A 40,534-nucleotide genomic window follows, 5' to 3' on the forward strand; every position below is an offset into this window, starting at 1 on the left:
ATGTGCTCTCCTTGAAGGGAGACTCCTACCGGCTCAAAAACCGTGACATCGGCCGCACACCGAGCGCGGCAACCGGGTGAACAACTGCACACACGGGGTCAAAACTCACCGACCCCAAAGGGGTCCAGGTTCAGAGACCGCCGACACCCCCCGCCGCCCGATGCGGGTGCCCTCGGCCTGGTTGCCGTCCGCAGGCCCGTCCCGCATGGAGCGACAGGCCCGGCATGACCTGCCGGACCTGTCGTCCGGGCCTTACCCGACGCCGTTGTAGTAGAACGACGTGCTCCTACAGGCGAAGTCGGCTCCACTGGCCCCGTTGCGCAGGCATATCTCGAGGTAGTAGGTCCCGGGCGTCGGGCTGGGGAGGTACTCCCATCCCTCCGTCACGCACACCCCGCTGCCACTCGCGGCGTGCCGGTAGTCATAGAAGCCCGTGCTGTTGTTCCAGATGAACGCGACGGCGCGGTTGCCGTCGGCCGAGCCCAGGTCGCAGGCCACCAGGTTGTACGAGCCGCCCGACATCGACACTTCGGCCCTGCCGTAGCCGCCCAGTGACGAGTATCCCGACGTGACCGAGTGCGTGGCCGCGTGAGCTGTGCCGCTGGTGAGGGCGGCAACAGCCATCGCGGACATGACGACTCCGGCGGCGGTACCGATTCTGCGCAGCCGCATACTGTCTCCTTCGGTGAGGTGGTAAGGGAAGTCCGATCAGCCGAGGCCGGCATCTGTGGAGCCTCCGCGGCGGTGGCGGACGCCCGCGGTGGTCGCACCCGGGCGGGTCGCCGCCGCCTTGCCCCCAGTGGTCGGCCCGAGATCGAGGATGTCCACACGGCCGGGGAGCCGACAAGGAGAAGCAGCGTTCACGTACGTTCGGAACAATGCTTCTTCGTGTTCCGAACGTGTTCGAACAGGGCTGATTTCCCAGTCGTCCGGTCACCGCTCGCTGAGCCATGCTGGGATCATGACCAAGACGGACAGGGCCTTACCCGAGCCGCCGAGGCCCGAACAGGCCAGTACTCCCGGGGAGTTCGTCGCGGCGCTGCGCGCGTTGCGGATGTGGTCCGGACTCACCTACCGGCAGCTCGAGAGCAAGGCCACGGCACAGGCCGACACCCTGCCCGCCAGCACCGTGGCGACCACGCTCGGCCGCGCGACCCTGCCCCGCGAACGGTTCGTCGACACCTTCACCCGCGCCTGCGGCCTCGGCGAGGAGGCGACACGTCAGTGGCTCCAGGCGCACCGCCGTATTGCCGCCGGTGAGCCCGCACCCACCCATGACCATGACGGCGACAAGGGTGAAGCTTCCGTGGGCAGTGAGTCCGTCCCGACGCACGCCCCGCGATGGTGGCGCCGGGCGGCCGGCCTGCTCGGCGCCGCGGGCATCGGTGCCGTCGGCACACTTGGGGCTTGCAGTCTGGTCCGCGACGTGTCTCCGTCGCCCGATCTGCCCGCCGTTCCGGTGACCGGGCTGCGCCTGCTGGCCGTGGGCAGTTGGGCCCGCATCCACCCCGCACGTACACCCGAGCTGTGCGTGACCGAAGGCAGGGATCGCACCGGCCGCTACGAGACCGCCGTCGCCGCTCAACAACCCTGCGCCCATGCCGTCGTACCCCAGGTTTTCCTCGAACCCGTGGGCAGGGACCTCGTACAGATCCAGTGGCACCACCCGAAGCACGGCATCGGCTGCCTGACGGTCCTGCTGACAGGCCCGGGCCGGAACCTGCTCGAGCCCCGCGACGACTGCGCCGACACCAACCGGTCCCAGCAGTTCCGCATCGAGCCCTTCGGCCCGTCGGCGGTCAGCCACTTCCGCATCCGTCCGATCAGCACCGACGGGTGTCTGAGCCTGCGCGACCAGGACACCACGAGCGGAGCGGAAGTCGTCCAGGGCCGCTGCTCCGGGGCCGCCGACCAGGACTTCCTCATCGAACTGACCTACCCGGAGATCGAGTAGAGGGCGACGAGTCAGTCGAAGAGGCTGTGGCCGGTGGCCAGGCCCCGGGTGATCCACTGGTAGAAGTGGTGGCGGGTGTTGATCAGACCGGGGGTGAGACCACCGGCTGCGGACCAGCAGATTTCCGCCCGCACCCACACCATCAGGCGACCACAGAACCACTCAAAGACTCGTCCACTCAAAGACTCGTAAACCGCCTTCTCAGAAGAGTGGCCAGTTGCGCAGTGCGGCGTCGGCCATCTCCTGGAGTTCTTCGCGGCCGACACCGCTCGCGGCTTGTACGGCGATGCCGTAGGCGAAGGTGGTGAGGTAGCGGGCCAGGAGCCCCGGATCGGTCTCGGGGGGCAGGTCGCCGTCGTCGACGGCTCGCTGGAACCGCTCTCGGGTGCGGGAGTAGCCGTTGTTGCGCCAGTCGACGAGGAGGTCGCGGACTTCCTGCCCGGAGTCGCTGGTGGTCAGGGCGCCCTGGACGCCCAGGCACCCGTGGGGATGGGCCGGGCGGGTGGTGGTTCGAACGGTGCCGGCCAGGATCGCGGTGGCGACGCCGAGGGCGGTCGGCTCCTCCAGGGCCCGGGGCAGGTATGCGCTCGGGCCCTCGGTGTAGCGCTCCAGAACCTTGCGGAACAGCTCTTCCTTGTTGCCGAAGGCCGCGTACATGCTGGTGGTGGAGATGCCCATCGCGTCGGTCAGGCTGGTCAGGCTGGCCCCCTCGTAGCCGTGCTCCCAGAAGACCAGCATGGCGCGCTCGAGAGCTTCGTCGGCGTTGAATCCTCGCGGTCGGCCGATCGGGCCCCTTCGTCTCGTCTCCACTCCCGCAGTCTACCTCTTCCGCATCGATCGATGCAGAAGTGCTACCTTCGACTTCTGCGGCGATCGCTGCAGAAGTCGAAGGAGGTCGTTCACGTGGGATTACTTGAGGGCAAGACCGCTCTCGTCACCGGGGGCAGCACCGGGATCGGCCTGGCCAGTGCCGTACGGCTGGCGGCCGAGGGCGCACACGTGTTCATCACCGGCCGGCGCAAGACCGAACTCGACGCGGCCGTCGAAGTGATCGGTTCAGCGGCTACCGCGGTGACCGGTGACATTTCGAACCTGGCCGACCTGGACCGGCTCTACGAGACGATCCGCGGCCGGGGACGGGGCCTGGACGTACTGTTCGCGAATGCCTCCGTCGCCTCGCTCGTGCCGCTGGAGCAGGTCACCGAGGAGCACTTCGACACCCTCTTCGGTATCAACGTCCGGGGCATGCTGTTCACCGTCAAGAAGGCGCTGCCCCTGCTCAACGACGGCGCCTCGGTCATCTTGAACGGCTCCACCAACGTGGACGTCGGCGACGAGGCGCTCGGCGTGTACGCGGCGACCAAGGCCGCCACCCGATCGTTCTCCCGGACCTGGGCCAACGAACTCAGGACACGCGGCATCCGGGTCAACACCATCACGCCCGGCCCGACCGACACCCCTGCGCTGTCGGGGCTCACCCCCGCCCCGGAGCGGTTCAAGCAGCAACTGGCGACGCGTGTACCGATGGGCCGGCTCGGGCGCCCGGAGGAGATCGCCGCCGCCGTGGCCTTCCTCGCCTCCGAGCAGAGCAGCTTCATCACCGGTTCGAGCCTGTACGTCGACGGCGGCCTCAACCAGATCTGAGAGGCAACCACCCATGACGACCATCCCGCATCACGAGGAACTGCTCTTCGACGGTGACCGTCTCGCCGCGCGTCTGGTCAACACCGGCACTCCGGTGAAGGAGTGGCTCGGTGTGGCTCCCACCGGCGCCTCGTTCGAGATCGTCGAGTACGCCATCTACCAGGTCCGCAACGGACGGTTCGTGCACATGACCGCCCTGCACGACGCCGGAGAACTCCTTCGGCAGCTGACCGGCTGACCTCCGGGATCACCGCTGCCAACGCACAGAACAGTCGACACCGACAACGGCCTACTCGGGCCACATACCTCGTGAGGATACACATGACCATCACACTGATCACCGGGGCCAACAAGGGCATCGGCTTCGAGACAGCCAGACAGCTTCTGGCGTTGGGCCACGTCGTCTACATCGGCGCGCGTGACGTCGAGCGAGGCGAGAAGGCCGCGGCGGCGCTCGGCTCACGATTCGTGCAGCTCGACGTGACCGACGACGCATCGGTGAGCAGCGCGCTCGCGACGATCGACTCGGCCGAGGGCCGGCTCGACGTCCTGGTGAACAACGCGGGCATCCTGGGCGACGGCGTCACCGACGGTCCGACGGCTCTTCGGGCCTTCGACACCAACGCGGTGGGAATCGTGCGTGTCACGGAGGCGGCGCTTCCCCTGCTGCGCAAGTCCTCGAACCCCACCGTGGTCACCGTTTCCAGCAGTGCCGGATCGTTCTGGGCAGTGACCGATCCGGACCGGCCGGAGTTCAACCTGCCGTTGGCGCTCTACTCCGCCTCGAAGTCCGCGGCCACCATGCTCACGGTCCAGTACGCCAAGTCCCAGCCGGGCATCAAGTTCAACGCGGTCGAGCCCGGCACTACCGCGACCGACCTGACCGCGGCCTTCGGAATCGGAAGGACGCCTGAGGAGAGTGCCAGGGTCGTCGTGCGTCTCGCGACTCTCGACGCGGACGGTCCGACAGGAACCTTCCAGGACGAAAACGGGGAAGTGCCCTGGTAGCCGTGCCGCTTTCGCCGGTCGGTCACCGGTTCGGCGACGGCTTCCGGTCCTCGAGCAGGACATGAGCCGGCAGCGGATGCCGCGCCCGCCGAGCCGGCCGAGGAGGAGATCTGCCGCAGCATCGTGAGCCGTGCCGGTCGCTGCGCGGCAGGCACGGCCGCCACTCGTCATCGGTCTCCGTGTCCGGGGTGCCGCGTCGTCAGCCGCGCCGCGGCGGCCCGGACGCGGTCATCAGCGACCGCGGACGACGTCCGGGGCGATCTCCTCGCGGAACCCGTCGTCCACCGCCGCCGCGGTCCTGAGGGAAGCCGCCGCCGGGGCGGTGCCGCAGAACGCCGCTTCCAGCGTTGCGCCCAGCGTGGTGTTCACGGTCCCGTTGTTGGAGGTGTTGGCCATGGAGGTCATGGTGCGGCTGCCGTCAGAGGCGCCGAACGCCCAGGTGTAGTACCCCTGCACGGTGCCGGTGTGCCCGTAGACCGTCACACCGCAGGACAGCTTCCTGGCGCGCAGTCCCAGACCGTAGGACTGGCTGCCGTCCGCGTTGACGGGGACCGTGGTCGTCATCTGCCGCAGGGCGCTCTCCGGAAGCAGAGCGCCGGAGAGCAGGGCGCTGAAGAACGTGTTGAGGTCCTCCGCGTTGGAGATGATCGCGCCGGCCGACTGCGCCCAGGAGACCGTCTGTTCCGTGGAGTCCACCAGGGGAAGCGTGGTGTCGTCCGGTCGCAGATAGCCGCGCGCGGAGGACCCGGCGATGCTGGTCAGGGGGTGCACGTAGGAGGTGTTGCCGAGCTTGAGCGGCTCGAAGATGCGCTGCTGGTACTGCTCGGCGACCGGCTTGCCCGTGAGGTGCTCGATGATCTGGCCGATCACCACGAAATTGGTGTTGGAGTAGGTGTAACCGGAGCCGGGTGTGATGGTCAGCGGATGCGCCGTGGACTTGTCGATCAGTTCCTGGAAGCTGAACGTCTTGTTCCGCACCGCTTCGAAGCCCGGAACGGTGTAGTAGAACATGTCGTTGGTGTAGTCGTAGAGCCCGCTGCGGTGGCTGAGCAGGTGCCGCACGGTGATGGAGCTGCTCGGGAGGGGCGTGGGCAGGTAGGTGTTGGCAGGCGCGTCCAGATCGACGAGGCCCTCGGAGACCAGCTGCATCAGGACGACCGTACTGAAAGTCTTGGTGACGCTTCCGATCCGGAACCGCCGCCCGGTGTCCATCCTGGCCCCCGTGGCCGTGTTCGCCTTGCCGCTCGCGACGCCGTAGTACGTTCCCTGGTCGTCGATGAGGGTCAGTGCGCCCGGTGCGCCCTGCGCCATGGCCTGGAGCTGCACGGTGCGGACGGCCCCGATGTTCGGCGCCGGCAGATCCGCCGCCTGTGCGGGGGTCGCGAGGGTGGCGAGCGTGAGGCCCGCGAGGGCGACGCCGATGACTCGAATGCGCATGCGAAACCTTCTCTGGGAGAGGTCGGTGGATACCGGCCGGTACTGGAGGGGTTTTCGATCTTGATCGTCGTTCTGGTGGCAGTGGCGATGGCGGTGCGGTGGCAGGGCTGAGTCTGTGGTCCGTAGGCAGTCGGCAGTCGGCAGTCGGCAGTCGGCAGTCCGTCGTACCTTGATCGGCGTGATGGATCATCGATACCTTAACGGCGTTGTGCGCCGGGTGTGTTGCCCCTTGGAACTTCCTGTGGGCGCTGTCGTCCGAGATCCGCAGCGCCCTCATCGGCGCCGTCGCCCCCGCACGCGGCCCTGCAACCCGGGGGACGGTTGACCGGGGTTGGAGTGCCGCAGCGCCGTTGCGAAGTCAGTTCCGATGTCAGGCTGGAGCCGCCGATGGACGTGACCGAGTCAGCGCATGCCGCGCGAGTGTCCGCTTACGCGGCCGTGGGAGCACGGCTGTCCCTGTTCAGCGACCGTCGGCTCGAGGATGCGGTGGCCGCCGCGCCGAGTCTCGGCTCCGGTATCGGCGGCAGGTCGGCGGAGATGGAAGTCGAGGGGATACGGGTCTTCGTCAAGCGGGTCCCGCTGACGGACATCGAGTTGCAGCCGGAGCACGTGAGATCGACCGAGAACGTGTTCGAACTTCCCCTCTTCTACCAGTACGGAGTGGGGTCGGCGGGGTTCGGTGCCTGGCGTGAGCTGGCCGCGCACATCATGACGACTGGCTGGGCACTGAAGAACGAGTACGCGGGTTTCCCGCTGCTGTATCACTGGCGGGTTCTGCCCGACAGTCCCCCGGCCGGCTTCGTCGACGGGCTCGGGGGCGTTGAGGGGGCCGTCGCGCATTGGGAGGGTTCACCGGCCGTTCGCCGCCGACTGGAGGCCATCGGAAGGTCCTCCTTCAGCCTGGTGCTCTTCCTGGAGCATGTGCCACAGACGCTCGCCGCGTGGCTCGACGACCTCCGTGATGCGGCCCTGCCGGAGCCGGGAGGCGAGTCGCCTTGTCGATGGGTCGAGAAGGAACTGCTGCGAGGGACAGCGTTCATGAGCGCGCGCGGACTGGTCCACTTCGACACGCACTTCGCCAATCTGCTGACCGACGGCCGGCGGGTGTACTTCGCGGACTTCGGGCTCGCGTTGAGCCGCGACTTCGAACTTTCGGCCGAGGAGTGCGACTTCCTCGCTGATCACCTCGTGTACGACCGCTCCTACGCACCGAACCACCTGCTTCGCCACCACCTGCTTCGTCACCACCTGCCGGCCGACGTGCGTGGTGGCACCGAACACGGGGCCTTCCTGCGCGGATGGGTCGATGGCCACCGACCCGCCGACGTTCCGCCGGACATCGGCGCGATCATCGACCGTCACGCTCCGCACGCGATCGTCCTGGACGATTTCCATCATCGGCTGCTGACGCGGAGCAAGCGCACTCCCTTCCCCGCGGCCGAGGTCCGGCGGGCCCTGGCCGGCGCAGGGGAGAGACCCGCACGTACCTGACTGGCCCTCGTCCCGTTCCGCCACGACCACCCACGATGTTCACCGCGCGTAAGCCCGCATGCCGACCACCGGGCAGGACGGACGACGAGCCCAGGGTCACGCCACCTCGCCTGACGCGACATCAGTCCGGCATCGGCCAGTTCTCGGGTGGCTCGCGAGTGGTCGACGAGGTCCCGGGCGGGTGCTGAACGTCCGGCGCCGTCGCGCGGGCGGGGCTCAGCGTGTGGCGGGGTTGCCCTGGTGGGTGAAGGCCGCCCACATGGCGATCTCGTGCAGGTCGGCGCGGGCGGCCTCGCGGTGCAGCGGGTCGCCCAGGGCGGGCGGGGGCCGGCGGTCCGGGTCGAGCATCCACAGCTGGGCGGCGCGCAGCGCGTCGGCGGGAGCGAGGTCCTGGCTGGTGAGGAAGTGGTGGAAGACGGCCATCATCAGCGCGGTGGCGCTGTCGTTGACGGCCCAGCGGGAGCCGACCACGTCGGCCGCACCCCGGGCGACCAGGGCGGTGGAGAGGGTCAGTGCCTCGTCGTGGTCGCCCGTGCTCAGGTCGGTCTCGCAGGCGCTGAGCACGACCAGCGGGCCCTCCGGGCCGGGCTCCGCGGCCGCGGCGTCGTCCAGGATCCGAGCGACGGTCAGCTCGCCGTCGGCCAGCGACAGCGCCGATCGCGTAGGACTCGGACCGGCCACGCCGTGGCAGGACACGTGCACGACCGCCGCCGGCTGACCGCCGCCCGGCAGCACGGCCAGCAGGTCCTCGCAGCTCCCCGGCGCATCCGGCACGCCCTCGGCCGCCACGTACCTGCCGTAGCGCCGGGCGTCCGGGTAGCAGGCCGAACGCAGCGCCTCCGTCTCGAACTCGGCCCATATCAGGCTGAGTCGCGGGTCGGTGACCAGCACCCGGCGCCCGGTGGTGGGCAGCCGGTCGCGGGTGGTGGCCCGCAGGAACTGCGCCCCTGACGGGGCATAGCTGAACACCGCGTCCTGGCAGGCGTAGCGGTAACCTCCCAGCGGGATGTGCTTGCGCGCCGCATGCCAGGGGACGACTCCGAGGGGACCGCAGGGGATCAGCACGATCCTCGGCGGCCGGCCGAGGGGTTCGAGGGAGTCGAGGACCGGCCCTACGGCAGCGGGCCAGGCCCAGTCGCACAGTTCGCTCAGCGCCGCCTGCCATTCCGTCTCGGCGGCCTCCCGCGCCGCCCGCGACGCGTCCGGGTCGGCCGCCTTGCCGGAACGGTCGGCGGCGGCGGCGAGGTACCGCTCCAACTGGTGGCTGCCGGGGGCGAGCAGCAGCGGCAGGGCGAGTACGGCGGGCTCGGCGCGGCCGGGGCGCAGGATCAGCGCGCGTCCCGGGATGTGGGGGCGGAAGCCCTCGCCGGGGACCAGGTAGACCAGCGCGTCGGCGCCCGAGGCGGCCAGCGCGGCGGTCAGTGCGGCAGCGTCCGGAGTGCCGAGCAACTCCCGTGCGCCGGTGCCGTTTCCCGCTCCGAGTGCGGCGAGTGCGGTGCGCCGCAGGCTGCTCGGCAGCTCGGCGCCGGGGGCCGGGGCCGCCACCACGGCCGCTCTCGTCGGCCGGAGCGGATCCCCCTCAGCCGGATGCCCCTCGGCCGGATCCCCCTCAGCCGGATGCCCCTCGGCCGGATCCCCCTCAGCCGGATGCCCCTCGGCCGGATACCCCTCGGCCGCGTCCCCCTCAACCCGATCGCCCGCGACCCGATCGACCTCGACCCGATCGACCTCGACCCGATCGGCCTCGACCCGAGCTCCCTCGCCCCGATCCCCCTCGCGCGGACCCCGCTGGAGTGGATGCTGCGGTGCCTGCGCCCGCCACCGCTCGGCGAGGTCGGAGTGACCGCGGTCCGCCAGCAGCCGGGGCACGCCGTGTGCGGCCGCGGCCGTCTGGAGCACCAGGGCCCGACCGAGCTCCAGCGCCTCCACGGCCTCGGCGGGGCGGCGGTCCTCGGCGCACCGCAGGGCCAGCCACAGCACGTGGCCGGTCGCGGCCCGGGCCACCGACAGGGCGTGCTCTGCGCCGAGTTGAAGGAGGACATCGGCGGCCATCAGCTCCAGTGCCTCGCGGCGGGTGTCCAGGCTCGCCTTCCAGTCCTCACTCGCGCGCCCGCCACCGGTCACCGCGCTCATCCAGTAGGCCGTGGACAGTTCCGTCAGTACCTCGACGTTCAACGGCAGGCCGTGGCCTTCGGCGGCCAGGGCGCGCACCCGGCTCAGCTCGGCGATGCACGGGTCGAGCAGGCTGAGGTCACTGCGGTGGGTGGTCGCGTGGAGCATGGCCCGGGCCAGGTCGAGTCGCAGCCGGGCTTCGTCCCAGGGCACCGTCCGCGAAGTCTCGATCACGCCGTGGACCTCCGCGATGGCGCGGTCGATGACCTCCCGGCGGGGGTCGGCCCTGGCCAGCTCGGTCATCATCTGGGCCCGCGCAGTGGGGAAGTACGGTGCGAACAGCGTCGGGATCGTGGCCGGATCGGTCTCCGCCGCCTCCCGCAGGTACCGGACGGCGGTGCGGCGGTCGGCCTGGTCTCCGGTGCGGGCGGCACGTTCGCTGTGGGCCAGGCCCAGCGTGCCGGTGATGACGAAGCGCGTGCCCGCGTCGGGCGCGGGGGAGGCGTACCGGACGCTCAGCGTCTGGATCAGGTCCTCTGCCGCGCGGGCCAGCGCGGCCTGGTCACGGCTGCGGCGGGCCACCTGGAACCCGGCCAGGAGGCTGGACAGCGCCTGTACGTCGTCGCGTTCATCGGTGGCGGACAGCCCCTTGGTCATCGACAGGGCGGCGACGCCATCCTGGAGGCTGCCTCCGAGCGTGGCGGCGGTGGCGACGCGATGGGCGAGGAGGGCGGACAGGTACCGGCGGGCGGCCGCGGCCTGCGCCCCGTCCGCCGGAAGGGCGTCGATCCACTCCCGGAGCCATGCCGCGCTCCGCTCCACGCGCGCGATCTCGCCGTTCGACACCCACAGGTTGTCGATCACGGTGGACAGCATCAGTTCCAGGCTCAGCTCTCGCCGCCAGAGCGAACGCGCCGCGGGGTCGGGGTCCGGCCGCGTCGCGGCCACGTCCACCTCGCCGAAGTCCAGCGACTCGGGCATCCGGAGGTTCCCCGCCACCAGCAGGGCCGCGTGGAACTTGGCGACGCGGATCCGCTCGGGTGCGTCCGCGGGCAAGGCGAGCAACACCTCCCTGGCCGTCCGCGCGGCACTGCGGACGCGTTCGGCGAGCGACCGGGGATCCTGCCCGCCCGATCGGAGCGCGGCGAGCAGCTCGCGCAGCGGCGTGAACCGCGGCTGGTCCAGGCCGAGATCCGCCAGTGCCCGGCCGGCGTCCGCCATGGAGGTCCGGGGATCGTTCACGGTGACGCACAGCCACTCCAGCAGGCGCGCGAAACGCACCGCGTCCCCGCGCGCCCAGTCCACCAGCTGCTGGACGGCGTCGGCCAGCTCCTCCTCCACGGGCTCCTCGCCGCGGGGCACCGCACCGGCGGCCGGCCCCGCCGCCACCTCACCTTCGTCGGCGTCCTGGGGCGGAGACGGCGGACTCTCCTCGGGCGGGCCGGGGAGCGAGGACAGCAGCGTCGCGACGCGCTCCATGGCGGCCAGCATCCTCTCGCGCGTCGTCAGGTCCCCGGCGACGATGCGGGCGAGAACGTTCAGGGCCTCGGTCAGCCGCTCCCGCAGGGATTCGGCCAGGGCGGGCGGCGCCGAGCCGTCGCGCACCTCCGCAGGAATGCCCGGCGGGATGAGCAGCTCGGCCAGGTTGCTCCGGGCCATCATGGCGAGCCGGTCGTTCAGCGGCCTGGCACGGTCGGTCCACCGGAGATGGCTCAGGGCGGCCGCCCGCTCTCCCGGCTCGGCGTGCGGCCGGCCCTTGAGGCGGGTCTGCATCAGCAGCCCGAGCCAGGGCACAACGGCCGCCCGGGCCGGGTCCTCCGCCGGTAACAGCCTCTCGACGGTGGCCAGATGCTCGATCACGAACCGCGACGCGTCCAGCCGCGGATTCGTCCGCACCTGGGGCCACAGCTCGTACGCCTGGCGAACGGCGACGGCGGCCCAGGCCCGGAGCCCCGCGACGTCTCCCTCGCCGTTCTCCCGCTGCTTGTCGTCGGCCATACGTCCCCCTCGCGACCGATGCTCCCAGCCCGCTCCCCCGCAACGGTCCGCGGCCGGGCGGGTGTGGTCGCTGATCGAGGACAGGCTAGTCGGAGGCAGAGGCGTCCGCAGCCGGCGGATCCCGGAGATGCGGGGCAGGGGAGCTCCGCGATCGCTTCCGCACAGCGCGTGACCGTTTCCCGACACCAGTCAGGGGATCATGACGACCGCGGCCGCCCATCCCTCGGTGCCCACAACTGCCCGTGGCGTTCACAGGCAGGGCCCACGTCACCGCCTCGCCAGTTTCGCAAGCCAGGGATGTCCGGGGTGCACGCGTGTCAGCCACCCGCTGAGAGCGTCGCGCCGCGCCCGGCTCAGCAGCGGCAGGACCCCGTCGAAGTCCGCGTGGTCCTTGGGCCGCGCCGCCTTCGCTTTGAACAACAGCACCAGCTCCGGCACCAGATAGGGAATGCCTCCCGCAGTCCGCTCGATGATCGCGTCGTACGGCAGCCGCAAGCTCTCGTCCCGCCTGCAGATCCACGTCCCGTCCTCGTGCGGCTCCCGGAAGACATCGAACAGGAACTGACCGCTCACCGGATCCCGCAGCCAGGTCTGGTACGTGCCCGCGAGCGCCCGAGCTCCCGCATTCGGCCAGACCCGTCCCGAACCCACCGCGTCGAACGCGTACTCGGGGAAGCGGTCCCGAATCTCCGCGAACCCCGCCGCGGGCACCGCGATCTCCAGATCGCCGTGCGGCCGCGACTGCCCTCCGCGGAACAGATCCAGCGCCCACCCTGCCACGACGCACCAGGGTGCACCGACCCCGTCCAGCCGCTCCGCGACCTGTTCCGGCCGCCAGGCATCCGCCCAACGGGCATCCAGTTCGTGCGCATCAAGGACAGCGCCGCCGGGCGGCACGGAATCGGTCATCGGAACAACCTACTGCCCCAACTGGGCGCCGATTCGGTGTCGCCTCCCGGCCCGCCACCATGCTCGCCATCGGCCACCGGAAGCGAAACGGTCCGCCCCGGCCACGTCGACGGACCGTCGCACAAGATCGGCACTAGCAGGAACGGTCGTCGATCCTCGTGAACTCCAGGCCGTTGAGGTGGGCCGTCTGGCCGGAGATCACGACGCTGAGCCGCCCGTCGGTCACCACGACGTCGGTGAAGGTGCGTTTGACCACGGAACGGCTGCTGGAGAGTCCGCCAACGTCTTCGCCCTCGATGGAGAGGCTCGTCCGCGCCGAGCCGAGCAGGTCGCCGACATGAGCGGTCACCGCGTACACACCGTTGGGGACGTCCGCGGAGAATTCGTACCGCCCGCCGAATTTCGCGACGAAGTCCCGCTGCAGGGCGTCCAGGGCGCTGCCGCGGTCGCGGCTGATCATGTCGGTGGTGTCGGTGAAGCCGTAGCCCTGCTCGGCGGTGTGGAGCGTCTCCGGGGTGACCTCGGTGAACCCCTCCTGTACCGGGCCGCCGACCGCCACGGCGCGCACTCCGTCGAGATGCCCGGCGGCGCGGCCGAGCGGGTCGGCGTGCAGACGCAGGTCTCGCCGGAAGACGTCTTCGAGGAGGATGGCGTCGCCACCGCCGTGTCCGCCGATCCCGTCGGGGATGACGACCTCCTCCGCCCAGTTCCAGTGCTTCTGCACGACGAGGCGGTCTTCGACCGGGCGGACCGGGTCGACGGCCGAGGCTCCCGGCGTGGCGCTCGGGTCGAGGGCGATCCTGCCGCCGCCGTCGAGCCGGATGTGTCCTCGCTCGACGACGCGGAGTTCCGCGCGCCCCCGCGTGCCGTTGATCGAGACCACGTAGCCTTCCCACGGGCTGTGGGCGTTGAGGGAGTACGTGAGGGTGGCACCACGGCGATAGTCGACCGGGACGGACATCTTGTCCTCGATCGTGATCCCGAGAGCGAACGGGTCCTGGTCGCGGCGGTATCCGTCGTGGTGCCCGGCCTTCAGGTACAGCGCTGCGAGGCACGGATCGTCGCGCAGGTCGAGTGTGAAGGGGTCGGCTCCGGCGCCGGTGCCGCGTTCGGGGCGGGGGGCCATGCCCCGGGCGGCGGCCGAGCCGGGGCCTCCGACGGCGCGGCGAGGGATGCGGGGGGGCGCTACTCGCTCGGCGGGTCGACGCGCGGTACGGCGGAACATGCACGCCGAGCGGTGAACAGCGGCCCCTACCTTGAGGAAATCGCTTTCACAGCAAGTTACGCTGCGGCACACGACGTTGTCGAGAGGGCGATGGCCGCACCCCACACGACGTGGGCATCCGGACCGTATGAGCATCTCCCTGTTACTGACCTGCCGGTTCACACATGATTTACAGGTCAGCGAGGTGTCCGCGAGGATCGTCACACCAAGGGTTGACAGCCGTTTCCCGCCGAACCTAGCGTGCACTTCGCTCAAGCGGGAAGGGGAGGCGGCGGGAGCATCTGGAGATCGATTGCCAGGGCCAGGAGGACACACCGCTCACCTCCCGGTTCCCGCCGTCCATCCGTCACGCCAAGGACATTCGCCAACGGTGAGTCGATCGGCTCGGTAAAGGGATGAATCACGTGAATCAGATGCCGCGGGTCCTCCTCGCCGGCGACTCGACCGTCGCCGTCTGCCCCGCGCACGAGACACCCATGTCAGGGTGGGGTCCCCACCTGGGGGCTCCGCTGAACGCCCGCCTCCAGGCCGCCTTCTCCTCCGGCGACCGCACCGTCGCCACGGTCACCGTGCTCAACACCGCCAAGGGCGGCGCCACGCTGCGCAGCCACCGGGAAGAGGGTCTGTGGGCTGCCCTGCTCCACGAGCTGCGCGCCGGCGATGTGGTGCTCCTTCAGTTCGGCCACAACGACCAGAAGGATCCCGGGCTGCCTGCCAGGGAGGGGTACACCCGCTACCTGGAGAAGGCCGTCGACGAGGTGCTGGCCGGCCACGCCCATCCGGTGCTGTGCACGCCGGTGAGCAGACGGCGCTTCGCCGACGGGATGCTGCAATCCACACACGGAGACTATCCGCAGGCCGTCCGTGACCTGGCGCACCGTCGGGGCCTGCCCCTGATCGACCTCACGCGCAGCACGGCGGAGCTGTACGGCCGGCTCGGCGAGGAGGCGTCCCGCGCGCTGTTCACGCACTTCGCAGCCGGCGAACACCCCCTCTACCCCGACGGCTGCGCCGACGACACACATTTCTCCTTCACCGGAGCCGTGGCGGTGGCGGACCAGGTCGCGCAGGCGCTCGTCGCCCTGTGGGCCGAGCGGTCCTGGGCGACGGTGGCGTCCGCTCCGGGGGGAACGTCGCCTCGGGCCACGGCAGGAAGAGGGACACCGCGAAGCAAGTCTTGACGGCCATCGGCCTCAGCGGCCGCCGGAACAGCCGGCCGGACCCGCGCGTCGGGCAGACGTCTCAGCGGGCGTCCGCCCATGTGCGGTGTGCCCAGTCCGCGAAACGGGTCCAGGGGATCTCCGGGTGCGCGTCGTGGAGGGCGGGGATGTCGACGCGATAGCCGGGCCCGTTCAGGAACGTCCACATGGCGTGCATGTCAGGGTTGCCGACCGCCGCCAGCGGTACCTGTTCGTGGCGGACCTCCCGTCCCAGTGCCACGCTGAACGAGGCCGCCATCTGCGTGGGCGTGGGCGCGTCACTGGCCAGTTCAATGCGCCGCCCGACGTAGGAAGCGGGGTCGACCAGCACTTCCGCGGCGAAGGCGCCGAGGTCGCGGCGGGCGAGCTGTTGCAGCGGGCGATCGGGGGGCAGCGGCAGATCGAGGTGGCCGCTGACGATACGCTCCGCTCCGCCCAGCGCGTTGTCGAAGAAGTAGGTCGGCCCCAGAATCGTGTACGGCACGTCGCCGTCGGCCAACTCCCGCTCGATGCGTGCCTTGCTGTCGAAATGCGGTACTCCGCTGTCCTGGTCGGCCCCGGCGACGGAGCTGAACACGAGGTGCGGGACACGCTCCTGCGTCGCGGCGGACAGGATCGCCCGCCCTTGTCCGACCTCTGCCTCCGTACCGGCTTCGAAGGGAGTGGTGAACGCGAAGACACTCGCCACCCCGTTCATCGCCGCGGCGAGCGACTCACGATCGCTCAGCGATCCTGCCATCACGTCGACGCCCTGTGCGGCCAGTTCCCGCGCGGCTTTCCGGTCCGGGTCGCGGACCAGCGCCCGGACCCGTGCCCGGCGGCCCAGCAGCGCGTCCGTCACAGCCCTGCCCTGTCCGCCGGTCGCGGCGAGCACCAGAATCGGCTCGTCAACCATCGAACGACTCCTTCCACCCCACACGAGAACGAGCCTGCGCAGGCCCGACCGCAATCATCCGCCCCTGACGACACAGACGACGTCCCGGCGCGCCTGGAGGACCTGCAAGGGGCGCTGTCGGACTTGCATCGTGCGCGCACAGTCATGCCGCCCGTACGTTTTGTACATCACCGGTGGAGCAGGCGCGGGCGCGCCGGGGCCCGGACCTGCCGGAGACGGGTCACCGCCTGGTGAGCGAGCCGGGCGACGCTCCGCCGCAAACTGAAGGCGACCGCGTCGACGGATGCGCCGCCGGCGCGGCCGGTCACCGTCGGCGGCCGCCGAGCGCCCCGCGACCGCGCCGCATCCCCCGCGCGAGTGGGCCACTCGCGCGCCCGGCGGCCACCAGGCGTCCGCCTCCGGGCCGTACGCGACCGCCGAGAGCCGCCGCCGGGATCCCCGGGAGGCGAGCGGCGGTGGCGGCGAGGACTGCGACGACGGCGATGATCAGGCGGTCGCCCTCAGGTGTTCTCGTGCCCATGCCTCGAAGGTGGTGAGGGAGAGGCCGAGGTCTCGCGCGAACTCCGGACGGGCGGGCTGAGCGTGCTCGTTGATGTGAGCCTGCGCGAAGCCCATGTCGGGCATTCCGGCAGCGGTCGCCTCCTCCTCGGTCATGTCGGGCGCGGTCAGCTCGGTGCCCAGGTTGCGGGAGAGGATGTCGGCGATGTCCGTCATCGTCAGGTAGTCGCTCGCCAGCTCCAGTTCGACGCGGTGGAACCGCCCGGGCGCGGCGACGGCCGCGGCGGCCGCCCTGCCGATGTCCTCGACCGCGACGAGGGACAGCCGGGTCGCGGGCTTCAGGAGGCTCACCAGTCCGCCCTCGACACCGCGGGGGAACATGATGTCCGCGCAGGGGTGGAAGTTCTCCATGAAGAAGCCCGGTTTGATGAGCGTCCACTGCGCGAAGCCCGCCTCCCGCACCCGGTCCTGGATGCCGGCCTTCGCGGTGTAGTAAGGCTCCATCCAGGCCCAGGGCCCCTTGACCCAGCGGGTGTGCTGCCCGGCTCCGGAGACGGAGGTGTGCACGAACTGCGGCACTCCGGCCGCCCGCGCCCCCTCGATCAGATGGACGGCCTGGGCGACCTCGCCTTCGAAGCCGCGTCCGTCCATGTCGGGCATCTGGACCGAGAAGACGGCGCGGGCTCCCTCGGCGGCCTCGGTCACGGAGTCGCGGTCGTCGAGGTCGCCGGTGACCAGTTCGGCGCCGAGGGCTTCGACCGCCTTCGCCCGGCCGGTGGCGGGGTTGCGGACCAGTGCCCGGACGCGCACGCCCTGCGCGAGCAGGGCGCGGGCGGTGGCACCGCCCTGTCTGCCGGTCGCGCCAGTGACCAGGACCGGTGCGGATTCTGTGGTCATGGGGATTCCTCAGGTGGTGGCACGCGATGTAAGTGGCGGGGCCCGCCACTTACCTTCGGGTACGATACGGAGGGCCCCGCCACTTAGCAAGCTCGGAGAGGACGCCATGACCGTCCAGCGCGCGGACGCCCGGCGCAATTACGCGCGGATCCTCGCCGTGGCCGAGGAGGAGGTCGCCGCACACGGCGCCGACGCCTCCCTGGAGCAGATCGCCCGCGTCGCGGGAGTCGGATCGGCGACCGTGCGCCGGCACTTCCCGGGCCGGCGCGCGCTGCTGGAGGCTGTGTTCAGCAAGCGGATCGAGGCCCTGTGCGCTCGCGCCGGGGAGTTGGCCGGGGCGGCCGACGCGCGAGCCGCGCTGCTGGACTGGCTGGGCGCGCTCACCGCGTACGCCGCCTCCGCGCGGGGCATGGCCGATGCGCTGCTCGAGGACGGAGCGGACGACCCGGACCACGTGAACGTCTGCTCGGCACAGCTCACCGGGGCGGCCGATCCGCTGCTGCGCAACGCCGTGCGGGCCGGTGCGGTGGCGCCGGGCGTGACCATCGCCGACCTGATCACGCTGGTCACGGGGATCGCCCTGGCCACGGAGCACCACCCGGACCCCGCCGCGGAGGCACACCGGCTGCTCGGCCTGACGGTGGAGGGGGTCAGCCCCCGGAGGTAGCCCCCGGAAGTAGCCCCCGGAGGTGGACGGGAGGGGGAGAAGTCCAGCCGGCCCACCCCCCGCGGCAGCCGGGGCTGCGGCACACCACCGGAAGCGGCGCCCGGCGGCACGCCTCACGGTCCGGCGCCGGAGCCCGCTCGCCGGCATGCCTCACGGCCTGACACCGAGGGCGGGCAGGACGGTCTCCGCGACCCGGTACGCCTCCTCCAGCAGGGGGTTGCCGGAGAGGATGAAGGTGTCGACGCCCAGATCCTCGTACTCCCTCAGCCGCTCCACCACCTGGGCGGCCGAGCCGACCACCGCCGTGCCCGGCCCCGGGCGGAACAGACTCATGCCCGGCCACAGGTTCGGGTGGGTCTCCAGCTCCCGGGCCCTGGCGGGCACCCGGCCGCCGTGCTGGCGGAACTGCCGCTGCCAGCCGACGCCCTCCTCCCCCGCACGGTCGCCGAGTTGCCGGGCGTAGGTCGCCTCGCTGGTGACGTCGAGCAGCCGGTCGGCCGCCGCCCAGGCCTCGTCCTCGGTGTCGCGGACGATCAGGTGCAAGCGCAGGCCGATGCGCAGGGTGCGGCCGTGCGCCGCCGCCCGCTCGCGCACCCGGTCCAGCTTCTCCTTCAGCAGGTGCGGCGGCTCGCCCCAGGTGAGATAGACATCCACGTGCTGGGCCGCCATCTCGATGCCCGGTTCGGAGGAGCCGCCGAACCACAGCGGCACGTGCGGAGTCTGCGTCGGCTTCAGGTCGCCGAAAGAGGAGCCGGCGCCCTTGAGATCGTAGAACCGGCCCCGGTGGTCGAAGACCTCGCCCGCGGTGAGCCGCTTGACGATGGACCAGTACTCGGCGCTCAGCGCGTACCGCTCGTCGTGCCCGACGTTCAGGCCGTACTCGCGCAGCGTCTTCGTCGAGCCGTTGACGACGTTGAAGCGCAGGCGTCCACCGAAGAGGGTGTCGAACGTGAGTGCCATCTTGGCGAGCAGTGTCGGGGCGATCAGACCGGGGTGGACGGCCAGCAGCGGCTGGAAACGGGGGCTCGTGGCGGCGGCGAGGGCGCTCCCCAGCGGCCAGACGTCGTACAGGTCGGTCGCGAGCAGCGCACCGCTGAAGCCGAGGCGTTCGACCGTGCCGGCGAGCTGCTGGAGATAGCCGAGGTCGACCGGGCGGCGGCCGCCGGGCTCCCAGGGGTAGGCGCCCTCGCGCGGAATGATGTACCAGAGCACTTCCAAGGCCATGGTCGTGTCTCCCCTCAGTCCCTGCGCGCCACGGCGTCGGCGACCGTGACGGGGCCGTCGATGAAGCCGGTGCGGGAGAAGATGTCGGCGGCCTGCTGCTGTTCGGCGAGGAACTCCGCACTGACGTCCTCGATGCGCCAGGGCAGGGCGCGCAGGGCCGTCTCCCAGTCGGCGGCGGTGCCGCCCTGGTGGTCGGCGGCGATCGCGGCGGCCTCGCCCGGATGGGCCTCGGCCCAGGCGTCGGCCCGGCGCAGGGCGCGGACCAGTGCCTCGACGACCTCGGGCCGGTTCTCGGCCAGCTCGCGCCGGGTGAAGAACACCGAGCGGTCGGTGATGACGTCGCCGGTGCGCACGAGCGCCCGGACGCCTCCGGTGCGCAGGGCGGCGGCCAGCTGCGGCCCCTGGGCGACCCAGGCCGCGATGGAGCCGTCGCGCAGCAGCTTCTCACTCTTCTCGCCGCCCCGTTCGGCGGTGATGTCGGTGGCGTACGACAGTCCCGCGTCGTCGAGGGCCTTGGCGACGAGATGGGTCTGCCAGGAGCCGATCGCCAGGTGCACGGTGCCGCCCTCGAGGTCGGCGACCGTGCGCGCGGGGCTGTCCTCGGTGACCAGGAGCGCGCCGTGGTCGGGGCGCGGGGCGGAGACGGCGACGTAGACGATGTCGTGGCCTGCGGCCTGGGCCGTGACGGGCGGGGTCGAGCCGGTACCGCCGAAGTCGATGACGCCCTCGGTCAGCAGCGGCCCGGTGCGCACGCCGTCGGTGTAGGGGTGGAAGACGACCGTCTCCCCCAGCGCGGCCAGTTCCTCGGCGGCGTAGTCGAGGCGCGAGAGGTAGTAGAGGGTGGGGTTGCTGTTGTGGACGCCGATGGTGACAGTCATTCAGTGCGCTCCGGTGTCTTCGGTCGTGGTGGGCGGTACGCCCAGGTCGTTGAGCAGGCGGCGGCGCAGGGCGGCGAAGGACCGGTGGCCCGGGTCGCGGGGGCGGGGCACGTCCACGGGCTCGTCGGTGACGAGCCGGCCGTCGCGCAGGACGCAGACGCGGTCGGCGAGGCGCACGGCCTCGTCCACGTCATGGGTGACGAGCAGGACGGCCGGCCGGTGGGCCCGGCACAGCTCGCCCACCAGGTCCTGCATGCGCAGCCGGGTGAGGGCGTCGAGGGCGGCGAAGGGCTCGTCCAGGAGCAGGAGTTCGGGCTCACGGACCAGGGCGCGGGCGAGGGCCACGCGCTGTGCCTCACCGCCCGAGAGGGTGGCGGGCCAGGCCCGGGCGTGGCCTTCCAGGCCGACCTCCGCCAGGGCCCGGCGGCCCCGTGCGGACTCGGTGCGGGGCAGGGCGACGGTCACGTTGGCCAGCACCCGCTTGGAGGGCACGAGGCGCGGCTCCTGGAAGACGACGGTGCGCGCGCCGGGGACCAGCACCCTGCCCGCGTCGGCACTGTCCAGGGCGCCGAGGATCCTCAGCAGGGTCGTCTTGCCGCTGCCGCTGGCGCCCAGCATGGCGACGAACTCGCCGCGCCCGATGGTGAGATCCAGCCCGTCGAGCACGGCCCGTGGTCCGAACGCCTTGCGCAGCGCGCTGACTTCGACGGCGGTGGTCATCGGCCCGCCCTCCGCCACGGCATCAGCACCCGCTCCAGGAGCCGGACGATCGCGTCGGCCAGCAGCCCGAACAGGCCGTAGACGAGGATGCACACGGCCAGGACGTCCGTGCGGGCGTAGCTCTGCGCCTGGGCCATCAGATAGCCGATGCCCGCGGTGGCGTTGATCTCCTCGGCGGCGATCAGCGCGATCACGCTGAGCGTCATCGACAGCCGGAGCCCGGCCAGCAGCGACGGCAGTGCGCCGGGCAGGACCACCTCACGCACGATCGCGAGCCTGCTCATGCCGAAGCTGCGCATCGCCTCGACCAGTTTCGCGTCGGTGTTGCGGACGCCGCTGGAGGTGGAGACGTACATCGGGAAGGTGGTGGCGACGGCGATCAGCAGGACCTTGGCGATCTCGTTGATGCCGAACCACACCATGAACAGCGGGACCAGGGACAGGAAGGGGATCGTCCGCAGGGTCTGCAGGGAGGAGTCCAGGAGTTCGTCGCCCAGGCGCGTGAATCCGGTGACGACGCCCAGCGTCAGGCCCGTGGCGAGGCCGAGGAGCAGACCGGTGACGGAGCGGGTCAGCGAGGTGGCGAGCGCGTCGGACAGCTGGCCGTTGCCCCACAGCTCGCCGATCGCGCGGACCACGTCGGCCGGCGAGGCGAGCACGTCCGGGGTGAGGACGCCCGTGGCGGAGGCGGCCCACCACAGCACGAGCAGGGCGACCGGTCCCAGGGCCCGGACGGCGAGCGTGATCCGGCGGGGGCGGGGCCGTGGGACGGCGGCCCGGGGCGTCACCAGCCCCGCGCCGGCCGGCGGTGCCGGGATCTCGTGGGTGGCCGTCATGACAGGGTGGTCACGTCGATGAGGTGGGCGGCGATGTCGACCTCGGTGCGGGTGACCTTCTGCTGGGCGTAGAAGCTCGCGACGGCCTTGAACCGGGTGATGTCCGCGTCGGTGATCGGCTCGACGGTGCCGCCCTTGCCGGTGAACTCGACCTGGATGCGCTTGGCCTCTCCGGTGAGGGCCTGGGGCCCGGCGTCGGTGGTGACGTTCAGGTAGGCGGCCGGGTCCTGCTTCTGCTTGACGCTGCCGTCGTGCAGGTACTGGTAGAGCGCCTTGACGACGTCGGGATGCTGCTCGGCGAAGGCGGCGCGCACGGCGGTGAGACTGTAGTTGTCCGATCCGATGGCCTGCCCGTCGGCCAGGAAGTGTGCCTTGCCGGCGCCGAGTTCGGCCACGGAGTACGTCGCCCAGACCGCCCAGGCGTCGACCTTGCCGGCGTTGAAGACGGCGGCCGTCTGGTCGGGCCGCAGGTAGACCCGCTCCACCTCGTCCGCGGCGATGCCCTCCTCGGCGAGCGCCTTCAGCAGCAGGTACTCGCCGGTGCCACCCTGGTTGACGGCGACTTTCCTGCCGACGAGGTCCTTGACGGAGTCGATGCCGGAGCCGTTCTTGACGAGGATGCCCTCGCCGACCGGGTCGGGTGCGGTGGCGGTGAAGAACTTGAAGCGGGGGTTCTGCGACAGCGAGGTGATGCCGGAGGTGATCGAGCCGGTGGCGATGTCGAGCTGGTCGGCGTTGAGGGCCTGCGCCGCCGGGGCGAAGGGGCCGGCGCTGCCGGTCCAGGCGACCTTCGCGTGCACCTCGGCCAGCGCCTCGGCGAGGGAGCCGTCCTTCTTGCCCACCGCGAGCACTCCGGAGTTGCCGGGGTCGGGGATGCGGACGGTGACCGTGGCGGCGGTTCCGGAGCCGGTGTCGGCCTGTGACGTGCCGCAGGCGGTGAGGGTGACGAGGGCGGTGACGGTGGAAAGGGCGGCGGGGAGAAGTCTCGAAAGGCGCATGGCAGTCCTACGTGTCGAGAGAGCGGGACGGGGGCCGGTGGACGGCGAGGCGGAGGCGGGCGCGGCGCAGCGGTTCGGGGTCGGCCCAGGCCCGGACGTCGACGGGTTCGGGCAGGAAGCCGTGGGCACGCAGCGCCGACTCCTGGAGGGCCAGCAGGGAGAGCCGTTCCTCGGAGAGGTCGGGGTGGAGGGTGCGGTGGGTGCCGGGCCGGTAGGCGCCGCGCACGCCCTCCGCGCCGGCACCGGTCTCGGCGCCCAGAATGCGGGCCACCTCCTCCGGCTGCCGCGCCGCCCAGTCGGCGGCGCGCAGCAGCACCGCGAGGAACCGGTCGACGAGGTCGGGGTGCTCGTCGAGCAGCCGCTGGTGGACGGTGATGGGACGCGGGGTTCCGTTGTTCACCCGGTGGATCCGGTCGGGCAGTTCGTCGAGTTCGACCGCCACCTCGGCGCCGGCGCGCCGCGCGGCCTCGACGGCCACGGCGCCCTTGACGTACACCGCGTCGACGTCGCCGCGGGTCAGTGCGGCCAGTTCGGCGGCCCACTGTCCGGTGTGGCCGTCGGCCGGCACGTCGACCGGTTTCACGTCCTCCAGGCCGAGTCCGGCGGAGGCCAGCGCGCCCTCGAAGCCGCGCAGGGCCATGGCCCGCCAGAAGTCGATGGCGACGGGGTGCCGGGGCACGGCCAGTCGCCGTCCGCGCAGGGCGGCGGCGCCGCGCAGGTGCGAGCCGGGCGCGACCAGGACCGCCTGGCGCTCCTCGATCCAGGTCAGACCGATCAGACGGGTCGCCTCGCCCCGCGAACGGGCCCACAGCGCGGGCACGTTGCCGCCCTCGCGGAACAACGCGGGCAGGGTGTGCGTGTAGTGGGTGCCGCGGATCGCGTCGTCCACGTCGGAGGTCGCGTCCTGGAGGGAGCGGACGGCGATCTCGTCCGGTGCGAACTCCTCGGCGAGCCAGCGCCGGTCGGCGGCGATGCCGGTCGCGGTGGGCACCGGACAGCGGGTGAACCACAGGGTTTCGGGCAGGGGTGGGTGCGTCATGGGCTCTTCCCGGGAAGGCTGCTCGCCGCGAAGGCGGCGATGGTGGGAGCGGGCGCAGGGCAGGCGCGGGCCTCGGTGCGGCCGTCGCTTCGGTGCTTGGTGCGGGTGGGGGCGACCGGCCGGGTTCCACCGAGGGCATCCGGCGGGCCGGTGGGTACGCGGGCTGTCGCGCGCGCCGAGGTGCAGGGGCTGTCGCGCGCCGCCGCCGTGCAGGGGCCGGTGACGCGCCGACGTGTACGGGCCGGCGGCGCACCGACGTGTACGGGCCGGCGGCGCACCGACGTGTACGGGCCGGCGGCGCACCCGACGCGGTGGCCGCGAGGGCTGCCGGCGGGCCGGTGCGGATCAGCGACAGACGGCGCTGGCGACGCGGCCCAGGTCGACGTGTCGGCGCGTGGTCAGAAGGGGCGCAGCGGTCCCGCTCATGGCTCCGCCCCTTTCGGTGACCCGCGCCGGACCGGTTCCGGCGGCGTGCACGCAGCCTGACATGCGCCTCCAGCGGGCGGCAAGCTGCTTCCCATGATGTGGGAGTGAGCGTGAACAGGCTGTTTCGACAGGGGGTGAACGCTCATCCGGCTTCCCGTCATGTGGGAATCTCTGGCGCACGGCGTGGCAGGACGGGAAGAGGCACGGCGTGGCAGGACGGGAGGTAGAGGGACGGTGGCACAGACTCCGATAGCGGGGGCACAGGCGGTCCAGCGGGCCCTGGACGTCCTGCACTGCTTCCACGACAACGCTCCGGACCTCAGCGCCTCGGAGATCTCCCGCAGGCTCAGCCTGTCCACGTCGACGGCGCACCGGCTGGCCCGCACCCTCCTGGGTGCCGGTTTCCTCGAGCAGGACGCCCGCACGGCGCGTTACCGGCTCGGACCCGCCGTGACCGAACTCGGCCGTCTGTCGTATCACCAGCGCGGCCTGCACCTGGCCTCGCCCGAACTGACGGACCTGGCCCGGCGCACCGGTGCCACCGCCGACCTGGCGCTGCGCAGCGGGCCGCACGTGGTGATCGTGGCGGGGGGCTCGGTCACGCCGAAGGTGGGGCTGCGCCGCCCGCTGCACTCAACGGCGCTGGGCAAAGTGCTGCTGGCCTGGCCGCGGCCCGGGGAGACCGGCGCGGAGGCGCTGCCGCCGCTGCGGGCCTTCACCGATCGCACCATCGTCGACCGGGAGCGTCTCGCCGTCGAGCTGGATCGGGTGCGCGAGCAGGAGTACGCGCTCAACGACGGCGAGTCGGCCCAGGGGATCCGGACCCTCGCCGTGCCCGTCCTCGACCATCTCGGCTCGGCGCGCTTCGCACTCGCCCTGCGCGGCACACCCCAGCTGCTCACCAGCGACCGCTTCGCCTGGTTCCTCGCCCAGGCGCGCGCCTGCGCACAAGCCCTGGAGATCCTGCTGCTCCCACCGGCACAGCGCAGCAGCACGCTCGGGCCCTGAGCCGGCGACGACCGGCGCACGGCGGCCCGGTCGGTCGCGCCTTCCGTCAGGGCGTGACTATCCGAGCGTGCGCCGCCGTGCGATGCGGCGGCGTCGCGGCAGGCCGTGGCCGAGGTGTGGGGTCCGAGGACGCGGTCCGGCTCCGGCACACCGCGGTGGGGCGGGCGGTGGCATTCCGGTCCGTCGGCCTCGCCGATCGGCGGGGCGGAGGGGGTCACGCGCCCGCGCGCCGTCGTACAGAGCGCGGGCGTGCCGTACTCCGCGACCGTGTCGCACGCCGCTGACGCGTTCGTCAGGCGTCCAGGTCCAGGGCGGACCAGAGCTCCCGCTCCACGTCCGTCATGGGTACGCGCGCGAGACACTCCGGGTGGCCCGGTGGCAGCCGACCGTCCGGCCCCGGCGTGCGCTCCGTCTCCTCGCCCTCCTTGCCGCGGGCCGGCGGCTCCGGCAGTGGAAGTCCCCCCAGGAGGGGGTTCTTCTTGGTCGACGAACCCTGCGCCGGAGACCTCGTCTACTACCTACTTCACGATCGCGACACGCCGTCACACCGGACTTCGGGGCAGAGCCCAGGTACCTGGTGGCGAGGCGTGGCCGATCAGCGTCAGAGTGGGTCGATGCGGGCCTTGAGCAGGCAGAACTCATTGCCTTCGGGGTCGGCCAGCACATGCCACTGCTCCTCCCCCGTCTGGCCGATGTCGGCCGGGCGCGCACCGAGCTTCAGAAGGCGTTCGAGTTCGGCGTCCTGATCGCGGTCGGTGGCGTTGACGTCGATGTGCAGCCGGGATTTCCCCTTCTCCGGCTCATCCCTGCGACTGAGGATGATCGTCGGCTGCGGACCACCGAACCCTTCGCGCGGCCCGATCTCCAGAGTTCCGTCGTCCTCGCGATCGAGCACGACGAAGTCCAGGACCTCGCACCAGAACCGCGCCAGCAGCTCAGGGTCGCGGCAACCGAGGACGAGCTCACTGATCCGACATGCCATGACGAAACCTGCCTTCAGCCTGGGAACTGCCGGGGAGTCCACACGCGAACCTCATGGGCTCCCGTCAGTGAGAACAATCCCGCGACTGTACCGGAGGAGGCGAGCACGGACGAGAGACTTCCGGGCCGCCCGTGTCCGTTCGGGTGCGTTCACCTGGGATGTCCGAACCGGCGGCCTGAGGTTACGCCGACTACACCTCGCCGGTGGCGAACAGTTCCAGGTGCCCGCACTTGGGGCAGCGGAACGCCTCGATCTGCCGCCGGAGCCGGCCCATCCGCTTGGCGCCGCCGAGGATCCCCCGCTCCAACGCGCCTTCGATCCAGCGCGCGTACCCGCGCGAATGCTCGCCGGCGTCCTCGATGAAACCCTCCATCAGACCGACGGTGCCGCAATGGGTGCACGTGTAGTTGTTCATGCGGTGAGTGTAGGAAGTGGTGCGGGCGCACAGGGGTGCCGGGCCGCGTCCAGAGGTGGCGGGCCGGTGGTGGGGGCTGGATCAGGGGCGGATGAGGACCTTCAGGGCCTCGCGGTCGTTCATGGCCCGGTAGCCGTCGGCGATTTCCTCCAGGCCGAGGGTACGGTCGAAGACGCGGCCGGGGCTGATGGAGCCGTCGAGGATGTACGGCATGAGGTCTCCGATGTAGGCGCGGGCCGGGGCGACGCCGCCGGTGAGGGTGATGTCGCGCATGAAGTCGGCGAACCCGAAGGGCACGTCGGCGAACCGGGGTGCGCCGACCCGGCTGATCGTGCCGCCGTCGCGGACCACGCCGAAGCTCTGCACGATCGCGTCCTTCAGGCCCACGCACTCCAGCACCTTGCGGGTGCCCTCGCCACCGGTCAGCTCCTTGACGCGGGCGATGCCCTCCTCGCCGCGTTCGGCGATCACGTCCGTGGCGCCGAAGTCGCGGCCCAGGTCGGTGCGCGCGGTGTGGCGTCCCATGAGGACGATCCGCTCCGCCCTGAAGCTGCTGCTGGAGACCGGTAGACGGCCTTGGCGTTGTGGCTGAGCAAGCCGTAGAAGCCGCCGATGTGCCGGGCGCGTTCCTTCTGCGCAAGGGCGCGGACCTGTTCCTGCCCCTGTTCGCCCAGAGCTCGGCCATGGGCGCGCTGCCCACCCTGCGGGCCGCCACCGACCCGGCCGTGTCCGGCGGCGAGTACTACGGCCCCGGCAGGATGGGAGGCACGCGGGGTTACCCCCGGGCGGTGTCCTCCAGCGCCAAGTCCCGTGACGCTGCTCTTCAGCAGCGCCTTTGGGGGGTGTCCGAGCAGCTCACCGACGTCAGGTTCCACTTCCCCGCCTGAGCCGCCGCACGGCGACCTGGCGGAATGGGCCGTACGAACAGAACAGGATCACTGTGCGCATCATCGTCTTCGGCGCCACCGGCATGGTGGGCCAGGGAGTGCTGGAAGCCTGCCTGCGTGACGAGGAGGTCACCGACGTCCTCGTCATCGGCCGCACGCCCACCGGCCGCGTCCACCCCAAGCTCCGCGAACTCCACCATGAGGACTTCACCGACTTCGGGGACGTCCAGGACCAACTCGCCGGCTACAACGCCTGCTTCTACTGCCTGGGAACCTCCGCCGCCGGCATGAAGGAGCCCGCCTACCGGGTGGTCTCCTACGACTTCCCGCTGGCCGCGGCCCGCGCCCTGCTGGCCGCCGGCCCCCACCCGGCCTTCTGCTACGTCTCGGGGGCGGGCACCGACGGCACGGGCAGGACCCGCATGATGTGGGCGCGGGTGAAGGGCGAGACGGAGAACGCCCTGCTGGAGCTGGACCCGCGGTCGTTGATGTTCCGCCCCGCGTTCATCACGCCGCTGCCCGGCACGAAGGCGAAGACGAAGTCCTACGTCCTGCTCTACCGGGTGGTCACCCCTCTCCATCCGGTGCTGCGGCGCCTCATGCCGCGCTACGTCACCACCAGCCTCCTGCTGGGACAGGCCATGCTCCAGGCCACCCGCGGCGGCGCACCCCGCCGCGTCCTGGAAACCGCCGACATCAACGCCCTCGCAGCCGCCCTGCCATCGACGTGACCCGCCGGCCCAGCGCAACCCTGGACCCGTCCGCGCCCCCGCCGGGAACCCTGCTGCGGAGCCTGCCCCACTCCGCAGCCGGCCGGGCCCCACACCGCTCCGTCCGCTTTGGGACCGGGCGCCTCGCTGATCCCGGGGAGGTCAGCCGGTGGGCAGGACGAACTCGGGCTGGTCGAGCAGACGCAGCCAGCTTCCGTCCGGCTGGCGCCGGACGACCTGCGCCCGGGCGCCGGTCCCACGCCTCCGTGAGGTCTGCGCGGGGGAGCCCACGTTGCGCGCAACACACTGGCAACGGTTGGTGCGAGAGGGCTCACGTGACCTCGGGAAACGTCGCGTTGCCCGGTCACGTCGCCGCATGCAACACCGCAGTACGGGTGTTGCTTCGCGGATTTCGGTACGCAACAGGTTCGCGGCACTCCATTCTGTGTGTCACCCCGAGGGCAATCCGCCGCGCGGGTGATGGGCTCCCCTCGCCGCTCGGCCAGGGGCCGAGTGGATGGACACCGTATGGAACAGCCGTTGTTGACGACCAGAGGAGCGCTCGTTCTGCTGCTCGCGGCGCTCAGCGGGGGTGTCGCGGCAGCACTGTCCTGGACGGGGGGTGAGGGGCCTTCCCGCAGTGTGCTCGCGGGTCTCGCCGCGGCCGGACTGGCTGCCTCGCTCTTCAACCGGTTGATCGTGAGCGACGGAGCGCGCGGCGCCGCGTCTCGCAGGCCGGAAGGAGAGGAGCGTGGGTGAGCTGAGGCCGCTCGGGAGTGACCTTCCCGAAGCGACGCGTGCTCTGGCCCAGGCCCTCCGGGAGTTGTTCGAGGGGCTGGGAATCTCGGTGCGCCGGTACGCGGCGCGCCGGCAGTGGGACCCCGGCACGCTTTCCCGGTACCTCAACGGCACCCGGCTGCCTCCGTGGAAGATCGTCAGGGAGCTGTTGGCCGACCTCGGTGAGCACCGGGGGACGGCCGTGACGCCCGAGGCCGTCGAGCTCGTCCGGGAGTTGTACCGGGCCGCGATCGATGCCGGCTCTTCGCAGCACCACGCGATGGAGGTCCTCGAGGAGCAGCTGGCCGACGCCGACCGCCGGTCCCGGCGTTCCAGCGTTCAGGGAGATGTCCTGGGCGACGCTCTGCTGGAGCGGACGAACCGTATCCACGACCTGGAGGTGCGGCTCTCGCAGTTGGAGGCGGACTGGAAGGCGGAGCGGGGACGTGCGGATGAACTGGCAGCCGCTCATCCCGATGTCACCCAGCTGCTCGAGGAACGTGACGTGCTGCAACGGCAGGTCACCCGACTCGGTGAGGAACTGCAAAGCACGAGGGAGGAGAGGGCTGCCGCCGAAGAGCGCTGCCAGCTGCTGGAGCGTCAGCTCGACGCTCTCGAACGTCCCACGGTGCTCCCGGCTGTGCCGGACGCGGGCATGCCCAAGATTCTCGTCGTGGACGACCAGCCCGACAACCTGCTGGCCATCACCGCCGTGCTCGGCACGCTGGATCAGGATCTCGTCACGGTCTCGTCCGGACGGGAGGCGCTGAAAGCCCTCCTGGACGACGACGACTTCGCCGTCATCATCATGGACGTGCAGATGCCCGACATGGACGGCTACGAGACGGCCGCCCAGATCAAGCGCCGCCACCGCAACCGTGACGTTCCCATCATCTTCCTCACCGCCATGGGCGCGGATCCGGTCCACGCCAGTCAGGGTTACCTCGTCGGTGGCGTGGACTACATCACCAAGCCCTTCGACCCGTGGGCCCTGAGGGCCAAGGTCGCGGTCTTCACCCAGATCCACATCGAGCGGCACATGGCTCCCAGGATGCCCGTCCGCGGCACCTCACCCCAGCAAGGCGGCAGGCAGGAGAACCGACCCGGGCTCCGCCAGGACGCGGCTCCTTCCGATCGGTCCTCGTGACCCGGCAGCCCTCGCCACCGGAGCGCCGCTCCGCCACGGCCACCGTGTCCCGGGCCGAGCGCGGCAGCTTGCCGCGGCGCTCCCGTGGCCCCGGTACCGGTGGGCGGCGGTCCGACTCAGGTCACTGGTCTGTGGCGGCGGGTTCCGGCAGGACGCCCGGTCGCGTACCGGGGACGGCCGGCCGTCGTGCCTCGTGCCTGCCCAGTGCCGCGAGGGTCAGGGACACGGTGACCGATCCGGCCGCCATCAGCGTCATCGCCGTGGCCGGGGAGGTCAGTTGGGCCAGCGTGCCCGCGAGGGCCGCGCCGATGCCCTGAAGGGCGGCCATGCCGGTGGCGTGCAGGCCCAGGGCCTGGCCCGCGAGGTCGTCGGGGGTGAGGGACATCAGGCGTTCCTGAAGGACCAGGCTCGCGGCAAAGCCGACGGAGGCGACGGTGACGGCCACGGCCGACAGCGCCACCCCCGGCCGCAGGACGAAGAACAGGTACGGAGCCGCCAGCAGCAGGCGCAGCGGGGTCGCGAGACGGGGGCGCACCGCGGGCGGTACCAGGCGGCCCACCGCCAGGTCGCCGGCGAACATGCCCAGCGCCCCGCACGCGTACAGCGTGCCGGCGGCTCCGGGGGCGTAGGAGACGTAGAGCGAATCGCCGCCGACCACCGAGCCGTTGGGGACCCACAGGCCCAGGTACGTCAGGCGGCGGGGGCGTGAGGACCACAGGAGGGCGTTGGTGCGCCAGGTCGCCGAGACGGACGGGCGGCCGGCCGAGCGCGGTGGGCGGGCCGTGAGGCCCAGGCGGGTGACGAGGGCCGACATCAGGTACAGCGCCGCCGCGAGGAGCAGGCAGGTCCGCGGGGACAGGAGCGCCAGCAGTGCGCCGCCCGTCGCGAAACCGGCCACCTGCACCAGGCCCCAGAGCATGTTGTACGCCGAACGGCCCAGGACGTAGCCGTCCTTGGGCAGGATCTCGTTCAGCAGCCCGCCGCGCACTCCCCCGCCCAGCGACGCGACCAGGCCCTGGAGGAGTACGACGGCGAAGACCGCCCGCACCGGCAGACCGGGCAGCGCCAGCACCGCCGTGCCGGCCGCGAAGGCGAGGGCGAGGCCGGACAGGATCACGCGCGGGGGCAGGCGGTCGGCGGCCGAGAGCAGGAGCGCGGCCCCCAGCAACTGCGCCAGCTGCGGGCCGAACATGCTCACCGCCGACAGGAACGGGGAGCCGGTGGCCCGGAAGACCAGCGTGCCGAGGGCCAGGCCGCCGATCGTCTGGGCCGCGGCGAAAGCGGCGAAGGAGAGCAGGAACGGGGTGAACTCCCTGGTGCGGAACAGGGTTCGGTAGCTGCGCATGCGTCGAAGTCTCGGAGCGGCCCGGGGCCGTGTTTATTGTTTCGCCGACACACGAAAGGTCGTACGCATGGGCTTGTGGCAGATCGGCACCGACACCCTCGCGCGCAGCCGGTTCGTGCTCTCGCCGTTCGCGGAGACCTTCGCGAGCCTGAAACTGCTGCACGCGGGGACCGGCGCCCACCCCGGCGAGGAGGACTGGCTGCGCGCGCACCTGCCCGGCTACCGCGCGCGCCTCGCGGCCGACCCGGTGGCCGCGCCGCTCGTGCGGGCGGCACTCGGCACGTCGTGGATCGCCGACTTCTTCTGCCCCACCTCGTGCGTCGGGGAGAGCTTCGAGGAGACCGTGGCCCGGGTGCGGGCGGCCGGGGCCGGGCAGGCACGGGCCGACCTTCGCGTGTCCCTCCGGGGCCCGCTCCCCGCCGCCCTGGAGCGGGACGACCTGCCCGAGCGGGCGACCGCCCTCCTGACCTGGGTCTGGGAGGACACCGTTCGGCCGTACTGGGAGCGTCGGCGGCGCATCCTGGAGGCCGACGTGGTCGCGCGGACCGCGCGGGTGAACCAGGGCGGCTGGGCGGCCGTGCTGGACTCGCTGCGGCCGGGGACGACGCGGTGGCTCGGGGAGAGCCGGATCCAGGTCAACCTGAACGCGTATCCGCCACGGGAGATCGCCGCCGGGGCCGAACTGCTGTTCATGCCGGTCACGCCGAGGACCAGTTGGGTGTCGTGGGAGGGACGGGAGCGGTACGCCGTCGTCTACCCGTGTCTCGGGGTGCTGGCCGAGGACCACCGGCGGCGCCCCGTCCCGGCCGGGCTCGGGGCGCTCATCGGGTCCGCGCGGGCCGGATTGCTGGCGCTGCTCGGGACCCCCATGAGCACGACCCAGCTGGTCGCCGTGACGGGGCAGGGGCTGGGGTCGGTGGGCCGGCATCTGCGGGTGCTGCTGGGCGCGGGGCTGGTGGAGCGGCGGCGGGCCGGACGGTCGGTGCTGTACGTCCGGACGGCGGCCGGAGAGGTGCTCATGGAGGCGTCGGGGGCCGGGACCGGGGACCGGTAGCCGGGACCGGGGACCGATAGCCGGTAGCCGGAATCGGGGACCGGTAGCCGGGACCGGGGACCCCGTCGGCCGGCTCGGCGTCGACACCCTCGGCACGCTCCGGATCGGCCGCGGTGCGGGGCGCGGACGGTGTCGGTGAGTGCCTCCCCGGGCCGCGAGTTCGGGGTCGGTGGTGTCCCCGGTGTACTCGCCGGCGTGCGTGACGCGGGTGCCGGGCGGGCGGCGCGGCCCCGTTCCCCCGCCGGGGACGATGCGCGCAGCCCGGTTGCCGCACTGTGCAGCAGATGTCACTTATCGTGACTTTCTGGTGCAGTTCCTCCGGGGACGGGGACGGGATGGAGTGGAGGCCGTGGCGTTCGCGGAGTCAGCCGGTGGCGGTGAGTCCCTGCCCTCCCCCGGGCCGGCCCCGGAGTCCGAGCGACGGTCCTCGGCGCCGCTGCTGGCGGTGTGCGCCGGGTATTTCATGGTGATCCTGGACGTGACGGTCATCAACGTCGCCGTGCCGGTGGTCGGCAGGGAGCTGTCGGCCTCGCTCACCGGAATCCAGTGGATCACCGACGGGTACACGCTGGTCTTCGCCGGCTTCCTGCTGACCGGTGGCGCACTGGGCGACCGGCTCGGCAACCGTCGCGTCTTCTGCTGGGGCGTGGCGGTGTTCACCGTGTCCTCGGCCGCGTGCGCGCTGGCGCCGAGTGCCGCCTTCCTGGTGGCGGCCCGGCTGGTGGAAGGGCTCGGCGCGGCGCTGATCGTGCCGGGTTCCCTGGCCCTGCTCCAGCAGGCCTACCCGGCGCCGGCCGCGCGTTCCCGGGCCTTCGGGATGTGGGGTTCGATGGCCGGCATCGCGGCCTCCGCCGGGCCGCTGCTGGGCGGTCTGCTCGTGTCCACGGTGGGCTGGCGCTGGGTCTTCCTCATCAACCTGCCCGCCGGTGCGGCCTGTCTGGTGCTGACGCTGCGGCATGTGGCCCGCTCGCCCCGGCGCGCCGCCCGGGCCCTGGACTGGCCGGCGCAGTGCGCGGTCGTGGCAGCGGTGGCGCTGCTGACCTCGGCACTCAACGAGGCCGGACGGCGAGGCTGGTCCGATCCGGCCGTTCTCGCCGGGGCGGGCCTGGCCGTACTGGCCGCGGCGGCGTTCGCGGTGCGCGAGCGGACCGCGCGCTCTCCCGTCCTTCCGCTGAGCATGCTGCGCTCTCGTTCGATGGGCGGCGGAGCCGTCATCGGCCTGCTGTTCAACTTCGGCTTCTACGGCATGGTCTTCACCGCCAGCCTGGAGTTCCAGCACCAGCGCGGCTTCAGTGCCCTCGGCACCGGGCTGGCCCTCTTCCCGGCGGTGGCGATGACCATGTTCGCCTCCCTGCTGTCCGGGCGGCTGACCCGCCGCACCGGCGACCGTCCGCTGGTGGTCTCCGGCATGCTCCTGGCTTCCCTGGGGCTGGCCGGCTGGGCCGCGGCAGGAGCCGAACCCGCCTACCCGCTGCTGGTGGCCCCGATGATGGCCGCGGGGTTCGGTACCTCCTTCGCCCTCACCGGCTCGACCGCCACCGTGATGGGTGCCGCACCCGCGGCCTACTCGGGAGCCGCCTCCGCCCTGTTCAACACCACCCGCCAGATCGGCAGCGCCACCGGCGTGGCGCTCGGCGGCAGCCTGCTCGCCACAGCCACCGACTACAGCACCGGGCTGCGCACCAGCATGGCCATCGGCGCACTCGCCTACCTGACCGCCGCGGGCCTCGCCTGGCTGTGCGTACCGGCCGGGCCCGCCGGGCCGGAGAAGGGGTGAGGCCTGGCCAGGCGCCTGGCCACCGGTGCGCCGGACGGCGGCGACACGTACGGCGTCCCGGTCGGCCGGCACCGCTGTGCACCGCGCCCACGCGGCCCGCACCCGAGGACCCGTTCCCCCGCCGAGCGCGCCCGCCGGAGCCGGTCCGCCGCGGCTCGGAGCCGGGCGGACCGCGACGGCACGGGGCAATACAGCTAGCGCACCAGGCAGGGCCGCTTGGCGTCGAACTCCCAGCCGGGAACCAGGTACTGCATACCGGTGGCGTCGTCCCGGGCCCCCAGCGCCTTGGCCTGGTACAGCTCATGTGCGGCGAGGAGGCGGTCCATGTCGAGCTGGACGCCGAGCCCCGGGGCGTCGGGCACGGCGATCTCGCCGTCGACGATGCGGGGCGGGGCGACGGTGAGCCGCTCCAGGCCCTCCTGCCATATCCAGTGCGTGTCCAGGGCGTTGTACGCGCCGGGCGCCGCGGCCCCGCAGTGCGTGACCATGGCCAGGGAGATGTCGAAGTGGTTGTTGGAGTGGCAGCCCCAGGTCAGGCCCATCGCGTTGCACAGCTGCGCCACGCGCACGGAGCCCTGCATGGTCCAGAAATGCGGGTCGGCCAGCGGGATGGAGACCGACTGGAGGGCCAGTGCGTGGGTCAGCTGCCGCCAGTCGGTCGCGATCATGTTGGTCGCGGTGGGCAGACCGGTCGCGCGGCGGAACTCGGCGAGGACCTCCCGCCCGGAGTAGCCGCCTTCGGCCCCGCAGGGGTCCTCGGCGTAGGCGAGCGTCCCGACCAGCGGCTCGCAGAGCTCGATGGCCTCGCGCAGCGACCAGGCGCCGTTGGGGTCGAGGGTGATCCGGGCCTCGGGGAAGCGTTCCTTCAGCGCCAGGATCGCCTTGACCTCCTCGGCGCCGTCCAGGACGCCGCCCTTCAGCTTGAAGTCGCGGAAGCCGTACAGGTCGTAGGTGGCCTCGGCCTGGCGGACGATCGCCTCGGGGGTCAGGGCCTCCTCGTGCCGGATCCGGTACCAGTCGACGTCCGCGTCGTGTTCGCGGACGTACTCCAGGTCCGTGCGGCCCGGGTCGCCGACGTAGAAGAGGTAGCCCAGCACGCGGACCGAGTCACGCTGCCGGCCGTCCCCGAGGAGCGCGGCGACCGGCACGTCCAGGTGCTGGCCCAGGAGGTCCAGCAGCGCGGACTCGACGGCGGTGACGGCGTGGACGGTGGTCCGCAGGTCGAAGGTCTGCGCGCCGCGTCCGCCGGAGTCGCGGTCGGCGAAACGGTCCCCGATCTCCCGCAGGACCCGCTTGTAGTCGCCGACTTTCGCGCCGACCACGAGGGACTCGGCGTCGCGCAGGGTCTGCGTGATCTTCTCTCCGCCGGGCACCTCACCGAGGCCCGTGCGGCCCTCGGAGTCCGTCAGAACGACGATGTTGCGCGTGAAGTAAGGGCCGTGCGCACCGGAGAGGTTCAGTTCCATGCAGTCGCGGCCCGCCACGGGATAGACGGAGAACGCGGTGACGGTCGGCTGGCTCGTGCTCATGCTGGTTTCGAGTTCCTTGTGTACGGGGGTGGGACCTGGGGTGTGAACAATGCCGAGGGTCACAGGCCGAGGACGCCGATGGTGTAGTCGGCGGCCAGGACGCCGCCCAGACCGAGGACCGACAGCACCGTGGTGTAGCTCGTGCGGACCTTGATGGCCTGGAGGACCGAGAGGTTGAAGTACTCCTTGAACAGCCAGAACCCGGGGTCGTTGACGTGCGAGAAGGCGATGGAGCCGCAGGAGACGGCGAGCACCATCATCTCGGGGCTCACGCCGCTGCCGGCGAGCAGGGGCAGCACCACGCCGGAGGCCGTGACGACGGCGACCGTCGCCGAGCCGAGCGCCACCCGGAGGATGACCGCGATGAGCCAGGCGAGGATGAGCGGGGAGATGGACCAGCCGTCGGTGACGTCCTTGATGTAGTCGGAGATGCCTCCCTCGACGAGGACGTTCTTGAAGGCGCCGCCGGCGCCGATCACCAGCAGGATCATCGCCATCGCCTGGACCGCGGAGCCGCAGGAGGAGCTGACGTCCGACAGGCTCCGGCCGATCCTCGGCCCGAACGCCCAGATCGCCAGGAGCAGCGTCAGCAGGAGCGCGATCGGCGCCGAGCCGATGAACGCGACGGTGTGCAGCACCGGGCTCTCACCGGGGACGGCCATGTCGGTCACCGCGGCGCCGGCGATCAGGACGACGGGGAAGAGGGCGACGAACAGCGACCAGCCCAGGCCGGGCATCTCCTCGTCGGTGAACTCGCGCTCGCTGACCAGGCCCTTGGGGATGGACGGGGTCATGGCCTTGATGAACGGCAGGCGCGGCCAGAGCAGCGCGATGAAGGCGCCGGCCGGGACCGCGATGAACAGGCCGTAGAACAGCGTCAGCCCGACGGAGGCGTGGAAGGTCGCGGCGACGGCGGTGGGGCCGGGGTGCGGGGGCAGGAAGCTGTGCATGGTCGACAGGGCGATCGACATCGGCAGCCCGACCCAGAGCAGGTTCGCCCTGGTGACCCGGACCAAGGTGAACGCGATGGGCACGATGATGATGAAGGCGACCTCGTAGAACATCGTCACGCCGATGAGCATGGAGGTGACGACCATCGCTACCTGGACCCAGCGCGGGCCGAAGGCGTCGAGGAGCTTGCCTGCTATGCGCTGGGCGGCGCCGGAGTCCCCCATGACGCGGCCGACCATGGCACCGAGCCCGATGGTGAGCATCGTGTCACCGATCTGGCCCCCGATGCCCTCCGAGAGGACGTCCGGGATCTCCATCACCGGTATCCCCTGCACCACGGCGACACCGACCGCCACCAGCAGGAGCGCCGCGAAGCCGTTCAGCTTCAGCCGGGTCATGAGGAGTAGCAGAACCAGAACGCTGATTCCGACTACGAGAAGTGGCATGTCAGCTCCCCTTTGAACTGTGGTTGAGCAGCCGGTGCCGGGACGGCACGGGAACGCGGCCCGGCTGGGATGCGGGGTGGGGTGGGGCGGGGCGGGCGACCGCACGCGGTACGGCGGTGGCGTCGCGCCGGGGCGGTGGGCGCGGCGGCGAGGGGCGGGCCGCAGGGCGGCCGGCGGGGCGGGCGGTGCGAACGGTGCGGACGGCGGCTCGGACCGCTCCGACTTCGGGTGGGGCGGGACGCCTGTCGTCTTCCCGGGCCGCCGCACCGGCTCGGGATCGGAGCCGGTCCCTCGGCCGTCCTCCTCGCCACCGTGCGGTCTGCACGGATCGCACGGTCGGTGCGGTGGGCGGGCACGGTCTGCACGGTCGGTGCCTCGGGCACGGTCGGTGCGTCGGGCGCGGTCCGCGCGGTCCGCGCGGTCTGCGCGGTCTGCGCGGTCTGCGCGGTCTGCGCGGTCTGCGGCGACGGCTACCGGCTCGTGGGCCGGCCGTCGGCCGCCGAGCGGGAGACCGGTGAGCGGGAGGCCAGTGAGTGGGAGGCCGGTGAGCGGGAGGCCGGTGCGGCCGAAGCGGTCCGGGGGCGGGCCGCTCGGTGGCGCGCCGGGGACACCGGAGGGGCGATCGCCCGGCGCGGTCCGCCGTGGGGTCGCAGCACCTGGCCGAAACCGTCGCCCGAGCCGGGCCGTGCCGGGGGCGGCTCGGGGCCGGCGGTCGCCGGCTCGTCCTGCCGGCCGAGAACCGTCATGGTCAATCTCCTAGACCCGGGGGATACGGCAGCGGTGCCGCGTGCGGTCCGAGCCACCGAACCGGTGGCTGAGTTGACCGTAGAGATGGTTCCGATTCACGTCTATGTCGAATTTTGTTGCTTGCGATACCTTCCCTGTATGACAGTCATGTGACATGAGCGTGCCGGGCGGATGTCACAAGTGGGGCAGCAGCGCGTCCAGAGCCGGATTGTCGTTGTTTTTGCGCCAAACGAAGTTCAGTTCGACCGGATGCGGGTCCGACAGATCCACGGGCCGGAAGACGATCCCGCCGTAGCGCATCTGTGCGGCGGCCTCGGGGACGAGAGCGATGCCCCAGCCGCCGTTGACCAGGGCCAGGATGCTGTGGACCTGGGTGAGGTACTGGGTGAAGACGGGCCGGACGTCCGCCGCCCGGAAGATGCTGACCAGCAGTTCGTGGAAGTAGCGGGCCTCGATGGGCGAGTACATCAGGAAGTCCTCGCCCGCGAGGTCCTCGACCCGCATCGGCCCCGCCCCGGCGGCCAGCGGATGCTGCACGGGCAGGGCCGCCAGCAGCCCCTCCCGTACGGCCGGGCGCGAGGCCAGGTCCGCTCCGGTGGCCGAGGGCCGGATCAGCCCGAGGTCGAGCGAACCCTCGCCGAGCGCTTTGAGCTGGTCTCTGGTGACGAGTTCCTGCAACAGGATCTCCACCCCCGGCAGCGCCGACCGCGCGGTCTGCAGAAGGCCGCCGAGGGCGGAGTAGGCGCTGGCGGCCGTGAACCCGACGGCGATCGCCCCCGCCTCACCGGTGGAGACCCGGCGCACGGCGAGGGTGGCGTGCTCGGACTGGCGCAGGATGCGGCGGGCCTCGACCAGGAAGGCCCGGCCGGCGGGGGTGAGCCGCACCGTGCGGTTGGTGCGGTCCAGCAGGTGCACCCGCAGTTCGCTCTCCAGCAGTTGGATCTGCCGGCTCAGCGGCGGCTGCGTCATGTTCAGCCGCTCCGCAGCACGGGTGAAGTGCAGTTCTTCGGCGACGGCCACAAAGCTCGTCAGCTGGGCAAGGGTGAACATTGATGCTCTCCAGGTATCGCGACATCCAAAATCTATGTTGGACGTGAATCATTGGCGACCGTAGCGTCTGATCTCGACAGACGGCGACCCCCGCCCGCGCCTCGGCCGCACCCCGCGTGGAGGAGGCCGTAGCGCACTTGGAGCACGCACCCCATGGTTCAGCCTCACCGAGATCGTCGAGGCGCCTCCCGGACCGTTCTCCCCCGTACACATGTGAGGCGCCGTCTGTCCGGCCCCGACAGCCGCCGCACCCTGCCCGCCCATGCTCCCGTGGGAGACGCGGTGCCGAGCCCGGCCGCGGTCGGGCCCCGCACCGATCGCCTCAACCCCAGGGACTCGAAGTGGTGAGCACGATGAACACGACGCCGCAGGCCGCGCACGCCGAAGGCGAGGCGACGCTCGACCGGATCGCCTGGCTGCGCCTGTCCTCAGTGACCCTCCCGCTGGCCACCCCGATCAGTGACGCGAAGGTCTTCACCGGCCGGCAGAAGCCGATGACCGAGGTGGCGTTCCTCTTCGTGGAGCTCGCGACCGAGCAGGGGCACGAGGGCGTCGGCTTCAGCTACTCCAAGCGGGCCGGCGGTCCCGGCCAGTTCGCCCACGCCAAGGAGATCGCCGAGAACCTGATCGGCGAGGACCCCAGCGACATCGGGAAGATCTGGACCAAGCTGGTGTGGGCCGGCGCCTCCGTGGGCCGCAGCGGTCTCGCCACCCAGGCGATCGCCGCCTTCGACGTCGCCCTGTGGGACCTCAAGGCCAAGCGCGCCGGCCTGCCGCTGGCCAAGCTGCTGGGCGCCCACCGCGACTCGGTGCGCTGCTACAACACCTCCGGCGGCTTCCTGCACACCCCGACCGAGCAGGTCCTCGACAACGCCACCGCCTCCCTGGCCAGCGGCATCGGCGGGATCAAGATCAAGGTCGGGCACCCCGACGGCAAGTACGACCTGGCCCGCCTCACCGCGGTGCGCGAGCACATCGGTGACGACGTGCCGCTCATGGTCGACGCCAACCAGCAGTGGGACCGGCCCACCGCCCAGCGCATGGGCCGCGCGCTGGAGAAGTTCGGCCTGGTCTGGATCGAGGAGCCCCTCGACGCCTACGACGCCCAGGGCCACGCCGCGCTCGCCGCCTCCCTCGACACCCCCGTCGCCACCGGCGAGATGCTCGCCAGCGTCGCCGAGCACGTCGAGCTGATCCGCCACGGCGCCGCGGACGTCATCCAGCCCGACGCCCCGCGCATCGGCGGCATCACCCAGTTCCTCAAGCTCGCCGCCCTCGCCGAGCACCACCAGCTCCAGCTCGCGCCCCACTTCGCCATGGAGATCCACCTCCACCTGGCCGCCGCCTACCCGATCGAGCCGTGGGTGGAGCACTTCGACTGGCTGGAGCCCCTGTTCAACGAGCGCCTGGAGATCCGCGACGGCCGCATGCACGTCTCCTCCCGGCCCGGCCTCGGCTTCACCCTCAGCGACCAGGCCCGCGCCTGGACCGTCGCCGAGCACGAGGCCGGCACCCGCCCCTGACGCACCCCTCTCCGCCGGCCGCCCACCATCCGCCGCGGCGGCCACCCCCCGGTCCCGGGCGCGGCGCGAGCTCTCCGGGCAGCCGCGCTGCCCCCGCCGGCGCCGCGCGCGCGGCCGCGGGCGGGGGGCGG

37 protein-coding genes and 2 pseudogenes are annotated in these 40,534 nt (G+C 71.7%); 14 read left to right on the forward strand and 25 right to left on the reverse strand.

The genetic code is table 11. The features are described from left to right. Positions 1-252: 252 nt before the first annotated feature. On the reverse strand, positions 253-672 hold the full coding sequence (locus ACFV9M_RS36820) for a hypothetical protein (protein WP_385074415.1): 420 nt from the start codon (positions 670-672) through the stop codon (positions 253-255). 289 nt (positions 673-961) lie between these two features. On the opposite strand from ACFV9M_RS36820, the gene ACFV9M_RS36825 reads away from it, so the two are divergent. After that, the gene (locus ACFV9M_RS36825) at positions 962-1,954 is read left to right on the forward strand and encodes an XRE family transcriptional regulator (protein ID WP_385074412.1); all 993 of its coding nucleotides are present in this window, start codon (positions 962-964) and stop codon (positions 1,952-1,954) included. Positions 1,955-1,965: 11 nt separating this feature from the next. Here ACFV9M_RS36825 and ACFV9M_RS36830 read toward each other — a convergent pair whose 3' ends face one another. Beyond that, entirely contained in the window at positions 1,966-2,097 is a 132-nt protein-coding gene (locus ACFV9M_RS36830; protein ID WP_385074423.1) for a hypothetical protein, read from the reverse strand. 58 nt (positions 2,098-2,155) lie between these two features. After that, positions 2,156-2,764, reverse strand: a complete 609-nt coding sequence (locus ACFV9M_RS36835) for a TetR/AcrR family transcriptional regulator (RefSeq protein WP_385074410.1) — start codon at positions 2,762-2,764, stop codon at positions 2,156-2,158. Between the two features lie 93 nt (positions 2,765-2,857). Here ACFV9M_RS36835 and ACFV9M_RS36840 point away from each other — a divergent pair, with 93 nt between their 5' ends. The 3 genes from ACFV9M_RS36840 to ACFV9M_RS36850 all read left to right on the forward strand — a co-directional run bounded on the left by ACFV9M_RS36840 (position 2,858) and on the right by ACFV9M_RS36850 (position 4,606). Further along, positions 2,858-3,598 carry an SDR family NAD(P)-dependent oxidoreductase gene (locus ACFV9M_RS36840; protein WP_385074407.1) on the forward strand — a complete coding sequence of 247 codons (741 nt, stop codon included), beginning with the start codon at positions 2,858-2,860 and terminating at the stop codon, positions 3,596-3,598. 13 nt (positions 3,599-3,611) lie between these two features. Continuing rightward, complete coding sequence (locus tag ACFV9M_RS36845) at positions 3,612-3,836, forward strand: ester cyclase (protein WP_385074405.1); 225 nt, start codon at positions 3,612-3,614, stop codon at positions 3,834-3,836. 83 nt (positions 3,837-3,919) lie between these two features. Then, entirely contained in the window at positions 3,920-4,606 is a 687-nt protein-coding gene (locus ACFV9M_RS36850; RefSeq protein ID WP_385074403.1) for an SDR family NAD(P)-dependent oxidoreductase, read from the forward strand. 231 nt (positions 4,607-4,837) lie between these two features. Here the strand turns inward: ACFV9M_RS36850 and ACFV9M_RS36855 are convergent, their stop codons facing one another. Next, positions 4,838-6,043: a serine hydrolase domain-containing protein gene (locus ACFV9M_RS36855; RefSeq protein ID WP_385074401.1), complete on the reverse strand. Its 1,206-nt coding sequence runs from the start codon at positions 6,041-6,043 to the stop codon at positions 4,838-4,840. A gap of 387 nt (positions 6,044-6,430) precedes the next feature. Between ACFV9M_RS36855 and ACFV9M_RS36860 the strand changes: the two genes are divergently transcribed. Then, positions 6,431-7,534 (forward strand): protein kinase family protein, encoded by a 1,104-nt coding sequence (locus ACFV9M_RS36860; protein ID WP_385074398.1) that lies wholly within the window; start codon positions 6,431-6,433, stop codon positions 7,532-7,534. Positions 7,535-7,750: 216 nt separating this feature from the next. Here the strand turns inward: ACFV9M_RS36860 and ACFV9M_RS36865 are convergent, their stop codons facing one another. The 3 genes from ACFV9M_RS36865 to ACFV9M_RS36875 form a co-directional block, all read right to left on the reverse strand. Next, complete coding sequence (locus tag ACFV9M_RS36865) at positions 7,751-11,644, reverse strand: CHAT domain-containing protein (RefSeq protein ID WP_385074395.1); 3,894 nt, start codon at positions 11,642-11,644, stop codon at positions 7,751-7,753. A gap of 267 nt (positions 11,645-11,911) precedes the next feature. Continuing rightward, the gene (locus tag ACFV9M_RS36870; protein WP_385074393.1) at positions 11,912-12,553 is read right to left on the reverse strand and encodes a nucleotidyltransferase domain-containing protein; all 642 of its coding nucleotides are present in this window, start codon (positions 12,551-12,553) and stop codon (positions 11,912-11,914) included. A 133-nt stretch (positions 12,554-12,686) separates the two neighbouring features. Beyond that, the gene (locus ACFV9M_RS36875; RefSeq protein WP_385074390.1) at positions 12,687-13,679 is read right to left on the reverse strand and encodes a hypothetical protein; all 993 of its coding nucleotides are present in this window, start codon (positions 13,677-13,679) and stop codon (positions 12,687-12,689) included. A 512-nt stretch (positions 13,680-14,191) separates the two neighbouring features. Between ACFV9M_RS36875 and ACFV9M_RS36880 the strand changes: the two genes are divergently transcribed. Beyond that, the gene (locus ACFV9M_RS36880; RefSeq protein WP_385074420.1) at positions 14,192-14,959 is read left to right on the forward strand and encodes a rhamnogalacturonan acetylesterase; all 768 of its coding nucleotides are present in this window, start codon (positions 14,192-14,194) and stop codon (positions 14,957-14,959) included. A gap of 61 nt (positions 14,960-15,020) precedes the next feature. Here the strand turns inward: ACFV9M_RS36880 and ACFV9M_RS36885 are convergent, their stop codons facing one another. Together ACFV9M_RS36885 and ACFV9M_RS36890 are read right to left on the reverse strand one after the other, a co-directional pair. Next, positions 15,021-15,872 (reverse strand): NmrA/HSCARG family protein, encoded by an 852-nt coding sequence (locus tag ACFV9M_RS36885; protein ID WP_385074387.1) that lies wholly within the window; start codon positions 15,870-15,872, stop codon positions 15,021-15,023. 486 nt (positions 15,873-16,358) lie between these two features. Further along, on the reverse strand, positions 16,359-17,267 hold the full coding sequence (locus tag ACFV9M_RS36890) for an NmrA/HSCARG family protein (RefSeq protein ID WP_385074384.1): 909 nt from the start codon (positions 17,265-17,267) through the stop codon (positions 16,359-16,361). 106 nt (positions 17,268-17,373) lie between these two features. On the opposite strand from ACFV9M_RS36890, the gene ACFV9M_RS36895 reads away from it, so the two are divergent. Then, positions 17,374-17,934: a TetR/AcrR family transcriptional regulator gene (locus ACFV9M_RS36895; protein WP_385074381.1), complete on the forward strand. Its 561-nt coding sequence runs from the start codon at positions 17,374-17,376 to the stop codon at positions 17,932-17,934. Between the two features lie 150 nt (positions 17,935-18,084). Here the strand turns inward: ACFV9M_RS36895 and ACFV9M_RS36900 are convergent, their stop codons facing one another. The 7 genes from ACFV9M_RS36900 to ACFV9M_RS36930 all read right to left on the reverse strand — a co-directional run bounded on the left by ACFV9M_RS36900 (position 18,085) and on the right by ACFV9M_RS36930 (position 24,118). Further along, positions 18,085-19,158, reverse strand: a complete 1,074-nt coding sequence (locus ACFV9M_RS36900; RefSeq protein WP_385074378.1) for an LLM class flavin-dependent oxidoreductase — start codon at positions 19,156-19,158, stop codon at positions 18,085-18,087. Between the two features lie 14 nt (positions 19,159-19,172). Then, the gene (locus ACFV9M_RS36905; protein WP_385074375.1) at positions 19,173-20,036 is read right to left on the reverse strand and encodes an ABC transporter substrate-binding protein; all 864 of its coding nucleotides are present in this window, start codon (positions 20,034-20,036) and stop codon (positions 19,173-19,175) included. After that, positions 20,037-20,756, reverse strand: a complete 720-nt coding sequence (locus ACFV9M_RS36910; RefSeq protein WP_385074373.1) for an ABC transporter ATP-binding protein — start codon at positions 20,754-20,756, stop codon at positions 20,037-20,039. Beyond that, positions 20,753-21,592, reverse strand: coding sequence for an ABC transporter permease (locus tag ACFV9M_RS36915; protein WP_385074370.1), 840 nt, complete (start codon positions 21,590-21,592; stop codon positions 20,753-20,755). The genes ACFV9M_RS36910 and ACFV9M_RS36915 overlap by 4 nt, the downstream gene beginning before the upstream one ends. Then, positions 21,589-22,590 carry an NrtA/SsuA/CpmA family ABC transporter substrate-binding protein gene (locus tag ACFV9M_RS36920; protein ID WP_385074368.1) on the reverse strand — a complete coding sequence of 334 codons (1,002 nt, stop codon included), beginning with the start codon at positions 22,588-22,590 and terminating at the stop codon, positions 21,589-21,591. The genes ACFV9M_RS36915 and ACFV9M_RS36920 overlap by 4 nt, the downstream gene beginning before the upstream one ends. Positions 22,591-22,597: 7 nt before the next feature. Next, positions 22,598-23,629 carry an ABC transporter substrate-binding protein gene (locus ACFV9M_RS36925; RefSeq protein ID WP_385074367.1) on the reverse strand — a complete coding sequence of 344 codons (1,032 nt, stop codon included), beginning with the start codon at positions 23,627-23,629 and terminating at the stop codon, positions 22,598-22,600. A 345-nt stretch (positions 23,630-23,974) separates the two neighbouring features. Next, positions 23,975-24,118 carry a putative leader peptide gene (locus ACFV9M_RS36930; RefSeq protein WP_385102650.1) on the reverse strand — a complete coding sequence of 48 codons (144 nt, stop codon included), beginning with the start codon at positions 24,116-24,118 and terminating at the stop codon, positions 23,975-23,977. Positions 24,119-24,289: 171 nt separating this feature from the next. Between ACFV9M_RS36930 and ACFV9M_RS36935 the strand changes: the two genes are divergently transcribed. Continuing rightward, positions 24,290-25,063, forward strand: coding sequence for an IclR family transcriptional regulator (locus ACFV9M_RS36935; protein WP_385074364.1), 774 nt, complete (start codon positions 24,290-24,292; stop codon positions 25,061-25,063). A gap of 601 nt (positions 25,064-25,664) precedes the next feature. Here ACFV9M_RS36935 and ACFV9M_RS36940 read toward each other — a convergent pair. From ACFV9M_RS36940 to ACFV9M_RS36950, 3 genes and pseudogenes are all read right to left on the reverse strand, one after another. Further along, positions 25,665-26,045 (reverse strand): VOC family protein, encoded by a 381-nt coding sequence (locus ACFV9M_RS36940; RefSeq protein ID WP_385074362.1) that lies wholly within the window; start codon positions 26,043-26,045, stop codon positions 25,665-25,667. Positions 26,046-26,235: 190 nt separating this feature from the next. Next, positions 26,236-26,460, reverse strand: coding sequence for a hypothetical protein (locus ACFV9M_RS36945; protein ID WP_385074360.1), 225 nt, complete (start codon positions 26,458-26,460; stop codon positions 26,236-26,238). Positions 26,461-26,541: 81 nt separating this feature from the next. Beyond that, positions 26,542-27,003: pseudogene (locus ACFV9M_RS36950) on the reverse strand (zinc-binding dehydrogenase); the annotation flags it as partial. Between the two features lie 41 nt (positions 27,004-27,044). Between ACFV9M_RS36950 and ACFV9M_RS36955 the strand changes: the two are divergent. Both ACFV9M_RS36955 and ACFV9M_RS36960 read left to right on the forward strand, forming a co-directional pair. Beyond that, complete coding sequence (locus tag ACFV9M_RS36955) at positions 27,045-27,347, forward strand: hypothetical protein (RefSeq protein WP_385074358.1); 303 nt, start codon at positions 27,045-27,047, stop codon at positions 27,345-27,347. A 53-nt stretch (positions 27,348-27,400) separates the two neighbouring features. Next, a complete protein-coding gene (locus tag ACFV9M_RS36960; protein ID WP_385074356.1) occupies positions 27,401-28,078 on the forward strand; it encodes an NAD-dependent epimerase/dehydratase family protein in 678 nt (225 codons plus the stop codon). A 141-nt stretch (positions 28,079-28,219) separates the two neighbouring features. On the opposite strand, the pseudogene ACFV9M_RS36965 reads toward ACFV9M_RS36960, so the two are convergent. Further along, positions 28,220-28,330 (reverse strand): annotated as a pseudogene (locus ACFV9M_RS36965) (DUF4440 domain-containing protein); the annotation flags it as partial. A 478-nt stretch (positions 28,331-28,808) separates the two neighbouring features. Here ACFV9M_RS36965 and ACFV9M_RS36970 point away from each other — a divergent pair. After that, on the forward strand, positions 28,809-29,981 hold the full coding sequence (locus ACFV9M_RS36970; RefSeq protein WP_385074353.1) for a response regulator: 1,173 nt from the start codon (positions 28,809-28,811) through the stop codon (positions 29,979-29,981). 121 nt (positions 29,982-30,102) lie between these two features. Here ACFV9M_RS36970 and ACFV9M_RS36975 read toward each other — a convergent pair whose 3' ends face one another. Then, positions 30,103-31,326: an MFS transporter gene (locus ACFV9M_RS36975; protein ID WP_385074351.1), complete on the reverse strand. Its 1,224-nt coding sequence runs from the start codon at positions 31,324-31,326 to the stop codon at positions 30,103-30,105. Between the two features lie 67 nt (positions 31,327-31,393). On the opposite strand from ACFV9M_RS36975, the gene ACFV9M_RS36980 reads away from it, so the two are divergent. After that, a complete protein-coding gene (locus ACFV9M_RS36980; protein WP_385074349.1) occupies positions 31,394-32,380 on the forward strand; it encodes a winged helix-turn-helix domain-containing protein in 987 nt (328 codons plus the stop codon). Between the two features lie 349 nt (positions 32,381-32,729). Next, positions 32,730-34,157: an MFS transporter gene (locus ACFV9M_RS36985; protein WP_385074347.1), complete on the forward strand. Its 1,428-nt coding sequence runs from the start codon at positions 32,730-32,732 to the stop codon at positions 34,155-34,157. Positions 34,158-34,351: 194 nt separating this feature from the next. On the opposite strand, the gene ACFV9M_RS36990 is transcribed toward ACFV9M_RS36985, so the two are convergent. The 4 genes from ACFV9M_RS36990 to ACFV9M_RS37005 form a co-directional block, all read right to left on the reverse strand. After that, positions 34,352-35,686, reverse strand: a complete 1,335-nt coding sequence (locus ACFV9M_RS36990; RefSeq protein ID WP_385074344.1) for an enolase C-terminal domain-like protein — start codon at positions 35,684-35,686, stop codon at positions 34,352-34,354. A 59-nt stretch (positions 35,687-35,745) separates the two neighbouring features. Continuing rightward, positions 35,746-37,083, reverse strand: coding sequence for a gluconate:H+ symporter (locus ACFV9M_RS36995; RefSeq protein WP_385074341.1), 1,338 nt, complete (start codon positions 37,081-37,083; stop codon positions 35,746-35,748). Between the two features lie 470 nt (positions 37,084-37,553). Next, on the reverse strand, positions 37,554-37,829 hold the full coding sequence (locus tag ACFV9M_RS37000) for a hypothetical protein (RefSeq protein WP_385102653.1): 276 nt from the start codon (positions 37,827-37,829) through the stop codon (positions 37,554-37,556). Positions 37,830-38,004: 175 nt separating this feature from the next. Further along, entirely contained in the window at positions 38,005-38,880 is an 876-nt protein-coding gene (locus ACFV9M_RS37005) for a LysR substrate-binding domain-containing protein (protein ID WP_385074339.1), read from the reverse strand. 341 nt (positions 38,881-39,221) lie between these two features. Between ACFV9M_RS37005 and ACFV9M_RS37010 the strand changes: the two genes are divergently transcribed. Further along, complete coding sequence (locus ACFV9M_RS37010; RefSeq protein ID WP_385074337.1) at positions 39,222-40,403, forward strand: mandelate racemase/muconate lactonizing enzyme family protein; 1,182 nt, start codon at positions 39,222-39,224, stop codon at positions 40,401-40,403. Positions 40,404-40,534: the final 131 nt, after the last annotated feature.

It is taken from the genome of Streptomyces sp. NPDC059895, from assembly GCF_042731035.1.
Classification (GTDB): domain Bacteria; phylum Actinomycetota; class Actinomycetes; order Streptomycetales; family Streptomycetaceae; genus Streptomyces.

What these genes read in the sequence shown, in the direction of transcription:
- ACFV9M_RS36915 (WP_385074370.1), bottom strand. Translation starts at nt 21,592, where the DNA reads ATGACGGCCACCCACGAGATCCCGGCACCGCCGGCCGGCGCGGGGCTG.
- ACFV9M_RS36820 (WP_385074415.1), bottom strand. Translation starts at nt 672, where the DNA reads ATGCGGCTGCGCAGAATCGGTACCGCCGCCGGAGTCGTCATGTCCGCG.
- ACFV9M_RS37000 (WP_385102653.1), bottom strand. Translation starts at nt 37,829, where the DNA reads ATGACGGTTCTCGGCCGGCAGGACGAGCCGGCGACCGCCGGCCCCGAG.
- ACFV9M_RS36845 (WP_385074405.1), top strand. Translation starts at nt 3,612, where the DNA reads ATGACGACCATCCCGCATCACGAGGAACTGCTCTTCGACGGTGACCGT.
- ACFV9M_RS36895 (WP_385074381.1), top strand. Translation starts at nt 17,374, where the DNA reads ATGACCGTCCAGCGCGCGGACGCCCGGCGCAATTACGCGCGGATCCTC.
- ACFV9M_RS36850 (WP_385074403.1), top strand. Translation starts at nt 3,920, where the DNA reads ATGACCATCACACTGATCACCGGGGCCAACAAGGGCATCGGCTTCGAG.
- ACFV9M_RS36860 (WP_385074398.1), top strand. Translation starts at nt 6,431, where the DNA reads ATGGACGTGACCGAGTCAGCGCATGCCGCGCGAGTGTCCGCTTACGCG.
- ACFV9M_RS36885 (WP_385074387.1), bottom strand. Translation starts at nt 15,872, where the DNA reads ATGGTTGACGAGCCGATTCTGGTGCTCGCCGCGACCGGCGGACAGGGC.
- ACFV9M_RS36980 (WP_385074349.1), top strand. Translation starts at nt 31,394, where the DNA reads ATGGGCTTGTGGCAGATCGGCACCGACACCCTCGCGCGCAGCCGGTTC.
- ACFV9M_RS36825 (WP_385074412.1), top strand. Translation starts at nt 962, where the DNA reads ATGACCAAGACGGACAGGGCCTTACCCGAGCCGCCGAGGCCCGAACAG.
- ACFV9M_RS36945 (WP_385074360.1), bottom strand. Translation starts at nt 26,460, where the DNA reads ATGAACAACTACACGTGCACCCATTGCGGCACCGTCGGTCTGATGGAG.
- ACFV9M_RS36865 (WP_385074395.1), bottom strand. Translation starts at nt 11,644, where the DNA reads ATGGCCGACGACAAGCAGCGGGAGAACGGCGAGGGAGACGTCGCGGGG.
- ACFV9M_RS36890 (WP_385074384.1), bottom strand. Translation starts at nt 17,267, where the DNA reads ATGACCACAGAATCCGCACCGGTCCTGGTCACTGGCGCGACCGGCAGA.
- ACFV9M_RS36975 (WP_385074351.1), bottom strand. Translation starts at nt 31,326, where the DNA reads ATGCGCAGCTACCGAACCCTGTTCCGCACCAGGGAGTTCACCCCGTTC.
- ACFV9M_RS36910 (WP_385074373.1), bottom strand. Translation starts at nt 20,756, where the DNA reads ATGACCACCGCCGTCGAAGTCAGCGCGCTGCGCAAGGCGTTCGGACCA.
- ACFV9M_RS36920 (WP_385074368.1), bottom strand. Translation starts at nt 22,590, where the DNA reads ATGCGCCTTTCGAGACTTCTCCCCGCCGCCCTTTCCACCGTCACCGCC.
- ACFV9M_RS36990 (WP_385074344.1), bottom strand. Translation starts at nt 35,686, where the DNA reads ATGAGCACGAGCCAGCCGACCGTCACCGCGTTCTCCGTCTATCCCGTG.
- ACFV9M_RS36930 (WP_385102650.1), bottom strand. Translation starts at nt 24,118, where the DNA reads ATGTCAGGCTGCGTGCACGCCGCCGGAACCGGTCCGGCGCGGGTCACC.
- ACFV9M_RS36940 (WP_385074362.1), bottom strand. Translation starts at nt 26,045, where the DNA reads ATGGCATGTCGGATCAGTGAGCTCGTCCTCGGTTGCCGCGACCCTGAG.
- ACFV9M_RS36900 (WP_385074378.1), bottom strand. Translation starts at nt 19,158, where the DNA reads ATGGCCTTGGAAGTGCTCTGGTACATCATTCCGCGCGAGGGCGCCTAC.
- ACFV9M_RS36925 (WP_385074367.1), bottom strand. Translation starts at nt 23,629, where the DNA reads ATGACGCACCCACCCCTGCCCGAAACCCTGTGGTTCACCCGCTGTCCG.
- ACFV9M_RS36995 (WP_385074341.1), bottom strand. Translation starts at nt 37,083, where the DNA reads ATGCCACTTCTCGTAGTCGGAATCAGCGTTCTGGTTCTGCTACTCCTC.
- ACFV9M_RS36830 (WP_385074423.1), bottom strand. Translation starts at nt 2,097, where the DNA reads ATGGTGTGGGTGCGGGCGGAAATCTGCTGGTCCGCAGCCGGTGGTCTC.
- ACFV9M_RS36905 (WP_385074375.1), bottom strand. Translation starts at nt 20,036, where the DNA reads ATGACTGTCACCATCGGCGTCCACAACAGCAACCCCACCCTCTACTAC.
- ACFV9M_RS36870 (WP_385074393.1), bottom strand. Translation starts at nt 12,553, where the DNA reads ATGACCGATTCCGTGCCGCCCGGCGGCGCTGTCCTTGATGCGCACGAA.
- ACFV9M_RS37005 (WP_385074339.1), bottom strand. Translation starts at nt 38,880, where the DNA reads ATGTTCACCCTTGCCCAGCTGACGAGCTTTGTGGCCGTCGCCGAAGAA.
- ACFV9M_RS36880 (WP_385074420.1), top strand. Translation starts at nt 14,192, where the DNA reads ATGCCGCGGGTCCTCCTCGCCGGCGACTCGACCGTCGCCGTCTGCCCC.
- ACFV9M_RS36855 (WP_385074401.1), bottom strand. Translation starts at nt 6,043, where the DNA reads ATGCGCATTCGAGTCATCGGCGTCGCCCTCGCGGGCCTCACGCTCGCC.
- ACFV9M_RS36875 (WP_385074390.1), bottom strand. Translation starts at nt 13,679, where the DNA reads ATGGCCCCCCGCCCCGAACGCGGCACCGGCGCCGGAGCCGACCCCTTC.